The sequence below is a fragment of the Acidovorax sp. FG48 genome (assembly GCF_057809085.1).
Genome location: NZ_JBMDJH010000013.1, coordinates 1 through 56,529 on the forward strand (window position 1 = coordinate 1; position 56,529 = coordinate 56,529).

48 protein-coding genes (1 of these 48 only partly in view) are annotated in these 56,529 nt (G+C 63.2%); 19 read left to right on the forward strand and 29 right to left on the reverse strand.

What is annotated here, in order from left to right; all coding sequences use genetic code 11:
- Positions 1-137: 137 nt before the first annotated feature.
- The 4 genes from ACODSU_RS17320 to ACODSU_RS17335 all read left to right on the forward strand — a co-directional run bounded on the left by ACODSU_RS17320 (position 138) and on the right by ACODSU_RS17335 (position 5,784).
- Entirely contained in the window at positions 138-1,928 is a 1,791-nt protein-coding gene (locus ACODSU_RS17320) for an acyl-CoA dehydrogenase (protein ID WP_060987256.1), read from the forward strand.
- A gap of 134 nt (positions 1,929-2,062) precedes the next feature.
- Positions 2,063-3,016 (forward strand): NAD(P)H-dependent flavin oxidoreductase, encoded by a 954-nt coding sequence (locus ACODSU_RS17325; RefSeq protein WP_015015116.1) that lies wholly within the window; start codon positions 2,063-2,065, stop codon positions 3,014-3,016.
- A gap of 280 nt (positions 3,017-3,296) precedes the next feature.
- On the forward strand, positions 3,297-4,427 hold the full coding sequence (locus tag ACODSU_RS17330; protein ID WP_488843525.1) for an ABC transporter substrate-binding protein: 1,131 nt from the start codon (positions 3,297-3,299) through the stop codon (positions 4,425-4,427).
- Between the two features lie 238 nt (positions 4,428-4,665).
- Positions 4,666-5,784, forward strand: coding sequence for an acyltransferase family protein (locus tag ACODSU_RS17335; protein ID WP_488843527.1), 1,119 nt, complete (start codon positions 4,666-4,668; stop codon positions 5,782-5,784).
- A gap of 79 nt (positions 5,785-5,863) precedes the next feature.
- Here ACODSU_RS17335 and ACODSU_RS17340 read toward each other — a convergent pair whose 3' ends face one another.
- The 8 genes from ACODSU_RS17340 to ACODSU_RS17375 all read right to left on the reverse strand — a co-directional run bounded on the left by ACODSU_RS17340 (position 5,864) and on the right by ACODSU_RS17375 (position 14,372).
- Positions 5,864-6,223 (reverse strand): hypothetical protein, encoded by a 360-nt coding sequence (locus ACODSU_RS17340; protein WP_488843529.1) that lies wholly within the window; start codon positions 6,221-6,223, stop codon positions 5,864-5,866.
- A gap of 351 nt (positions 6,224-6,574) precedes the next feature.
- Positions 6,575-7,009, reverse strand: coding sequence for a type IV pilin protein (locus tag ACODSU_RS17345; RefSeq protein WP_488843531.1), 435 nt, complete (start codon positions 7,007-7,009; stop codon positions 6,575-6,577).
- A 13-nt stretch (positions 7,010-7,022) separates the two neighbouring features.
- Entirely contained in the window at positions 7,023-10,712 is a 3,690-nt protein-coding gene (locus ACODSU_RS17350) for a pilus assembly protein (protein WP_488843533.1), read from the reverse strand.
- Between the two features lie 108 nt (positions 10,713-10,820).
- Positions 10,821-11,651, reverse strand: coding sequence for a pilus assembly PilX family protein (locus ACODSU_RS17355; protein ID WP_488843535.1), 831 nt, complete (start codon positions 11,649-11,651; stop codon positions 10,821-10,823).
- Between the two features lie 37 nt (positions 11,652-11,688).
- On the reverse strand, positions 11,689-12,582 hold the full coding sequence (locus tag ACODSU_RS17360; protein ID WP_488843537.1) for a PilW family protein: 894 nt from the start codon (positions 12,580-12,582) through the stop codon (positions 11,689-11,691).
- A gap of 60 nt (positions 12,583-12,642) precedes the next feature.
- Positions 12,643-13,329: a type IV pilus modification protein PilV gene (gene pilV / locus ACODSU_RS17365; protein WP_488843539.1), complete on the reverse strand. Its 687-nt coding sequence runs from the start codon at positions 13,327-13,329 to the stop codon at positions 12,643-12,645.
- On the reverse strand, positions 13,317-13,892 hold the full coding sequence (locus ACODSU_RS17370; RefSeq protein WP_488843541.1) for a GspH/FimT family pseudopilin: 576 nt from the start codon (positions 13,890-13,892) through the stop codon (positions 13,317-13,319). The genes pilV and ACODSU_RS17370 overlap by 13 nt, the downstream gene beginning before the upstream one ends.
- 15 nt (positions 13,893-13,907) lie before the next feature.
- Positions 13,908-14,372: a GspH/FimT family protein gene (locus tag ACODSU_RS17375; RefSeq protein WP_238990870.1), complete on the reverse strand. Its 465-nt coding sequence runs from the start codon at positions 14,370-14,372 to the stop codon at positions 13,908-13,910.
- 554 nt (positions 14,373-14,926) lie between these two features.
- On the opposite strand from ACODSU_RS17375, the gene clpB reads away from it, so the two are divergent.
- From clpB to ACODSU_RS17390, 3 genes are all read left to right on the forward strand, one after another.
- The gene (gene clpB / locus ACODSU_RS17380; RefSeq protein ID WP_295941064.1) at positions 14,927-17,533 is read left to right on the forward strand and encodes an ATP-dependent chaperone ClpB; all 2,607 of its coding nucleotides are present in this window, start codon (positions 14,927-14,929) and stop codon (positions 17,531-17,533) included.
- Between the two features lie 74 nt (positions 17,534-17,607).
- A complete protein-coding gene (locus ACODSU_RS17385; protein WP_488843543.1) occupies positions 17,608-17,961 on the forward strand; it encodes a hypothetical protein in 354 nt (117 codons plus the stop codon).
- A gap of 146 nt (positions 17,962-18,107) precedes the next feature.
- Entirely contained in the window at positions 18,108-19,547 is a 1,440-nt protein-coding gene (locus tag ACODSU_RS17390; RefSeq protein ID WP_488843545.1) for a coniferyl aldehyde dehydrogenase, read from the forward strand.
- Here the strand turns inward: ACODSU_RS17390 and ACODSU_RS17395 are convergent.
- Positions 19,519-21,417 (reverse strand): ATP-binding response regulator, encoded by a 1,899-nt coding sequence (locus tag ACODSU_RS17395; protein ID WP_488843547.1) that lies wholly within the window; start codon positions 21,415-21,417, stop codon positions 19,519-19,521. The genes ACODSU_RS17390 and ACODSU_RS17395 overlap by 29 nt on opposite strands.
- Positions 21,404-22,039 (reverse strand): response regulator, encoded by a 636-nt coding sequence (locus ACODSU_RS17400; protein ID WP_060986041.1) that lies wholly within the window; start codon positions 22,037-22,039, stop codon positions 21,404-21,406. Before ACODSU_RS17400 ends, ACODSU_RS17395 begins: the two co-directional genes overlap by 14 nt.
- A gap of 163 nt (positions 22,040-22,202) precedes the next feature.
- Between ACODSU_RS17400 and ACODSU_RS17405 the strand changes: the two genes are divergently transcribed.
- From ACODSU_RS17405 to ACODSU_RS17415, 3 genes are all read left to right on the forward strand, one after another.
- Entirely contained in the window at positions 22,203-22,790 is a 588-nt protein-coding gene (locus tag ACODSU_RS17405; RefSeq protein WP_110960971.1) for a hypothetical protein, read from the forward strand.
- 167 nt (positions 22,791-22,957) lie between these two features.
- Entirely contained in the window at positions 22,958-23,482 is a 525-nt protein-coding gene (locus tag ACODSU_RS17410; protein WP_015015097.1) for a GNAT family N-acetyltransferase, read from the forward strand.
- 75 nt (positions 23,483-23,557) lie between these two features.
- The gene (locus tag ACODSU_RS17415) at positions 23,558-24,724 is read left to right on the forward strand and encodes a methyltransferase (RefSeq protein WP_488843549.1); all 1,167 of its coding nucleotides are present in this window, start codon (positions 23,558-23,560) and stop codon (positions 24,722-24,724) included.
- A 16-nt stretch (positions 24,725-24,740) separates the two neighbouring features.
- Here the strand turns inward: ACODSU_RS17415 and ACODSU_RS17420 are convergent, their stop codons facing one another.
- The gene (locus ACODSU_RS17420) at positions 24,741-25,286 is read right to left on the reverse strand and encodes a hypothetical protein (RefSeq protein WP_015015095.1); all 546 of its coding nucleotides are present in this window, start codon (positions 25,284-25,286) and stop codon (positions 24,741-24,743) included.
- A gap of 260 nt (positions 25,287-25,546) precedes the next feature.
- Between ACODSU_RS17420 and ACODSU_RS17425 the strand changes: the two genes are divergently transcribed.
- Positions 25,547-26,530, forward strand: a complete 984-nt coding sequence (locus ACODSU_RS17425) for a tRNA dihydrouridine synthase (RefSeq protein ID WP_488843552.1) — start codon at positions 25,547-25,549, stop codon at positions 26,528-26,530.
- A gap of 5 nt (positions 26,531-26,535) precedes the next feature.
- Here ACODSU_RS17425 and ACODSU_RS17430 read toward each other — a convergent pair whose 3' ends face one another.
- Positions 26,536-28,440: a phospholipase D family protein gene (locus ACODSU_RS17430; protein WP_488843553.1), complete on the reverse strand. Its 1,905-nt coding sequence runs from the start codon at positions 28,438-28,440 to the stop codon at positions 26,536-26,538.
- A gap of 160 nt (positions 28,441-28,600) precedes the next feature.
- Positions 28,601-29,803, reverse strand: coding sequence for an ammonium transporter (locus ACODSU_RS17435; RefSeq protein WP_291446835.1), 1,203 nt, complete (start codon positions 29,801-29,803; stop codon positions 28,601-28,603).
- A gap of 206 nt (positions 29,804-30,009) precedes the next feature.
- Here ACODSU_RS17435 and ACODSU_RS17440 point away from each other — a divergent pair, with 206 nt between their 5' ends.
- A complete protein-coding gene (locus ACODSU_RS17440; protein ID WP_488843555.1) occupies positions 30,010-31,263 on the forward strand; it encodes a PA0069 family radical SAM protein in 1,254 nt (417 codons plus the stop codon).
- A 99-nt stretch (positions 31,264-31,362) separates the two neighbouring features.
- Here ACODSU_RS17440 and ACODSU_RS17445 read toward each other — a convergent pair whose 3' ends face one another.
- A complete protein-coding gene (locus ACODSU_RS17445; RefSeq protein WP_422847336.1) occupies positions 31,363-31,650 on the reverse strand; it encodes a GNAT family N-acetyltransferase in 288 nt (95 codons plus the stop codon).
- Between the two features lie 114 nt (positions 31,651-31,764).
- Positions 31,765-32,634: a LysR family transcriptional regulator gene (locus tag ACODSU_RS17450; protein WP_488843557.1), complete on the reverse strand. Its 870-nt coding sequence runs from the start codon at positions 32,632-32,634 to the stop codon at positions 31,765-31,767.
- A gap of 136 nt (positions 32,635-32,770) precedes the next feature.
- Between ACODSU_RS17450 and ACODSU_RS17455 the strand changes: the two genes are divergently transcribed.
- Entirely contained in the window at positions 32,771-33,820 is a 1,050-nt protein-coding gene (locus ACODSU_RS17455; RefSeq protein WP_488843559.1) for an NAD(P)H-quinone oxidoreductase, read from the forward strand.
- Positions 33,821-33,869: 49 nt separating this feature from the next.
- On the opposite strand, the gene ACODSU_RS17460 is transcribed toward ACODSU_RS17455, so the two are convergent.
- The 11 genes from ACODSU_RS17460 to ACODSU_RS17510 form a co-directional block, all read right to left on the reverse strand.
- Positions 33,870-35,588, reverse strand: a complete 1,719-nt coding sequence (locus ACODSU_RS17460) for a phosphoethanolamine transferase (RefSeq protein ID WP_488843561.1) — start codon at positions 35,586-35,588, stop codon at positions 33,870-33,872.
- Positions 35,589-35,624: 36 nt separating this feature from the next.
- Entirely contained in the window at positions 35,625-36,497 is an 873-nt protein-coding gene (fghA, locus tag ACODSU_RS17465) for an S-formylglutathione hydrolase (RefSeq protein WP_488843563.1), read from the reverse strand.
- 173 nt (positions 36,498-36,670) lie between these two features.
- Positions 36,671-37,786 (reverse strand): S-(hydroxymethyl)glutathione dehydrogenase/class III alcohol dehydrogenase, encoded by a 1,116-nt coding sequence (locus ACODSU_RS17470; protein ID WP_015015063.1) that lies wholly within the window; start codon positions 37,784-37,786, stop codon positions 36,671-36,673.
- Positions 37,787-37,833: 47 nt separating this feature from the next.
- A complete protein-coding gene (locus ACODSU_RS17475; protein WP_056064906.1) occupies positions 37,834-38,100 on the reverse strand; it encodes a metal/formaldehyde-sensitive transcriptional repressor in 267 nt (88 codons plus the stop codon).
- A 221-nt stretch (positions 38,101-38,321) separates the two neighbouring features.
- The gene (locus ACODSU_RS17480) at positions 38,322-39,632 is read right to left on the reverse strand and encodes a citrate synthase (protein ID WP_056064903.1); all 1,311 of its coding nucleotides are present in this window, start codon (positions 39,630-39,632) and stop codon (positions 38,322-38,324) included.
- A gap of 59 nt (positions 39,633-39,691) precedes the next feature.
- Entirely contained in the window at positions 39,692-40,018 is a 327-nt protein-coding gene (locus tag ACODSU_RS17485) for an FAD assembly factor SdhE (protein WP_488843566.1), read from the reverse strand.
- Between the two features lie 33 nt (positions 40,019-40,051).
- Positions 40,052-40,756, reverse strand: a complete 705-nt coding sequence (locus tag ACODSU_RS17490; RefSeq protein ID WP_015015057.1) for a succinate dehydrogenase iron-sulfur subunit — start codon at positions 40,754-40,756, stop codon at positions 40,052-40,054.
- Between the two features lie 22 nt (positions 40,757-40,778).
- Positions 40,779-42,587, reverse strand: coding sequence for a succinate dehydrogenase flavoprotein subunit (gene sdhA / locus ACODSU_RS17495; protein WP_015015056.1), 1,809 nt, complete (start codon positions 42,585-42,587; stop codon positions 40,779-40,781).
- Positions 42,588-42,609: 22 nt separating this feature from the next.
- Positions 42,610-42,975 (reverse strand): succinate dehydrogenase, hydrophobic membrane anchor protein, encoded by a 366-nt coding sequence (gene sdhD, locus ACODSU_RS17500; protein ID WP_015015055.1) that lies wholly within the window; start codon positions 42,973-42,975, stop codon positions 42,610-42,612.
- A 64-nt stretch (positions 42,976-43,039) separates the two neighbouring features.
- Positions 43,040-43,474 carry a succinate dehydrogenase, cytochrome b556 subunit gene (sdhC, locus tag ACODSU_RS17505; RefSeq protein ID WP_056064896.1) on the reverse strand — a complete coding sequence of 145 codons (435 nt, stop codon included), beginning with the start codon at positions 43,472-43,474 and terminating at the stop codon, positions 43,040-43,042.
- A gap of 133 nt (positions 43,475-43,607) precedes the next feature.
- Positions 43,608-44,396: a GntR family transcriptional regulator gene (locus ACODSU_RS17510; protein ID WP_295944751.1), complete on the reverse strand. Its 789-nt coding sequence runs from the start codon at positions 44,394-44,396 to the stop codon at positions 43,608-43,610.
- A 235-nt stretch (positions 44,397-44,631) separates the two neighbouring features.
- Here ACODSU_RS17510 and ACODSU_RS17515 point away from each other — a divergent pair, with 235 nt between their 5' ends.
- The 6 genes from ACODSU_RS17515 (at position 44,632) to sbmA (ending at position 53,895) form a co-directional block, all read left to right on the forward strand.
- A complete protein-coding gene (locus ACODSU_RS17515; protein ID WP_488843568.1) occupies positions 44,632-45,618 on the forward strand; it encodes a malate dehydrogenase in 987 nt (328 codons plus the stop codon).
- Between the two features lie 20 nt (positions 45,619-45,638).
- Entirely contained in the window at positions 45,639-46,706 is a 1,068-nt protein-coding gene (locus ACODSU_RS17520; protein ID WP_488843570.1) for an HpcH/HpaI aldolase/citrate lyase family protein, read from the forward strand.
- Between the two features lie 32 nt (positions 46,707-46,738).
- Positions 46,739-47,374, forward strand: coding sequence for a hypothetical protein (locus ACODSU_RS17525; RefSeq protein ID WP_015015050.1), 636 nt, complete (start codon positions 46,739-46,741; stop codon positions 47,372-47,374).
- An 89-nt stretch (positions 47,375-47,463) separates the two neighbouring features.
- On the forward strand, positions 47,464-50,055 hold the full coding sequence (acnB, locus tag ACODSU_RS17530; protein WP_060984690.1) for a bifunctional aconitate hydratase 2/2-methylisocitrate dehydratase: 2,592 nt from the start codon (positions 47,464-47,466) through the stop codon (positions 50,053-50,055).
- Between the two features lie 144 nt (positions 50,056-50,199).
- A complete protein-coding gene (locus tag ACODSU_RS17535; RefSeq protein ID WP_488843572.1) occupies positions 50,200-52,755 on the forward strand; it encodes an ankyrin repeat domain-containing protein in 2,556 nt (851 codons plus the stop codon).
- A gap of 150 nt (positions 52,756-52,905) precedes the next feature.
- Entirely contained in the window at positions 52,906-53,895 is a 990-nt protein-coding gene (gene sbmA / locus ACODSU_RS17540) for a peptide antibiotic transporter SbmA (protein ID WP_488843574.1), read from the forward strand.
- Between the two features lie 111 nt (positions 53,896-54,006).
- Here sbmA and ACODSU_RS17545 read toward each other — a convergent pair whose 3' ends face one another.
- The 3 genes in view from ACODSU_RS17545 to ACODSU_RS17555 are tightly spaced (at most 19 nt apart) and all read right to left on the reverse strand, a layout consistent with a single transcriptional unit that may run on beyond the window.
- On the reverse strand, positions 54,007-54,552 hold the full coding sequence (locus ACODSU_RS17545) for a response regulator transcription factor (RefSeq protein ID WP_060984687.1): 546 nt from the start codon (positions 54,550-54,552) through the stop codon (positions 54,007-54,009).
- Positions 54,553-54,571: 19 nt separating this feature from the next.
- Positions 54,572-55,903, reverse strand: a complete 1,332-nt coding sequence (locus tag ACODSU_RS17550) for an ATP-binding protein (protein WP_060984686.1) — start codon at positions 55,901-55,903, stop codon at positions 54,572-54,574.
- Positions 55,878-56,529: the 3' portion of an SURF1 family protein gene (locus ACODSU_RS17555; RefSeq protein WP_488843576.1), read on the reverse strand. Its footprint extends 167 nt past the window's final position; the window shows 652 of its 819 coding nt (coding positions 168-819); its start codon lies beyond the right edge, outside the window; it ends in the stop codon at positions 55,878-55,880. Before ACODSU_RS17555 ends, ACODSU_RS17550 begins: the two co-directional genes overlap by 26 nt.

Genomic DNA, 56,529 nt, shown 5'->3' on the forward strand with positions numbered 1-56,529 from the left:
CGACTATGGGCTGGAAGCGGATCTGTTCACGGCTGTGCCTGAACTGGTCAAGGCCCTGTAAGAACGCCCCTGTGCACACAAAGGCATCGCTCGCGATGCCTTTTTTTTGACGAAATTTTGCTTTCCCGGAGACACCCATGAGCTACACCGCCCCCGTCAAGGACATGCTGTTCGCCATCGAGCACCTGGCCAACATTGAACAGATCGCGCAGATTCCCGGTTTTGAAGACGCCGGGCTGGACACGGCCTCTGCCGTGCTGGAAGAGTGCGCCAAGTTCAATGAGGGCGTGCTGGCTCCGCTCAACTGGGAAGGCGACAAGAACCCATCGAGCTGGAAAGACGGCGTGGTCACCACTACCCCGGGCTTCAAGGAAGCCTTCCGCCAGTACGCCGACGGCGGCTGGCAAGGCCTGCAGCACCCTGCCGACTTCGGCGGCCAGGGCCTGCCCAAGACGATTGGCGCTGCCTGCATCGAGATGACCAACAGCGCCAACATGAGCTTCGCGCTGTGCCCGCTACTGACGGATGGCGCCATCGAGGCCCTGCTGACAGCAGGCAGCGATGAGCTCAAGGCCACCTATCTGGAGAAACTGGTGACCGGCCAATGGACCGGCACCATGAACCTGACCGAACCCCAGGCGGGCTCGGACCTGGCCCTGGTGCGCACCCGCGCCGAGCCGCAGCCCGATGGCACCTACAAAATCTTCGGCACCAAGATCTTCATCACCTACGGTGAGCACGACATGGCCGAAAACATCGTGCACCTGGTGCTGGCCCGCGTGCAAGGCGCGCCCGAGGGCGTGAAGGGCATCAGCCTGTTCGTGGTGCCCAAGTTCATGGTCAACAAGGACGGTACGCTGGGTGCACGCAACGACGCGCACTGCGTGAGCATTGAGCACAAGCTGGGCATCAAGGCATCGCCCACGGCCGTGCTGCAGTTTGGCGACCATGGTGGCGCTGTGGGCTACCTGGTGGGCGAAGAAAACCGTGGCCTCGAATACATGTTCATCATGATGAATGCTGCCCGCTACGCCGTGGGCATGCAGGGCATTGCGATCTCTGAGCGCGCCTACCAAAAGGCCGTGCAGTACGCCAAAGACCGTGTGCAAAGCCGCCCCGTGGACGGCAGCATTGCCGCCAGCGCGCCCATCATTCACCACCCCGATGTGAAGCGCATGCTGATGACGATGCGCGCCACCGTCGAGGGTTGCCGCGCCATGGCCACGGTGGCGGCTGCGGCGTTTGATGCTGCGCACCACCACCCCGATGCCGACACGCGCAAGCAGAACCAGGCGTTCTATGAATTCATGGTGCCGCTGGTCAAGGGCTACAGCACCGAGACCAGCCTGGAGGTGACCAGCCTGGGCGTGCAGGTGCACGGCGGCATGGGTTTCATTGAAGAAACTGGCGCGGCCCAGTACTACCGCGACGCCAAGATCCTGACCATCTACGAAGGCACTACCGCCATTCAGGCCAACGACCTCGTGGGCCGCAAAACAGCCCGCGATGGCGGCCAAGTGGCCAAGGGCATTGCTGCGCAGATCGAGAAGACCGAGGCCGATCTGCTGGCCAGCGGCACCCCTGCCGCGCTGGCCGTGGCCAAACGCCTCACAGCCGCGCGCAAGGCGCTGCTCGACGTGATCGACTTCGTGGCCGGTGGCACCAAGGCCCAGCCCAACGCCGTGTTTGCAGGTAGCGTGCCTTACCTGATGCTGGCAGGCAATGTGGTGGCGGGCTGGCAACTGGCCCGCAGCCTGCTGGTGGCGCAAGACCTGTTGCAAAAGGGACAGGACGAAGCGTTCATGCGCGCAAAAATCACCACGGCCCAGTTCTATGCCGACCACATTCTGGTGAAGGCCCCAGGCCTGCGCGACAGCATTGTGGAAGGCGCAGCCAGCGTGACCGAGCTGGCGCTGGAAGCCTTCTGAAGGACTGGCGTGCTGTGAGGAGACAGGCCACCTGCAGGGCAGGGGCCTTGATATAAAAATGATAGCTACGGGCGCATGATTCACCAGCGCGTCCGGTCTATTTCATCCCTATTCTTGTTCTGGAAGTTGTAGCCATGTCCAAACTGCCTCCCGTGTTGCAAAACCTGTCGCTGCCCGTCATCGGGTCGCCGCTGTTCATCATCAGCAACCCCAAGCTCGTGATCGAGCAGTGCAAGGCCGGTGTGGTGGGCTCCATGCCTGCCCTGAACGCCCGCCCCGCAGAGCTGCTCGACGAATGGCTGGCCGAGATCACCGAAACCTTGGCGGCCTACAACAAGGCCAACCCCGACAAGCCCGCAGCGCCCTTCGCCATCAACCAGATCGTGCACAAGAGCAACGACCGCCTGGAGCACGACATGCAGGTCTGCGCCAAGTACAAGGTGCCGATCATCATCACGTCCTTGGGCGCGCGCGAGGATGTGAACCAGGCCGTACATGCCTGGGGCGGCGTGGTGCTGCACGACATCATCAACAACAAGTTTGCGCACAAGGCCATTGAGAAGGGCGCTGACGGCCTGATCGCCGTGGCGGCCGGTGCGGGTGGCCATGCGGGTACCAAGAGCCCGTTTGCGCTGATCCAGGAAATCCGCCAGTGGTTCGACGGCCCGCTGGCGCTCAGCGGCTCTATCGCCAGTGGCGGCGCGGTGCTGGCTGCACAGGCCATGGGGGCGGACTTTGGCTACATCGGCTCGGCCTTCATTGCCACGCATGAGGCGCGCGCCAGCGAGGCTTACAAGCAGGCCATCGTGGACGGCAACTCGGACGACATCGTCTACAGCAACTTGTTCACCGGTGTGCACGGCAACTACCTGGCACCCTCGATCCGTGCCGCAGGCATGGACCCGGACAACCTGCCCGAGTCCGACCCCAGCAAGATGAACTTTGGTGGTGACGCCAAGAAGGCCTGGAAGGACATCTGGGGTTGCGGCCAGGGCATCGGTGCCATCAACGCCGTGACCAGCACTGCCGAGCTGGTCGCCAAGCTGCGCAGCGAATACGAGGCAGCCCGAGCCCGCCTCAAGCTCTGACGCTCTGCGTGAGGGGCGCGGGGCTTCTTGCCTCCGGCGCCCTGCGGTCATACCCGTCCCTCACACTGACGTCCTTTTCGCGCGCCACGTGTGCCCACACATGGCGGGCGATTGTCTTTGTGGGGGGGGGGCTTACGCCGCTGTTTCCGCGGCGATGTACCCAAGGGGAAACCCGAGTGGGGCGGATCAGGTCTCTACTGATAATGGTGATGAAAAATAATCAATCAAGGTCGGTGCAGTGTTCACCGGCTTGTTCACCATGTTGCGAGGGAGATGCCCGATGTTCCGTGCTTTTGTGTGCCTGCTGGCCATATGCGCTACCACCCTGGTTCATGCCCGCAATGAAGGTGTGACGGCCGATGAGATCCGGCTGGGTGCATCGGTGGTCCTGTCGGGGCCGCTGGGGCCGCAGACGGCACAGTACGGGGAGGGCTCGCGACTGCTGTTCGACGCGGTGAACGCGCAGGGCGGGGTGCATGGCCGCATGATCAGGTACACCACGCTCGACGATGCTTTCGATCCGCAAAAGGCCGTCGAGAACACCCGCCAGCTGCTGGAAAACGACAAGGTGTTCATGATCTTTCACAGCACCGGCACGGCACAGACGGCAGCCATCCTGCCGCTGATCAAGGAGCAGCGCACCCTGTTGTTTGGCCCCGTCACGGGCGCCTCGGTGTTCCGTGAGACGTTCAATCCCTATGTGTTCCATGTGCGCGCGGGTTATGCGAACGAGGCCAGCAAGATCGTGTCGCAACTGCGCCAGCAAGGCATCACCCGTGTAGCCGTGTTCTTTCAGGACGATGGTCTGGGCAAGACACTGGCGGGCGAGCTCAAGAAAGCGTCGGAAGAGGAGAAGCTGCCCTTTCTGGCCGAGATCAAGGTGGACCCCAAACAGCCCGACTTTGCCGCCGCCGCGCAAGCCACCGAAAAAGCCCAGGCCCAGGCGGTGATCGTGGCCACGGGCGGCACCACCTTTACCAGCTACATCAAGGCCGTGCAGGCCACGGCAGCGCGGCCTGCCTACTACGGGTTCTCGGTGGCCAGCATGGACGTGATCCAGCGCGAACTCAAGGACAAGGCGCGGGGCATCATCCTGGCGCAGATCATGCCTTCCCTGCGCAACACCACCATCCCGGTGGTGGCCGAATATCTAAGCCTGCTGCGCGCCAAGTCGCCGGGCGCCCAACCGTCGGCCTCCCAGTTCGAGGGCTTTGTCCACGCACGCTTGCTGGTGGAGGGGCTGCGCCGCACGGGGCGCAACCTCACCACCGAGTCGTTCTCCAAAACGATGGAAGACGCGGGGGAAATTGCCTTTGGCCGCTTCAACGTGAAGTATTCGCCGCGCAACCACAATGGCTCGACCTACGTCGAGCTGGCCATTGTGGATGCCGAGGGCAGCCTGCGCTATTGACGGCTGTTCGCGCCGATCAGAGGGTTGGATTTGCGGTCGGGTGACCCACGCTGTGTAGGGGCGACCCCGGCGCGACAGCAGGTTGGTGCAAAAAATCCTCTAACCGAGGACAATAGAGGGTTTTGTTGCTCCGCCCCTTGTTCCGTTCGTCTCGCTGCCTGGCAGCGTAGATAACGCGGTAGGGGTGGCTACGGATGTCTGGCGGTGTTCTGTCCGCTGGAGTTCACGAACACCCCCTATGTCCTCGTCCACATCCCGAACGCCGTTGATCGACATGATCAAGGGCATGGCTTGCGCCACCATCGTGTGGCACCACCTGGCCTTCTATGGCCCGATGTCCGACATCGCCCACCCTTTGGCTCCAGCCCTCATGGCCTGGCTGTACGACTACGGACGCATGGCGGTGCAGGTGTTTCTGGTGCTGGGCGGGTATCTGGCTGCTGCGAGTCTTGCACCCCAGGGCGTGGCTCGTTTTGACCACGCCGGCACCGCTATTGCCAAGCGGTTTGTGCGTCTGGTCGTGCCTTACGCCGTGGCGCTGGTGCTGGCGGTGCTGGTGTCTGCCCTGGTTCGGCCTTGGATGGACCACCACTCCGTGCCCGACCAGCCCACTTTCTCGCAGCTGCTGGCGAACGCATTGCTGCTGCAGGACATTGTGGGCGCAGGCGCTCTGTCGGCCGGCGTTTGGTACGTGGCCATCGACTTCCAGCTCTTTGCCCTGACCGTGCTCATGCTCGCCGGGGTGCGTGCGCTGCCAATGCGCCAGTTACGGCGCCAAGCGGCGGCCGTGTCGCAAGGATTGGTGTTGCTGATGGCGGGCGCCTCATTGTGGCTGTTCAACCGCATGGCGGGGCTGGACATGTGGGCGCTGTACTTTTTTGGTGCTTACGGCCTTGGCATGCTGGCCTACTGGGCGACCCGCGCCCCCCAGGCGCAGGGGTGGATGACGATGATGGCGTTGTTGGCAGGCGTGGCACTGGCGGTGGACTTCCGCGCGCGCATCGCCGTGGCCGCGGTCACGGCGCTGTGCCTGGTGGTGGCCATGCGCTCCGATCGCGTGCGCAGTTTTACCGGCGTATCTCTGCTCATAAAGCTCGGTCAGATGTCTTATTCGGTCTTCCTGGTGCACTTTGCTGTGTGCTTGCTGGTCAACGCGGTGGTCAGCCACCTTTGGCCCACTTCGCCCGTGTTGAACGCGTTGGGCATGCTGCTGGCCTTCGCACTGTCGCTGGCCGCCGGCCGCTTCCTGTATCTGCGGGTGGAGCGCCACGTTCCATCGTGGTCCACGGCGCTGCGCTGGCAGCTGGGTCTGGTAGGGGCGGGCATGCTGGTGGTCATTACCAGCAACTGGGCGTAGCCTTTGGGTTGAAACCGCCTGGGCGAGTTGGTGGGGCCGCTTTTTTTGAGCATGGCCCGCCCTTTCGCCGGGTGCAGCGCTATCGCAAAAGCTTGCGCTCCCGGCGCTTGCGCTGTTTGTCCAGAAACCATGCCATGAAGGGCAGTAGCAGCATCGAACCCGGGATCACCCAGATGAAAAGGTAAGGGCTGACCGAAGAGGCGGACCGCATCACATCCCGCAGGTGGGCCCGCTCCTCTGCACTCCAGGTGCCCTGTCGGCGCTGCTGCACCAGCCAGACCACCGAGCCTTTCATCGTGGCCATCTCACGACGCAAGCGGCTCTTTTCCCGGCTGTTGCCGGCCAAAAAGGAGCAGAACCATTCTGGGGCTCGCTCCATGCGGCGTTGGAATGCCAAGGTCGAGTCGGGATCAAATGGTTCGGTCGTGGCAGCTGTCATGTCTGAGGGCTGTGATGCGGTCATGGCAAATGCTATTTTCTCCGGAGATGCTGGCAGTGCCAATGGAATTTGCGCAGACACCGCCCAAAGAGGCTACCCAAAAGCACTCCTGATCCCCATTGCTTTCAAAAACATAAACTGCTCGCGCTCAACCCTTCGATAGGCGCAGGTCAGGCATGTCGAAGCCTCACACTGGGCTTTGACCGCGTCATCAAGGAGGAATTTTCAAGTTCGAAGTTGCCGAATCAATCAAGAGGCAGAAAAAAGCGCCAGGCCAGCGAGCCCAAGCGCTTGCGTGATGAAAGAGGACGTGCCTGTTGTTACGCTAAGGTTGTCGCGCGCTCTTCAGGCTCATTTGCCCCAGCAGTCGGGGTCGTAGCCACTATCGCCAGGCTTCTTGCCTGCGGCACCGCGCACGCCAGTATTGCTCAACGTATAGGTACCGCATTTGTCGCCTGTTTGTGATCCTTTGGGTGTGGCCGTGAGCGTGTAGGCAGCGTTAGTGTTACCCGCCAGAAAGGCAATGTCATAACGCTTTGTGGTGTCGCCACTCCAAGTCAGGGTGGTGGGCAGGCTTGTGGGGTAGTTGCCGGTGGCGGTTGCTGCGCGCTCCAAGTACTGCTGCGCCTGCAGCAACCCGGCACGTGCATCTGCCCGGTGGCCACGCCGTATGTACTCCGTGTAGCTGGGGTACGCAATAGCCGAAAGAATGCCCACGATGGCCACCACGATCATCACTTCGATGAGCGTGAAGCCACGTTGTGCTCCATGCGATGGTTGAATCATTATTATGCGTCTTTCACTTCAATTGGCGCCAGCTGGGGCGCATGGATTGCTCGGGCATGCGGTTCAAGGTGTCACGCGCACCACCACCACCTGTTAAGTCTTGGATGCGGTCCCGCTTGGTAATCAGAATTGGAGTACCCGTCTTCACAGCTACCCGGGCTACCTTTTTATCCGCAGTGGCGTTGTAAATGCCATTGTTGTCGGTGTCTACCAGCTGAACTGTCGGGATTTTGCCATCCATGATGTTGACAAACGTGCGGAACTGGCTACCTGCGCTGGTGTCAACCTTCACAGGCACACAGCTTTCATTGATGTTATCGCTCTCGCTGTTCTTGGTGCCCGAGGGCGATTCGCTGTAGACCGCAAGAATGTTGCTGCCATCAAAGAACTGCATGGGCTTGAGCAGACGTTCCCCACCGAACGGCAGGTCCAAGTACCAGCCTTTGTAGTCCTTCCAAGTCTCCTTCTTCAGTTCTTGAGTTGCGGTCACGGTGGCGTCATCGCCAGACACGGTTGTAATGGTTTGCTTGGCCAGTGGTGCCCCGCTATTCGCAATGGTTCCCACTTGTGCCGGGGCGGGCACGCAGGTTGTAGGCGCGGTAGCACAGTCGCCTGCGCCCGGATGCACTTCAAGCGAACTCTTGTCCGTCTTCATGCGGTAGCGCGTGTTGTCGAGTACCGAATACAGTGTTTGGATGGGCTGCGTAATGTCCGTGCGACGATCGTTGGCAGTGAGGTTCCGACCTGTGCCAAAGGCAACCATCATGCCGCCGACAGGTACCGTCTTGGCGGTGGGGCCGGATCCCACTGTCATGCTTCGGTCGTTAGGACGCACGATCGGAGGCGCTGTGATCGGTTGTACCTGGTCTCGCGTGGTACTGGCCATGGTGGCTGGGCCACGTGCAGTGAACAACGGCTTGTTGTTACCAAAGGCCACCTGCCATTCGCTTTCGGTGGCACTGGTCAGATCGAATTTCCAAAGGTTGCCCAGATTGTCGCCCGCATAGACGATATCGGTCTTGCCATCACCGTCCAGGTCGACCAGTGTGGGCGATGCCAAGCCGTTGTCTTTTGCGTTTCCTGTGCCCGTGGCATCGGTGGTGGCCTGAATACGTACGAGCTTTTTGTCGGTGCCGTCAAGGTACTGCACCAGCAACACAGGGCGTTGGTTAGTGCTGTTGTAGCCATTGCCCATCACTACCGCCCACCTGCCATTGTTCAGGCGCGTGATCTGCGTAGCTTCTTGCTTGTTGGCAGGATTTCGCCCTGGCTGCGCTGTGATGTTGCCCAGATCCCGCATGTCAGCCACGTTGGTGTCGCATGCGATTTTTGCTGTACCGGACAATGCGCTGCAGTTGGGTTCAGCTTCGCTTTTTGCGCGGGTGCGGTCCATCACTACCAGATCGGCCGCACTGGTCGTACCAAAGTTGCCGGGGTTGGTAACGTCCAGCACAAAATACCCTTTCCCCCCCGCACCCAGAGAGCCCACCAGCAGGGTTTTCCAATTACTGCCGTCCTTGATATCACCGGTCATCGGCGACCCATCGACGTAGTAGCGGTGCTGGTAGTCTTTGTCAGTCAGCTCTTTCAACCCACTGACCACGCCACGCGGCACATAGGCGATCAACTCTTTGCCATTGGTTGCTGAGAACCCATGCAGCATGCCATCGTTACCGCCCACGTAGAGAACAGGTGTGCGGTTTTTCTGGGCAGAAACAAAACTCGAGTAGCCCATTGCGTAGTTGCTACTCGGGCGTCCGGTGTACCAGATCTCAGAGTTGACCACATCACCCTGACGGCTGAAACGCTCACGCAGTGGCTTCGCGGGGGTCGTGCCCTCCAGCCTGCGGTCACCTCGGATGTAATCAACGATATTGATACCGCTGGTCTTCAAGGGATCGGTTGTGGTGTCGCCTGAAGTAACACCCAGCAACGCCCATTTCTGTTCTGTGCTGTAACTGATCGGAGTGGTGGAAGACCATTTAAAGGGAATACCGCCATTGGTCGAGTCACTCCAGCTTAAAACAAGACGACTATCTACCGCACCATCAACAGGCCAAGCTTCGTCGAGCCGATCTGCCGTTGATTTCCCTTGCCAGCCAGTGACGGTGTCTGGGAAGCGGATGCATTTGAGATCAGGATCTGTCGGGGTGGGGCAAGCATATTCCTCCGGCTCAACGGCTCGCGTGGCAGTAATAGAACCACTCCAGCCTCTTTTTGGGCTGTAAGTTGATGCAAAAATCCCCGCATTACTCTGCGAAACGTTATATCCGCTGGTGCTGCCACCGCCGGCTATTTCGTCAGGTAACGGAGCGCTTTCCTCGTTAATTTTGCCAATGATTTCGGTGAAGGCTTTTCCAAGATCTTCGGCCTCAGATACCGAATAAAATCGGCCTCGTCCATTAATGGCGGCGTGCCACAAATCGAGTGCGCGCTTCTCTTCACTATCCATTGCAGGCCAGGATTCGAGGCCAGTTACAATTTCTTTGAAACCTTTGTCATAACCAAAAGGGACTTTATCTGTTGGTCCACTGATTTCAGGGGCTCCAGGCCAAGTTGTCGCATCGTCGCTGAAACCGATTGTGTACGTAACCATATGTGGCCACGTTGCAGGATTGTATTTTGGATTCCAATATTTTTCTAAAGTAACCGATTTGGTTTCAATAAACGTCGGTACTTTGCAATTGTTGCTTGTGCCGCCGAGCCATTCTCCAGAAAGATTCAAGCAAGCAGTTTTTCTTTGGGATGTGTTGTTGCCAGAGGCGGTAACAATGTTGTAACGCTGTTTTGATGCAGTAAAGAACTCCGTGGCTGGAGCTTCATCATAAATTTTTGAGGGCTTAATTTTGTCTGAATCTTTCAAATTGGATGGAGTCTGCAAAGGTTTCATCCAGCTATAGAAAGCCCAATCGGAAATCGTATCGGAATAGTTGTCATAGTAAACCTTGGTCTGATCAGACGTAGTGCTGTACGCCTTTCGATCTCCCGAGGCTGCCCAATCCACACCATCCTGTGTACCGCCGGAAACCGCCCCATTCCAGCGGCCATCCGTCATCAAAATGTGATAATTGCGGCGACATCCCAGATATTCGGTTGCCTTGCTACCGGTGCCACCAGGGTCAGTTGCCCATGGACTGCTGCTATTGAGAGGCCGCCGCATATAGTCGTCTGCTTGTTTGGGAAGCCGGTGCAGTGGGGTGCTACTGCCGGGTGCTATGCTATCAACAAACGCAAGAAAATTGTCGCGGTGTACCTTGTTGGTGCCGACGACAGCGTCGATGGGACGCATTGAGTTGGTGACCATACCTGCCGCATTGACATTCTTTTGGGTGCCATTGTTCATGGACTGCCAAGCAATCCGGAGTTTGTTCTCTGGTATAAGGTCTTTGTTGTTGAAAACTTGTTTCAGCGCATATTGCAAAACCTTGACACGCCTAGCGTCATCCTTCCACTTTCCACTGCCATCAGGCACGGAGTATCCCGGTCCAGTATTATCTGGAACCGTATAATCCGTTTTGACGCCGTAATTCATACTCCCCGAATCATCGATAGAGATAATCACATTCGGCGCTACAAAAGCTGATTTGGATGTGGGGAGGGGGGGTTCCTGTACAAGATCTAGTGCCCAGGCGGGGGTCAAAATTGCACCTATAGCAATGGCCAGCAGGTTCTTCTGAAAGGGGATACGGTTGGCTCGGGGCATGGCGTGCTCCTTCATGAATGGGATCAGCAAACGAAATGAAACAAGCCTATAGCGATTGCGCTGTAAGCATTGGTAGCTATTGGATTTGTAGTGACTGAGTCCATGGCTTCAATCTTTTGTCCGTTGTCGCGCGTATGTTTCTTGCAATACGACAGTGGTTTCAGGCTTGCGCCCCTTGGCGAGGGCGGTAATGCGGAAGACCACATAAACGTCGAGGTTCAGCGGCAACTGGCTGGTGCTGGAATCTACGATCAGGTTGGCGCTTTTGGCTGCATCGCTGTATCGCATGATTTCTATCCAATACCAGCCTCCTAGGCCGGTTGCGGTTTCGGAGAGAATTGGGTTGATTTGAGCGCCAGTGGTTTTGTTGGTGGTATTGTTAATTGCTCCCGTAAACTGGCCATAGCGGGCACCGACACCCATGAGATCGGAGAGCGGTACTTCTCCCAGAGCCGCATCGGCGCCGGGTGTAATCGGAGTCGTGTCTGTGGCGTAATTCCAAAAATCTTGCCGTCCGACGCGGCGCGTGCATAAACCATCCTTGCAGCGTTTAGTTTCTGCCTCCAGCGAGGTAATCAGAGGATTGATTTCATTGGTGTCGCCCGGAAACTGCATCGCTCCGCTCGTGTAGGCGCGACAAGGAGGGCCGGCACATGGGCTGCCGTCAGCCATTTCGCCACGGATGTCCAGCTCGGCGTCTTGCAGCAGTGCTTGGGCTGCTTCCAGGGCACGTTGGTAATCTGCGTCGTTGCCCACTACCATTTCGTTGAAAAGGGAGGTTCGTGAGGCCCAGAGCGCCAGCAGCATGGAGAGCATGACGAAAACGATGACCACAAACAGTGCTACGCCACGCTGGCGAGTGGCAGTGGACAGGCCGTGTTGGCGATGGCCCACACGGGCTGCAGAAGAGGGAGTGTCAGGCTGCGGTGGGTTTGGCATGGTGGCTGCTTTGCGATGTTCTACAAGGGCGCGCGAGTCAGATCAGCCCTTGGCTGCGCAACTGGAAGGTGTTACGGAACACCAGGTGCATGCGGTTTTTGCGTGTGCCGGTGAGAGTGGTCATGTCCACGCTGGTGCCTGTGCAGTCGGTGTAGGCGCTGCCTGCGGGCATATCGATGGGCTCGCTGCCGTAAAGAACTAGGCAGACTTGTATGCCTTGCACGCGCCGCCAGGTTGGGTCGGTTGCGGCCGTTGGCATATCGCTTCCCTTGGTGTACTGCACCTTGGACCCTGTGGCATCGGTAGTTTGGACCACGTAAAGGGCCTGGAATTGCGCTACGTTTTGCACAATGGGTTGAGGGGTGGTAACACCGTTGCCTCGGCATTGAAGCTCGTTTTTTGCACTGTCAAAGGTGAAAATGCTCTCGACCAGCTGATCAGTGCTGCTATTGCCGGGGGCGCCAACGCAGTTGCGAGCCAGATAATCGGTGCCAAATGTCGCAGCAGAGGCCCCGCTGGCTGGTGTGCCCGCGACCATGAACACATTGTCCGCGTAGCGTCGGAAGCCGGTGGTCACTGTATCGCTTGCGCCCGCAAGCGTACTTTCTTGTGCAAAGCTGTTTCCACCGCTCACTCCGTCTGCTTTGATTTCAAAGGCCACAGGGCTGAGCACATCGGTGTTGCTGCCTCCGGTCGGGTTGGGGTTCAGGTAAAGGGAACCGGTTTGGCGAAGTTGCTGGCCAATAACCCGCATTACGTAAGCCGCTTGCTGCTGTATGCCGCTGGCGTCGCTCACGGTGCCTGAGATGCCGCGTGACACCATCAGCGCCCCCATGGCCACCGCTACGACGAGCAGGCCTATGACTATGCCGACCATCAATTCGATCAGTGTCACACCACGTTGCTGAAGTGGGGAGGGCGAAGTTTTCATGGTCTAAGGCTCTTCAAATGGGCACCAGATGCTATGGTTTTTATATATTGCAAACCAAAACTACGAGCAATAAAGCGTCTTGGTGCCGCTTCCGTCGTCATAGGGGGCACAACGCGCCGCCACAGTGATGTATTGCAAATGGCAAGTTTTATCGGCGGGACAGGCATTGGCCGAGTCGGTTCCTGCCGTGAGTGCCCCTGCGGTACCGTTATCGGTTGTGGCGCGGAATTTCGTTGCGTCGATGTCGTCTTTGTAGCCGCCGGTGCCGGTACTGGTGTCGCGCTCGTTTTCTCGCCACGCAATGATGATTCCAAGTTGACGGCGGTTGGCTTCGACGGTTTCTCCGGGGGCAAGAAAGATGCTGGCTTGCCCTCCTGGAAGGGATTGCTCAACCGTAGTTTTCCACTGTTTCAGGTCATAGGCTGCCTGCTCTGCTGGGGTGCAGGTGGCGCTATCGCAATTGGATGCAGTCAAATCGCTGGACTTTTTGCTGTATCCAGATTCATAGCTTTTAATACTTAACAATGCGTTAGGGCTGACCTTCATGCGTTCGCTGAGGTCCTCAATCAATCGGATGGCCTGAGCGCGTCGCACCGTGGTAGACGTGTCTGTCAAGGTCCGCATCTGAACGCCCAGTATTCCCAGGATACCTAGCGCCATCACCACGATGGCTACCAACGACTCGATCAGGCTGATGCCTTGCTGGCGCCGACATGCAGCACGGTTGAAAGTTGTCAGCTGGTACATGGAATGGCCTCTGGGAGAATGGTGCGTATGCGTCCACCTGAACTCATGCAGACACCGCGAGCGCCTGGGTGCATGGTGGACTTGTCTAAGGGAACCAAACTAAAGCCAAGCCAAGCACCGTCTACAAGGCCCCAGCGGTTGAGCTTGATGGCGGCTCCGCCGCCCGTGCGTGTAACTTGCACTTTGGATGGTATTTCTACACGCTGAAGTACTGGCTCACTGGCATTGCAGGACCCATTGCCATTAATGTCGTGGCAGATGATCCATCCGCAGTCCCAGTCGCGAGTGCTTGTAGCTGTAGTGCATCCATTGGTGTTATTTGGCAATTTTTGCATTGCCACCAAACCCCCGCGCTTGATAGCCTCAGAACGTGCCATTTGGAGTGACGAGCGAAGCGACTCTGTGGCATTACGAACGCGCCAGCTCTCGATCATTAGGGCGAAAGAGGGACTTGCTAAACCCGCAAGCACCGCCAGAAGAGCGATTACCACCATCAACTCGATAGCAGTAAATCCACCAGCATAGGGTCCGAGGTTCACGGGTGAATACTTGTCAAGCTTCATGGCTAGACCTACATGTCATGCCGGGCAGGTACCACCGCGTGGTACTTGGACGATTCGGCCGCCCATGCCAGCGCAAAGCCGTATGGCTGCGTTGTCGGTCTGGGATTTACCTTCGGGGTAGAGCAAAAAATTCATAGCGACGGCTACGCCTCCGCTGCTTTCTGTCAGCATTCCCCAGCGATCTACATAAAGAGCTGTTTTACTGTTGCTATGGGAAATAGAAACCCTTGAGGGAGCGGCATTGACTTTGATGTCTGTGCTGACTCCATTTTGGGTATGGATCAATTTCCAGCCCGTATTCCAGCCGCCCGTTGCGTCGATGGTCACGCCTCCGCCGCGTTTGATGGCCTCTGAGCGCGCCAAATACAAGCTGGAGGTCAAGGATTCGGCTGCATCGCGAACACGCCAACGCTCAATCAAGAGGGTAAAACTAGGACCAGCTAGTGCTGCAAGGACAGCGATGATTGCTACAACGACCAGCAGCTCAATGGCGGTGAAGCCATTAGGGCCCGTAAGGGGTGGAGTCGCCGCCAACTTATTGTTCGCGTGGCAGGAGATCGATGCATACATAACGAGATCCTATAAAAGGCGACATTGTCTTGCCAAGAGGCTAGGGACAGATGGTCTAAGGGTCGCGACAAGCGGTGTCAACTTGTGGGCAACTTCCACAATGAGGCCAGCTTTCGCTTGTATTTCTGCTTGTCTCCACGGCGCGGCGGCGCTTGGCCGATGCCGTTCTTTCTGTGAGGCTTGTTCCAAGAAGACGTGCGGCGGTATTTTGGTTGAGAGATGCCGATTTTCAGCGAATGCCTATTTTCGGATGGCGGCCTATGTAGTTATTTCGGTGATGGTATGCAGTCAAACGATACAACGCAATTTCTCTTCGTTGACTCGTGGGTTGTTCGGAAATGGACATGTGGAATCTCAGTGCAGAGGAGGCTCTTGGTTGGGGTATGTCAATTTATCTGCTTGGCATTGCCTTGAAATCAGGCACCCGTTACCTCAAGTTCAGTGCAATTCGGAGGACTTAGACAATGCGTCTCGACAAATTCACCACCAAGTTTCAGGAAGCCCTCAGCGATGCCCAGAGCATTGCGCTGGGCAATGACCACGCCTATATCGAGCCCGTGCATGTGCTGCAGGCCATGCTGCAACAGGATGATGGCCCCAAGGCTTTGCTCCAACGTGCAGGCGCCAATGTGCCTGGGCTGCTGGCAGCGGCTGAGGCCGCCGTCAAGCGGCTGCCGCAGGTGCAAGGCAACGACCAAGTACAGGGCGGCCCCGAGTTGGGCCGTGTGCTGCAAGCCACAGAGAAAGAAGCCATCAAGCGCGGTGACCAGTTCATTGCCAGTGAGCTGTTCCTGCTGGCGGTGATCGACAGCAAGGGAGATGCCGCCAAGATTGCCAAGGACAACGGCCTCACGCGCAAGAGTCTGGAGGCTGCGATCGAAGCCGTGCGCGGCGGACAGAAGATGGACAGCGCCGAGGCGGAGGGGCAGCGCGGCGCATTGGCCAAGTACTGTCTGGACCTGACCGAGCGCGCTCGCCTGGGCAAACTCGACCCGGTGATTGGCCGCGACGATGAGATCCGTCGCGCCATTCAGGTGCTGCAGCGGCGTACCAAGAACAACCCCGTGCTGATCGGTGAGCCCGGTGTGGGCAAGACCGCCATTGTTGAGGGCTTGGCCCAGCGCATCGTGGCGGGCGAAGTGCCCGAGAGCCTGAAGAACAAGCGCGTGCTCAGCCTCGACATGGCTGCACTCCTCGCCGGTGCCAAGTACCGCGGCGAGTTTGAGGAGCGCCTGAAAAGTGTCCTCAACGAGCTGGCCAAAGATGAAGGCCAGACCATCGTCTTTATTGACGAGTTGCACACCATGGTGGGGGCCGGCAAGGGCGAGGGCGCGATGGATGCGGGCAACATGCTCAAGCCCGCGCTGGCGCGTGGCGAGCTGCACTGCGTGGGTGCTACCACCCTCGACGAATACCGCAAGTACATCGAAAAGGATGCGGCGCTGGAGCGTCGCTTCCAGAAAATCCTCGTGGGCGAGCCTACCGTCGAGGCGACCATTGCCATCCTGCGCGGCCTGCAGGAGAAGTACGAGGTTCACCATGGCGTGGACATCACCGACCCGGCAATCGTCGCAGCGGCCGAGCTGAGCAATCGCTACATCACGGATCGCTTCTTGCCGGACAAGGCGATCGATCTGATCGACGAGGCTGCGTCCAAGATCAAGATCGAGATGGATTCCAAGCCTGAGGTGATGGACAAGCTCGACCGCCGCCTGATCCAGTTGCAGATCGAGCGCGAAGCCGTTCGCAAGGAAAAAGACGAGTCCTCTCAAAAGCGCTTTGCGCTGATCGAGGAAGAGATCACCCGGCTGCAAAAGGAAATCGCCGACTACGACGAAATCTGGCAGTCCGAAAAGGCCCAGGCGCAGGGCAGCGCCCATGTGCGCGAGGCCATCGACAAGCTCAAGTTCCAGATCGAAGAATTCACTCGCAAGGGCGACTTCAACAAGGTGGCAGAGCTGCAATACGGCAAGCTGCCCGAGCTGGAAAAGCAGCTCAAGGAAGCCCAGGCGCAAGAAGCAGGCAAGGACGGTGCGCCCGCCGCGCGCCGCCTGTTGCGTACACAGGTGGGCGCCGAAGAAATCGCTGAGGTGGTGAGCCGTGCCACGGGCATCCCGGTCGCCAAGATGATGCAGGGCGAGAAAGACAAGCTCTTGCAGATGGAAGCCAAGCTGCACGAACGTGTGGTGGGGCAAAACGAGGCGATTGCCGCGGTAGCCAATGCCATCCGTCGCTCGCGCTCGGGCCTGAGCGATCCCAACCGTCCCACGGGCTCCTTCCTGTTCCTGGGCCCCACGGGCGTGGGCAAGACCGAGCTGTGCAAGGCACTGGCCGGCTTCTTGTTCGACAGCGAAGACCACCTGATCCGCATCGACATGAGCGAGTTCATGGAGAAGCATTCGGTGGCCCGCCTGATTGGCGCGCCCCCCGGCTACGTGGGTTACGAGGAGGGCGGCTACCTGACCGAAGCCGTGCGCCGCAAGCCCTACAGCGTGCTGCTGCTCGACGAGGTGGAGAAGGCCCATCCCGATGTCTTCAACGTGCTGCTGCAGGTGCTGGACGATGGTCGCCTGACCGATGGCCAGGGCCGAACCGTGGACTTCAAGAACACGGTGATCGTGATGACCAGCAACATCGGCTCGCACCTGATCCAGGCGATGGTGGGACAGGACTCGGACGACATCAAGGAAGCGGTGTGGGGGGAACTCAAAAACCACTTCCGGCCGGAGTTCCTGAACCGCATTGATGAGACGGTGGTGTTCCACGCGCTGGATGCACAGCACATTGCCTCGATCGCCAAGATCCAGCTGCAGCTGCTGCAATCCCGGTTGGCCAAGATGGATTTGGAGTTGCAAGTGTCCGACGCTGCCTTGGCAGAATTGGCCAAGGTGGGGTTTGACCCGGTGTTCGGTGCGCGGCCGCTCAAGCGGGCAATTCAGCAGCGCATCGAGAACCCGCTGTCCAAGCTGCTGCTGGAAGGGCGATTCGCGCCCAAGAGTGTGATTCCGGTCACCGTGAACCCTGTGCTGGAGCCTGGTGTATTCCAGTTCGGAGTGGCTCCGCAGGAGTGATGCGGGCCCGGGATGCGATGGCGGTGTGATGCGCCACCGCAATCGCATCCCAAGTTGTGAAGGAGAGGTGTCGTTTGAATGATTTTGTTGCGGGTGTCTTCAGCCTGCTGCTGCGTGTGATCGTGATTGCCATGGGGCTGGTCTTGTTTGCCAGCCTTCTGGTCGCGGCCATGTTGCTGGCGCTGGTGTGGGTGCTGCGTGCAGGTTGGGCCCGCCTGACCGGTCGGTCAGTGACGCCGTGGGTGATGGGTGTGGACCCGCGCACAGGCTTCAGCAAAGTCTTTCGGTCCACGGAGCGATGGTCTGCGGGCCGCCGTGGCAGCAGGGCGCCGGAAGCTACCGGTGAGGACGCTGCAGCGTCGCGCCGCGGTGGCATCCTGCCGGGGGCGGCGCAGGTTACGGACGTGGAAGCGCGCGAAGTGCGTTGATAGGGCGGTGGCGGCTGCTGCACTATGGCGGCAACCAGCGCCCTCTCATGAAAGTCCTGCGGCATGGGCGCAAGCCAACGGGCATCAACCTTAACGCGCATGCCTTTTTGTGACGCGCCCACCGGGGTGTCTCCTATCATCTGACCATGACACCCACCGATATCCGCGCCCATTTCGATCTTCAGTTTCAGGCCAGTCGCGCGCATGTGGATGTGCCGTTGCTCGTGCGCCGGGAGCGATTGCTGCGCCTTCGCAAACTGCTCGATGAGAATGGGCCTGTGCTGGCGGCGGCCGTGCAGGCCGACTTTGGCATGCGGTCCCCCCGCCTCACGGAGGTGGCCGACTTCTTTGTGTTGCGTACCCTGCTGTCGCACACGCTGCGCCACTTGGCCAAGTGGGTCAAGCCTCGCAAGGTACACACGCCGATATACCTGCAGCCGGCCCACGCCTTCATCCAGCGCCAGCCCATGGGGGTGGTGGGCGTGATTGCGCCGTGGAACTACCCGGTGCAACTGGCCTTGGCGCCCGCCATCACGGCACTGGCGGCAGGCAACCGCGTGATGCTCAAACCCAGTGAGCTGACGCCCCACACCTCGGCCCAACTGGCATTGCTAGTGGCGCAGTTCTTCACTCCCGACGAATTCTGTGTGGTGCAGGGCGATGCCAACCTGTCCGCATTGTTCGCCTCGTTGCCTTTCGATCACTTGGTGTTCACGGGTTCCACCGCGGTGGGTAGAAAGGTGGCGCAGGCGGCAGCGCAAAATCTGACGCCCACTACGCTGGAACTGGGGGGCAAGTCGCCTTGCATCATCGACGGCCATTGCGACATGCAGGACGCAGCACTCAAGATTGCGCACGGCAAGCTGCTCAACGCAGGGCAGACCTGCGTTGCCCCTGACTACGTGCTGTTGCCGCGGGGCCGTGAGGGCGAATTTGCACAGGCTTACCGGGCTGCGGTGGTGCGCCTGTTTCCCACCATCGAGGGCAACGCCGACTACGCCTCCATCATCACGCCACGCCACCATGCCCGCCTGCGCACGATGCTGCAGCAGGCGCAAACACAAGGGGCAGAGGTGCACACCATTGACCCTACCGATGGCAAGCAGGTGGCTCCCACGGTAGGTACGCTGGGTGACGGTGCCAGCCGCCAGATGCTGCCCACACTGGTGTTTGGCGCCACGTCGCAGATGCAGCTCATGCAGGAAGAGATATTCGGCCCCATCCTGCCGGTGATCTCGTACGAGCGGCTGGACGACGCCATCGCCCACATCAACGTCGGGCCCCGCCCGCTGGCGCTGTACTGGTTTGGCCAGAGCGAGGCCGTGCGCGACGATGTGCTGCGCCGTACCGTCAGCGGCGGTGTGACGGTGAACGACACGCTGATGCACATTGCGCACGACAACCTGCCGTTTGGCGGCGTGGGCGACAGTGGCTGGGGCGCCTACCACGGCGAGCAGGGATTCCTGCGCTTCTGTCACCAGAAGTCGGTGCTGGTGCAGTCGCGCTGGGCCATGGGCTCGCTGTTCTATCCGCCTTATGGGGCCAAGTTCGACCAGGTCATGGGGCTGCTGCGCCGCTGGTTGTAGCGCTTTGTGTGAGTTGCCCGGGTGTTGTCTGACTGTCTTCCGGTTCGTCGTCCACCATGGCCGCAGGGAGCGGCGGCTGGGTGATGAGCTGCACCATCGCATCGCGCAGCTGGCCGGTGGACACTGGTTTGTGTAGCAGCAACGCGGAGGTGGACTGCGCGTCGCGCAGGCGCTGGGGCGAGGTGTCACCCGTCATGATGATCGCAGGCACATTGGTTCCCAGGTAGGCACGCAGCGCCTGCAGCACCTGTTTGCCGGTTTCTTCATGGCGCAGGCGGAAGTCGGTGATGATGATGTCGGGCGTCACATCCTCCAGGACTTCGAGGGCATCCGCGCTGGATTCTGCGGTCATGCACTGACAGCCCCAGCTTTGCAGCAATGACTGCATGCCCAGGCGCACGGCCTCGTCATCGTCGATGGCCAGCACCTTCAGGCCCATCAAACTGCGGCCGTCCTGGGGTGTGGTGGCATCGTCTTCCAGCGCACCCTGCCAGCGGTCCAGCCACAGCCGGAAGACCGATCCTTTGCCAGGCTGCGAGCGCAACTCCACAGACGTGCGCATTTCACGCGCCAGGCGCTGCACGATGGCCAGGCCCAGGCCCAGCCCCTTGCGGCGGTCGCGCTCTGGGTTGCCGAGCTGGTGGAACTCCTTGAAGATGTTTTCCCACTGGTGCTCGGGGATGCCGGCTCCGGTGTCCCACACCTCCAGCGCCAGCCGTTTGCCGCGCGTGCGGCAGGCGATCAGCACACCGCCGTGGGCGGTATAGCGCAGGGCGTTGGAGATGAAGTTGTGCATCACCAGGCCGACCAGAGAGCGGTCGGCAAACGCAGCGGCTGAGGTCTCCCGGGTGCGATACACCAGCCCGGCCGTGTCGGCCTGCACGCCAAACTCCTGCTCCAGCGCGGTGAGCAGGGGCTGCACCGCAAAAGCGGCCGGCCGTACCTTGACCACGCCCGCTTCCAGCCGGGAGTAGTCGAGCAAGGTGGTGAGCATCTCGGCCGCAGCGCCTGATGCCGCATGGGCGTGCTTGAGCACGGTGCGCTGGTGGTCGTTGAGCGGGCTGCGGTGCAGTGATTCCAGAAACAGGCCCATGGCATGCAACGGCTGGCGCAGGTCATGGCTGGCCGCTGCCAGAAAACGGGATTTGTCGCGGTCGGCCTGCTCGGCGGCCTCTTGCGCCGCCAGGGCCCGCTGCGACTCGGCCCGCAGCTGGCTGACCAGGCGCTCGTTTTCCAGCTTGAGTGCAATACTGCGCCGCGTGGCTCGGTCGGCCGTGCGTGCCTGCAGGCAGGTCAGTGCATAGTACACGCCGGTCAAGAACAGCGCCGGCCACATCACGGGCCCCCCGGCCAGTGCCACCGACATCATCACACCGCCGATGGCGCTGGTGAGGTAGGTTACGTAGGCGCGGTACAGCGGTGCGCCCAGCCCGAGCGCCCCTGAAGAGACCGTGCTGATGATGCCGATGGCGTAAATGACGCTGTCGGAGTTGCCCCAGTACAGCACCACGTAGCCCAGGCTGCCCCAGCTCAGGCCCATGGCCGCCATGCAGGCGATGAGCTTGCGCGCAGCCTGCGGCGCCGGGTCTACAAACGGTGCAATGCTGCGCAGCGTGAGGTACACCCCAGCCACCACCAGCGTGTGCGAGACCAGCCACACCGTGATGGCCTGCGTGTCTGCCACCCGGGCCATGACCCAGAGCGTGCCCAGGGCCGTGGCCAGCGACGCCAGAAGCGTCATCGGAAAGTTCTGCCGCAGCAGGGCCACCTGTTCGCGCAGCACCTCGTCGCGCTCCCACACCGGCCAGCCCCAGCGTGTGGGCGGAATCACCGGTTCGAGGGGGATCGGACTGGTCTCAGAGGGGGTCATGGAGCTGCGGGGTGGACAGGCCCAGGCGCTGGGCTGCCAGCAGCGCAGCGCTGCGGCTGTTGACGCCCAGCTGCGCAAAGATGGCCGCCACATGCACACGCACCGTGTTCTCGCTCAGCCCCAGGTCGCGGGCGATCACTTTGTTGGGCCGGCCGGTGCACAGCAGCGACAGCACATCCAGCTGCCGCGCCGTGAGCGACGGCGTGTCGGGTCCGCGCACCGTGGCGCTGTTGCCGCTGTTGATCGGAAAACACGGCTGGCCAGACAGCGCACAGCTGATGGCCTCCAGGATGTCCTCGGCGCTTGCAGACTTGGGCAGAAAGCCATCTGCACCACGCGCACGCGCTTCGTGAATCGCATCGGGCGCCACGCTGGCGGACACCAGCACGATGCGCGCCTTGGGGCAGGCCTGCCGCAGCAGCCGCAGCCCGTCCAGTCCGCTCATGCCTGGCAACTGGATGTCCAGCAGCACCAGATCCGTGTCGGCCTGCTGCAGTGCGCAGGCATCGGCGATCGAGCCGGCCTCGGCAATGCTGCCCACGCTGGGATGGTCTTGCACGATCAGGCGCAGCCCCGTGCGGAACAAGGTGTGGTCATCCACGAGCAAAAGACGGGCAGTCATACAGGCAAGTATTGCGCACAACCGGGTGTTGCGGGCTAGTCCATTTGTGCGATGGACGCCTCTATGTGCACTTTCTAGACTTTCCGTCAAGCATTGAAAAGCACTTTGGGTGCGCACCAATGCGCAAACCTTCGTAACCACATTCCGTTTTCAAAGGGTTCCCATGACGATCAATGCACACACCCATGGCGCCGGCACCTCCGAAGCAGGCCTGCACCGCAGCGAACGACGACCGGCCGCCGACGCTGGCACAGGCCTGGGGGGCAACAGCGTGGCCCACATCGTGCAGGAGCATTGCCCCGACATGCTGGCCGCCGCAGGCGTGGTGATCGAGCACCTTGACGCCCAGGCGGGCACGTGGCAATTCTCGGCCGATGCGGGGCAGACCTGGCGCGCCATCCGCACCGACCTCATCAATCGCCCCGGCAATCTGGGCCTGGCGCTGGACCGCGATGCCCGCCTGCGGGTGCTGCCCTTCGGCGGGCACCGTGTGACGGGCGCTCGGGTGGCATTCCACACGGTGCAGCGCAGCCACGGCCAGGGCAACGGCAGCTACCGTGCCTATGCCAGCGAGGACCGCGACGGTGGCTCGCGCACTGTCACCCTGGTGCTCAGCCTGGCGGCCATCAATGGGGCCCCGCCCGCCGTGCATGTGCCGCGCCCACGCAACAAGCGCGCGATGGTGCAACGCGCGGCTGCGGCCACTGCAGCCGCAGGCAGCGCCCTGTCGGGCGCCATGGCCATGGCCTGATGGCGTTGCCAGCGCCCTCGTTGGGAGGGGCTGAAGGGGGCGAAAAGCGGGGTGGGAAAGCATGGCCTTCAGGGCCGTACTAACCGCCTGTCAGGGTGGAAAAACCGTTTGCGGCGACAATGCCGGTCCTTTTGTTTTTTCATTCCCCGTTTTCGTTCGGTTTTTTCATGTCAAGTATCCAGGTTCGTCCCGCTACGCTTCGCGATGCCAAAGCCATTGCCCAGATCCACACTGTCTCTGCCCAAGAGGCTTACAAAGGACTGGTGCCAGACGAGCAGTTGAAATCCATGTCTTCGGTCGAAAAGCGCCAGGCCTACTGGCGCGAGGCCATTGAATATTGCGAGCCCCAGGTCCAGGTGGCGGTCGATGGCGAGAAGATCGTCGGCTTTGTCGGCTACGACCGCTCGCGCGATGAAAAGTCCCGCCCCACCACCGGTGAGATCTGGGCCATCTACGCCGCCCCCACCCATTGGAACCAGGGCGTAGGCCTGGCCCTGTGGGACGCCGCCCGCGACGGCCTGCAAGAAGAGGGCTGCACCAACGTTACCGCCTGGGTGCCGTTGCGCAACGAGCGCGCCCTGCGCTTTCACGAGCTGGCTGGCTTCAAGCGCGAGCTGTCCACTGCCAAGACGGCCGTGATCGGTGGCGTAAAGATTGAAGAAGTCCGCCTGAAGCGCCCCATCAACGCATAAGGTGCGACGACACCCCGCCGCGTCGCCGCGCCCCTTTCCAACCCTTCGGACTGTGCGCGGCACTGTCAGACGCTGATGCCCTCAACTCCTTCCACCATCCACTGGACCCACCAGGGCCAGCCCCAGCAAGCCCTGTGGCGCTCCGAGAGTGGCGCTGCGGCGCCGCGCAGGGTGGAGACGGCCGACGACACGTTGGCCGCCGATACCGCTTACCGCATGGCGTGCGAGGGCACGGGGTTGTTGTGGCAGGGCGATTTTCAGAATGCGCGGCACCTGCTGCAGGCGCTGATGCGCCGGGCTGACAAGAAGCCGCGCAAGGCGGCGGCAAAAGCGTCCCAGAAGCTCGCGGCGGCGACCCCGGCCGAGGCGTTTCACCTGCACCGCCAGGCGCAGGCGCAGCGCGCGCGGGTGCTGGCGTCGGTGCTGATCCCGCTCGAAGGCGACTACAGTATTGCGCTGCGCCGCGCCCCGGACTGGCGCCAGGCCTGTACCGAGGCCTGGGGGCCAGCGACCGGCGAGCGCTCGGTGGCCACGCTGCGTGAGCTGCTGGGGCTGGTGGGCGCGCACGAGTGGCGCAAGAAAGGGGTCGAAATCCCTGCGCTGGGTGCCCCGCCGCTCAACCGCATTCACCCGCACTATGGGGTGTTCTCTCCGGTGCGGGGCGAATACGTGGGCTTGGTGGCCGCAGCCCCGCTGCCCAGCAAGGCGCTGGCGTTCGACATTGGCGTGGGCACGGGGGTGTTGTCTGCCGTGCTGGCGCGCCGGGGGGTGCAAAGGGTGGTCGCGACTGACCAGGACCCGCGCGCGCTGGCCTGTGCGCGCGAAAATCTGCAACGGCTGCAGCTGTTGGACCGTGTGGAGCTGCAGCAAGTAGACCTGTTTCCACCGGGCCGTGCGCCGCTCGTGGTGTGTAACCCTCCCTGGGTGCCAGCGCGCGCCAACTCCCCCATCGAACACGCCGTGTACGACGAAGGCAGCCGCATGCTCAAGGGCTTTCTGGCGGGTTTGTCGTCCCACCTGGAGCCGGGTGGCGAGGGCTGGCTGATCCTGTCGGACCTGGCAGAACACCTGGGCCTGCGCCCGCGCGAGCAACTGCTGGCGTGGATTGCCGAGGCGGGCCTGGTGGTGCGTGGCCGCCACGATGTCAAGCCGGTGCACGCCAAGGCCGCCGACGCGCAGGTTGCGCTGCACGCTGCGCGCGCGGCCGAGGTCACGTCCCTGTGGCGGTTGGCTGCGGCCTGAATCCGCACTGAACGGCTCAATCCAGCAGCGCAGGCTGCGTAGCGGCAAAGTTTTCAGCCACCGGGCTGGTGGGCAGCAACTGGTCCAGCCGCTCGCGCAGGCTGGCGGCACGCTCGGCACCCGCTGCGAGAGCGACTTCCTCGAACATGGCTTCGCCCACATCCAGCATGCTGGTGCGGTCCTTGGCAGCGCGCAGTGCCTCGCGAAAGTGCTGCGCCAGCACCGGGTCGCGGCGCGCAAACAGGCGCTCGCAGGTGTCAAACAGGTACATGCGGGCCCCGGCCAGCGACCGCAGGGATTCGCCAGGCGCGGGGCGCTCGATGGACGGTGTGGGCGTGGGTGTGGTGGGCTCTGGTGTGGGCGGCAGGTCTGCCGGCCCGGTCAGGTAGCCCTGGCGCATCAGGTTCTCGACGATCTGCGCGCCGATGCCGTTGTACATGGCTTGCAGGTCTGACAGCGGCTTGCCGTCGGCCAGCAACAGCAGAGAGCGTTCGCGCAGGCTGAGGGTGCGCACACCGGGCGAGAGTTCCAGGCGGGCTTTCTCGGTTTTTTGCAGCAGCATGGGTGGCTCCGTGGCAGTCTGAGGCGGGCATTGCACCAGCCGGGCGTGACGCCGTGATGACCCCTTGGGTGTCCTGCATCACAATCACGGGCTGACCGGCGCTGCGTTGGGCGCCACGTGTCCATACATTTGCTCCTTATTTAATAGCTGCCAGCGCATATTGCACTAGCGCTTGAAGCTGTTTTTGTTTGATTTTTGCTGCTGAGTGCCTGTGGAGGCCCTCTTTCCGAGAGGGCCCATCGAGCCAGCAGCCCCCTGAGATGACCTTGCTGCTCGCCCCGATGGAGGGGCTTCTGGACTTTGTGCTGCGTGATGTGCTGACCCGTGTGGGGGGCGTGGACCGCTGCGTGTCCGAGTTCATCCGCATCACCGGCACCCTGCTGCCCGACAAGGTGTTCCTGCGCTATGTGCCTGAGCTGCGCAATGGCAGCCGCACCCTGGCCGGTGTGCCCGTGCGGGCGCAGTTGCTGGGCTCTGACCCGGTCAGCATGGCCGAGAATGCTGCGCGCCTGGCAGCACTGGGCCCTGAGGGTATCGACCTAAACTTTGGCTGCCCGGCCAAGGTGGTCAACCGCCATGGTGGTGGCGCTGCGCTTTTGCAGGAACCCGAGCGCATCGCGGCCGTAGTGGGTGCCGTGCGCCGCGCTGTGCCCGCGCACCTGCCGGTGTCGGCCAAGATGCGCCTGGGCTTCAACGATACGGGGTTGATGCGCGAATGTGCCCAGGCCATGCAGGCGGGCGGCGCGGCTGAGTTGGTGGTGCACGCGCGCACCAAGGCCGACGGCTACCGCCCACCGGCGTACTGGGAGCACATTCCCACCATCCGCGCGGCGGTCTCCATTCCGGTGGTGGCCAATGGCGAGATCTGGACGGTGGCCGACGCGCAGCGCTGCCGCGCGGTGTCGGGCTGCGACGCGCTGATGCTGGGGCGCGGCATTGTGGCGGACCCCGGCCTGGCACGCGCCATTCGCGCTGCTGATGCCGGGCGTCCGGACTCGGACACCGTGGCGTGGGCCGATCTGGTGCCACACCTGGCCGCCTTTTGGCAGCTGGTGTGTGACGACCTGGAGCCGCGCCAGCGTGCGGGGCGGCTCAAGCAATGGCTCAACCTGCTGCGCCGCCGGTTTGCCGAGGCAGAGGTGGCCTACCAGCATGTGCGCACCATGACGGACCAGCGGGCCATCACCGTGTGGGTGGCAGAGCTGCAGGCCCGAGCGGGCTGCGCCCAAGGGGCTGGGGCTTAAACCGGCTACAGCAGGTGGTCCGGGGCCAGCGGTCCCAGCAGCTGCAGCATCAGCCGCAGGGGGGCGCTGGCGTCGGGCTCGGTGGTGGCGTCGGGCAGCCCGCTGCCCTCGGGGGCGCGCCAGCGCAGGCCCTGGTCGGTGGTCTGCACCTGCCAGGCGGATTCTTTCAGTGCCGTGTCAATCTGCGTGGTGGCCCGGCGAGACAGCTCCGTGCTGCGAATCAGCAGTGCCACCTCGGTGTTCTGCCGCTGTGAACGCATGTCCAGGTTCATCGACCCCACGACCAGCAAGCGGCCGTCCACGATCAGCAGCTTGGAGTGCAGCATGGCGCGCGATCCGCCTTGCGAACCCACGACGCCCGCGCTGTGGTTGCCCATGCTGCCCGACACGCCCAGCGCCCCTCGCAGCACGCCGGGCAACTCGCTGTGCATCTCGTACAGCTCCACCCCCATGGCCAGCAGCTGCGGCCGGTGGCGGGCGTAGCCGGCGTGTGCAATGGGCGCGTCGTTGGAGGCCAGCGAATTGGTCAGCACCCGCACCCGCACGCCGCGTGCGCGCGCAGCGGCAAAGGCGGCCTCCATGTCCGGCCCGGGCACAAAGTAGGGCGAGATGATGAGCAGGTCGCGCCGCGCCTGGGCCATGAGCTGCAGAAGGCCATCCACCACTGTATCGGTCTGCGCCTCGTTGGTCTCCGTGCCGGCGCGGGGCAGGGGGCTCGGTGGACTGTCTGCCGCCGCTACTTTGCGGGAGCCCGACACCAGCGCGGCGGCAGCGGCCTTGGGACTGCTGGGGCTGCTCAGGTTGCCGGGTACCCCTGCTGTGGTGCTCGCGGTAGGACTGGGTGGTGCTGGGGACACTGCCGGGGCGGCCCCGTTGGGCACGCTGCCTGCCGCTGCGCTGTCCGCAGGGATCTTGGCGGGCTGGTCTACCAGCACCGCCGCTGCCGCCCAGACAAAGGGCGTGCGCTCCAGGTCCATGGGCTCGTAGTTCCAGATGCGCGCCCGCTGCGCAGCGGTGGTGCCGGGCCCCATGTCGGGCGGTGAGCGGTCGGGGGCCGTGGTGCCACCCTGGCCTGCGACACGGCGCCTCCGCCCTTCGTCGGCCACTCGGATGCTGTCGCGCAAGTGGTCGAGTTCGCTCTGGGTGATAAGCGACTGCACCGGGTAGGCGCGTTCGTTGTTCCAGTAGCTGTCAAAGCTGCGCGAGAGGTCCTGCACGATGGGGCCTGCGGCCAGCACGTCCAGGTCCACAAAGTTGCCCGAATCGGCGTTGCCGAAGTAGGCATCGCCCAGGTTGCGCCCCCCGGTGACGGCCATGGCGTTGTCGGCAATGAACAGCTTGTTGTGCATGCGCTGCTGCACGCGCGAGAAGTCGCCCAGCAGGCTCAGCATGCGGCCGATGGGCGACCCCCGGGCCCCCGTCACGGGGTTGAACATGCGCATCTCGATGTTGGGCACAAACGCCAGCCGCATCACCTGCGCGTCGCGCCCAGTGCTGTGAAAGTCGTCCAGCAGCACGCGCACCCTTACACCGCGCTGGGCCGCTGCCATCACGCTGAGCAGCAGGCGCTCGCTGCTGGCGTCTGCATGGATGGCGTAGTACTGAAGGTCCAGGGTTTTCTGGGCGGCGTCCACCAGGGCCAGGCGGCTGCTGTAGGCGGCCTGCGGGCCGCTGAGCAGTGCAAACCCTGAGGCATGCCGTGCCCCCTCGGCGGCCCTGCGTGCGGCGACCAGTTTGCCCAGTGGAGTGTCGCCGGGAGCCGCCAGAGCAACCGACACCGGGCGGTCCACCTCCTTGGGCAGGCCTGCGCATCCCGCCAGAGCCAGGGTGACCAGCAGCACGACCATGCCCAGCCAGCCGGGGCGGGCCGACTGGGGCTGGGTGAGGGACAAGGGGGGCGAAGACAGCATGGCGCGATTGTGACCGTGGAGCCGCTAGGGCGCAGGGCTCAGGTATAGCCGCGCGCCGGTCCATCCGCTGTCAGACAGCGCGCCAAGGCGAAGGCTTGGACCCGTATCAGGCCCCACGCCGGGTCCCGCGCCGGACCCAGGCCGTCGCCAGTGGGCTGGGCTACCAGCTCACTTCGCGGTCGGGTGTGGCGCTGATCTTGTGGATGCTCAGGTCGGCGCCGTCAAACTCTTCTTCCTGCGTCAGCCGGATGCCCACCGTCTGCTTGAGGATGCCGTACACCACCACGCCGCCGATCAGGGCCCATACCACGCCCAGGCCCGTGCCGATGAGCTGGGCCGACAGGCTCACCCCGCCCAGACCGCCCAATGCCTTGCTGCCAAAGAGGCCCGCAGCCAGCCCGCCCCAGGTGCCGCACAGCCCGTGCAGCGGCCATACGCCGAGCACGTCGTCGATCTTCCATTTGTTCTGTGTCAAGGTGAACATCAGCACAAAGATGGCCCCGGCCACCGCGCCCACCACCAGCGCACCCAGCGGGTGCATGAGGTCCGAACCCGCACACACGGCCACCAGACCGGCCAGGGGGCCGTTGTGCACAAAGCCGGGGTCGTTCTTGCCCAGCACCAGGGCGGCGAGCGTGCCGCCCACCATGGCCATCAGCGAGTTCACGGCGACCAGGCCCGAGAGCTTGTCCACGGACTGCGCGCTCATCACATTGAAGCCGAACCAGCCCACCACCAAGATCCAGGCGCCCAGCGCCAGGAACGGAATGTTCGATGGCGGGTGGGCCGAGATTGCGCCATCCTTGCGGTAGCGGTTGGCGCGGGAGCCCAGCAGGATCACTGCTGGCAGGGCAATCCAGCCGCCCATGGCGTGCACCACCACCGAGCCGGCAAAGTCGTGAAACTCCTCCCCCGTCACGGCTTTGATCCAGCCCTGCACACCAAAATGCTGGTTCCAGGCGATGCCCTCAAAAAACGGGTACACAAAACCGACGATGACGGCCGTTGCCATCAGTTGCGGCCAGAACTTGGCGCGTTCTGCAATGCCGCCCGACACGATGGCCGGAATGGCGGCTGCGAACGTGAGCAGGAAGAAGAACTTGACCAGCGCATACCCGCTGAGCTGCACCAGCGACTCTGCGCCGACGAAAAAATGCGTGCCGTAGGCCACGGTGTAGCCGACGACGAAATAGACCACCGTAGACACCGAAAAGTCCACCAGGATCTTGACCAGCGCATTCACCTGGTTCTTTTTGCGGACCGTGCCCAGCTCCAGAAACGCAAACCCGGCGTGCATGGCCAACACCATGATCGCCCCGAGCAAGATGAACAAGGCATCCGTGCCCTGTTTGAGTGCTTCCATAACGTCCTCGCGATAGTGATTGATCGACTCTGGTGCGTTTTCGTAATGCGCCACAGATTTGCACCAAGTTGAAGCAAGAAGCGCGCCAAGAGTTGGTGCAAGGTTTCGCACTGATTTGGGGCTTGATGGCGTGAGGAAAAAAATGGGTGTTTAAAATACTGTATAAATGAACAGCTTTTTTGGCGCCAAATCCACCCCTGCTCGCTATGGGCCTCCTACCCACTCCCGAAGATGACCTGCCCGAAGAGCCGCAGGAAATCCGCGTTCCGCTGCAAGCCATTCGCGGTCGAGGGGCGGCGACGGCCATGGCGCACCGGTTTGCCAAAGACCAGCGCGAGCCCGCAGATGACGGGTGGAGCCCTGTCAGGGCAACTGGCAATGCGGACGGCTTGGCCCCGGGCCATGGATGCCAGGAGGGCGAAGATGAATGGGACACAGGGGCGCCGGGCGGGCCTGCTGCGTGCGACGAGGGCGATGGCGAGATCCGTCCGTCCCCCGCCACCCGCGTGCATTTCGAGACCGCGCGCAGTGCCCTGTGCGCCAACGACTCGCCCGACATCTTCTTTGAGCTATCGGTCAATCCCTACCGGGGCTGCGAGCATGGCTGCATCTACTGCTACGCGCGGCCCACGCACAGCTACCTCAATTTTTCGCCCGGGCTCGACTTTGAGACGCAGATCGTGGCCAAGCACAACATTGCGCAGGTGCTGCGCCAGGAGCTTGCGCAGCCACGCTATGTGCCGCGCCTGCTCAATATCGGCTCGGCCACCGACTGCTACCAGCCTGTAGAGCGCGACCTGAAGCTCACGCGCAGCGTGATCGAAGTGATGCGCGAGGCGCGCCACCCGTTTTCGCTGATCACCAAATCCAGCGGAGTGGAGCGCGACCTGGACCTGCTCGCCCCGCTGGCCGCACAGCGCCTGGCGGCGGTGTACGTCACCATCACCACGCTAGACGCCACACTGGCCCGCCGCATGGAGCCCCGTGCTGCCGCACCCCACCGGCGGCTGCGCACCATACGTGCCCTGGCCGAGGCGGGAGTGCCGGTGGGCGTGAGCGTGGCGCCGCAGATTCCCTTCATCACCGAAGACATGGAGCAGGTACTGGAGGCCGCGCGCGACGCCGGTGCGCGCACCGCCTTCTACACCGTGCTGCGCCTACCCTGGGAGCTGGATGCGCTGTTTCGGGAATGGCTCACGGTGCATTACCCGCAGCGTGCAGCGCGCGTCATGGCACGGGTGCAAGACCTGCACCACCTCACCGAAGCGCAGCGCGCTGCCGGCAAGACCTATGACAGCGACTTCGCCACGCGCATGAAGGGCAGCGGGCTGTGGGCCGATTTGCTGCGCCAGCGCTTTGCCAACACCTGCCGTCGCCTGGGGCTCAACCGCGAGCGTGAGGGCCTGGACCTGGGCGAGTTCAGGCCGGGGCTGTTGCGCGGGCAGGGCAGCTTGTTTTAGCGGCTCTTTGCGATCTCGACGGGCGCGGGTTGGGGCGCTCGAATTGTTTGCTGGTCCCTGCGGAACTAGGTCCGGCGGGCCGCATCGTTCACAGGCCCGTCAGGCCAGCACGTCGCGGATAGACGCGTCCTTGCCGAACTGTGCCTTGGCAAACGGGCACAGCGGGACCACCTTGGTGCCTGTTGTCCGTGCCCACTCCACCAGCGCCCCGAGCAGCGCGCGCCCCACGCCCTGGCCGCTGAGGGACGGGTCCACCTCGGTGTGGTCCACGATGATCATCGTGGCGTTGGTGCGGCTGTAGGTCATCTCGGCCAGGCGCTGGCCGTCGTGCGCGATGTAGAACGCGCCCTTGGCGTCCTGCTCCTGGTGGTGAATGGTGTGTGACATGGTGCGTTGCAGTGGCAAAGATGTGCGCCAGAGTATGGGGCATGGGGGGCTGCGGCCGCGCTGGGCGCCGCCCGCAGCCCAGCGCGCGAAGGGCGGTCTCCATCGGTGAGGGATCTACCCGATCTGGAACGCCTCGGACAGAAACTCTGCGGTGGCGCGCACCCGGGCGGTGCGTTGCAGGTCGGGGTGCATCACCTGCCAGACCTCGTAGTCGTTCGCCCGGCGGCGCTCGGGCCAGATACGCACCAGGCCTTCGCGCTCGCCCATCCACACCGGCATCTCGCCCAGCCCAATGCCCGCCGCCACGCCCTTGCGCACCAGCAGACTGGAGCGCACCGCCAGCGCGATCCGGGCCTGGCGCGCGGGCACACCCGCCATGGTGAGAAACGCGTTGTGCTCCAGGTAGGGCGCGTAGGCCACCAGGTGGTGGCCGCGCAGTTCGTCCTCGGGCACGGGCATGCCAAAACGCTCGACATAGCCCGCGCTGGCGAACAGGCCCACGGGCCACGACGCCACGCGGCGCACCACCAGGTCGGGGGTCTCGGGCCGTACGTTGCGGAACGCGATGTCCACCTGTCGGCGGCTGAGGCTGAGCAACTGGGTGGAGACCTCCAAGTCCACGCGGATGTGGGGCCAGTGCTGTTGCAGGCGCTCAATGGCGGGCATCAGCAGGTCGATGGCGATGGAGTCGGTGCTGGTCACGCGCACCAGGCCGCCCGGGCTGGTGTCCTGGCCCTCGATGCGGGTGCGCAGGTCCAGGGCTGCGATTTCCATGCGGCGGGCGGCGGCCAGCGCTGTTTCGCCCGCAGCGGTGAGCAGGTAGCCGTCCTTGGCGCGCAGGAAAAGCTTGGCGCCCAGCTCGGCCTCCAGTGCATTCAGCCGCCGCCCCACAGTGGCCTGGTCTACGCCCAGGCTGCGCGCGGCGGCGCGCAAGGAGGGCGCTCGCGTCAGGGCGAGAAAGATGCGGGTGTCGTCCCAGTTCATGGTCGTGCCGAGGTTGCGGATGAAAGCCGAGTGTGATGCAAATTTGCATCGCTATAGAGCGAAATTGCTGCGTTTAAATCATCGTGCACAGCCCTATCCTTGAAGGCATTGAAAGCCATGCCTGAGGAGCAACCCCATGTCCACACCGATGACCGCACTGCCTGTGACCGAACAGCCCGCAACCACCCCACGCACCATGCAAGCCGTCGTGTTCGATGACTTCGGCGGCCCCGAGGTGCTGGTGGCGCGCGAGATCCCCGTCCCCGAGGTGCGCCCGCACGACCTGCTGGTGCGCAACGCCTCCATCGGCGTCAACCGGGCCGACCTGTTGCACCGCAAGGGGGCCTACGGCCGTGCCTACTTTGGCGATGCCGACACCATGGGGCTGGAGATTGCGGGCACCGTGGTCGCCATGGGGCCCAAGGTGCAGGGCTTTGCCATTGGCGACCGCGTGATGGGCATCGTGGGCGGCGGCGCCTACGCCGAGCTGTCGCGCATCGACCACCGCATGGCCATGCCGGTGCCTGCGGGCATGGATCTGGTGGCCGCTGGCGCCGTGGCCGAGGTTTTCGTGACCGCGCATGAGGCGCTGTTCCAACTGGCGCGCCTGCACGCGGGCGAGTCGGTGCTGATCCATGCCGCAGCGGGTGGCGTGGGTTCAGCCGCCGTGCAACTGGCCCATGCGGCAGGAGCGCGCGTGTTCGCCACGGCCGGGGGCGACAAGCGCGGCGCCGTGCTGGGCTGCGGGGCTGATGTGTTCATCGACTACCGCAGCGAAGACTTTCAGACGGTGGTGAAGCAGGCCACGCGGGGCCGGGGCGTGGATGTGGTGATTGACTTCATCGGGGCTCCGTACCTGCAGCGCAACGTGCGGTCGCTGGCCGACGGCGGGCGCCTGGTGTCGGTGGGGCTACTGGGGGGCGCGCAGGGTGCGGAGCTGCCCATGGACGTGGTGCTGTACCGCCACCTGCAGATCTTTGGCACCGTGATGAAGTCCCGCCCGCCCGAGGTCAAGCAGGCCATGGTCCAGCGGTTTGCCCAGCAGTGGCTGCCAGCCCTGGCCGCCGGGGTGATCCGGCCGGTGATCGACAGCACGTTTGCACTGGCCCACGCCGCACAGGCCCATCGGCGCATGGAGTCTGGCGCCAGCATCGGCAAGATCCTGTTGCTGCCCGAGGCGCGCTGAGCGGGCGGGGCGTAGCGCCCAACGCCCAACGCCCAGCTTTCGGCCCACCTCAGCCCGCTGCGGCCGGCTTGCGGCACGCGGCAAACATGTCCAGCTCGGTGTTGTACGCCTCGGTCTTCACATCCATCAGGCCCAGCACCGAGTGGAAGTAGTGGTCGTGCGTGATGCGACGCTCGCCCAGGTCTTGCTGCAGGCAGCCCGTGGTGAGGTGGGTGCGGGCCTGCATGGCGGGTGACAGCCAGGTGATCCAGGGCACGTGTTTTTGCACGTCGGGCGCAATGGAGTAGGGCAGGCCGTGCAGGTAGATGTTGTTCTCCCCCAGCGACTCACCATGGTCTGCTACGTAAATCATAGCTGTCTGGGCATGTTGTTCCTGCGCTCCCAGCCACTGGAGCACTGAATCGAGGAAATGGTCGGTCTCGACGATGCTGTTGTCGTAGGCGTTGACCACCTGCTCACGCTGGCATTCCTGCAGCGCGGTGGAGGTGCACTCGGGGCCAAACTTCTTGTTCTCGGGCGCGGAGCGCTTGTAGTACGCGGGGCCGTGGCTGCCCATCTGGTGCATCACCACCACGGTGCCACGCTGGCGCTGCTCGGCGGGCAGGGCGGCGATCTGGGCGTCCAGGTCCTTGAGCATCACGCGGTCCAGGCACTCGCCGTCAGCGCACAGCGCCGGGTCTTTCTGCGTGCTGGTGCTGGTTTCGCCCACGCGGTCGCACACGCCCTTGCAGCCCGACTGGTTGTCCACCCACAGCACGGCCAGGCCGGCGTGGTGCAGCACATCGATCAGGCTTTCGTAGTTGGCCGATCGGCCCTCGTAACCCGTGCGGCCCAGGTGCGAATACATGCAGGGCACCGACGCGGCGGTGCTGGTGCCGCAGGACCAGGCGTTGCGGGCACTCACCAGGTCCTTGCGGGCCGACAGGCGGGGCGTGGTGTCGCGCTCATAGCCGTTCAGGCCAAAGTTGCCGCTGCGGCCTGTCTCGCCCAGCACCAGCACCAGCAGAGGAGGCTTGGCCTGGCCGGCGTAGCTGGCGCCCAGCTGGGCATCCCGGCCCAGGGGCAGGATCTTGCTGGTGTCCATGCGCAAAGGCTTGGTGGCAATGTTGCCCAGCGCGTACACGCTGTTGAGCGGGTTGATCAGGTAGCGCAGCTTGGTGTGGTTGCGCATGGTCGAGGCAAAGTCCTGGAACACCAGCAGCAGGCACACCACGATGACGGCGATGGAGCCCACCAGCAGCAGCCCGTTGTGCGCCACATGGCGCAGGGCCGTGAGGCGCTGCACGGGGCGGCGGTACAGCCACAGTAGCGGCGGCGCCGCCAGGATGAGCACCGTGCCCAGCATGCGCAGGTTGAGCAGGTCGCCAGCCTCCTTTACGTCGGTCTGCATCACGTTGACCAGCATGCTGGCGTCGATCGCGATGCCGTAGGCCAGCATGAAGTACGCACCAAACGCGGCCATCAGCACCAGCACCAGCACGGCGGGCTTGAGCGTCCAGCGCCAGGCCAGCAGGCTCAGCAGCGCCGCATTACCCGCCGCGACGATGAGCGCAAACGCCAGCGCAAAGCCCCAGCCGCGCAGGCTGCCCTGGCCGGGCAGCTGGGCCACTTCTTGCCACAGCGGTACGTTGCAGGCCGTGGCCAGCCAGGTGCTGACCAGCACCACCACCCAGGCGGGGTGCATGGGGCGGGGGGCAGGGGAGGCGGTGGGGGGCTCCGAGCGTGAAGCCGAGGCAAAGGGCAGCAGGCGCCGCAGGGACAAAAGCATAGCCCCCTAGTGTGCTGCCAGTTGCTTAAGTGCGCATTAATGCCCGGCGCCAAGACCCCGCGCATGGTGGACCAAATGGTCGCCCACAAAGCTCTGCACAAAGTAGTAGCCGTGGTCGTAGCCTGCGTGGCGGCGCAGCGTCAGCGGCTGGCCGATGGCCTGGCACGCGGCCTCGAACAGGTGAGGATGCAGTTGGTCGGCCAGGAATTTGTCGTCCAGCCCCTGGTCGATGAGGATGCCGGCCGGGTAGGGCGCGATGGGCTGGTGCTGCATCAGCACCGTGGCGTCGTGCTCCAGCCAGGTGGTGCGGTCGGGGCCCAGGTAGCCGGTGAAGGCCTTTTCGCCCCAGGGGCACTGGGTGGGCGCGCAGATGGGCGCAAAGGCCGACACCGTCTTGAACCGGCCAGGGTGGCGCAGGGCCAGCGTGAGCGCGCCGTGGCCGCCCATGCTGTGGCCGAAGATGCCCAGGCGCTGCGCGTCGATGGGCAGGTGCTGGCCCACCAGGGGCAGCAGCTCTTGCAGCAGGTAGCTCTCCATGCGCCAGTGGGTGTTCCAGGGGCTCTGTGTGGCGTCGAGGTAAAAGCCCGCGCCCACGCCAAAGTCCCAGCTGGCCGTGGCGCCGGGCAGGGCCAACACGGCCTCGCCGCGCGGGCTGGTGTCGGGGGTGATCAGGGCCAGGCCCAGTTCGGCGGCCAGGCGTTGGGCACCGGCCTTGATCGCAAAGGTCTCTTCGGTGCAGGTCAGCCCTGCCAGGTACAGCACGGCGGGCACAGGGCCCTGTTGTGCCTGGGGCGGCAGGTACACCGAGAACTTCATCGGCAAGCCGATGGTGGTGGAGGCGTGCTGGTAAAAGCGCTGCTCGCCGCCAAAGCAGGCGTGGCTGCTGAGCAGGTCCAGGGGAGTGGTCATGGTGATTGCTCTTGAATTGATAGCTGCTCAGGCAATAGCTCGTAGCGCTTGAGGCCGTTTTCGCTTGTAGGGGCCCTAAAAGACGACTCCAGGCCGTTTTTCATGACCCGCCGGGGCCAGCACCCAGAGTGCCCGGTTGTCTCTGGGGCTGTGGGTGCTGGCGAGTGGCCGAGTTACGCGGCGTACTTGACGACCGAGCGGATGGACTTGCCTTCGTGCATCAGGTCAAACGCTTCGTTGATGTCCTTCAGGCCCATGGTGTGGGTCACAAACGGCGCAAGCTGGATCTTGCCGGCCATCGCGTCTTCGACCATGCCGGGCAGCTCGCTGCGGCCCTTGACGCCGCCAAACGCCGTGCCCAGCCACTTGCGGCCGGTGACGAGCTGGAAGGGGCGGGTGCTGATCTCCTGCCCCGCACCGGCCACGCCGATGATGACCGACTGGCCCCAGCCCCGGTGCGCGCATTCGAGCGCAGCGCGCATCACGTTGACGTTGCCGATGCACTCAAAGCTGTGGTCCACGCCCCAGGTCGTCATCTCCACGATGACCTGCTGGATCGGCTTGTCGAAGTCCTTGGGGTTCACGCAGTCGGTCGCGCCAAAGGTGCGTGCCAGGTCGAACTTGGAGGGGTTGGTATCGATGGCGATGATGCGCCCGGCCTTGGCCAGCTTGGCCCCCTGGATCACGGCCAGGCCAATGCCGCCCAGGCCAAACACGGCCACGGTGTCGCCTTCCTGCACCTTGGCGGTGTTCTTCACGGCGCCCAGGCCCGTGGTCACGCCGCAGCCCAGCAGGCAGACCTGCTCGGGGTTGGCGTTGGGATTGACCTTGGCGAGCGAGACCTCGGCCACCACGGTGTATTCGCTGAACGTGCTGCAGCCCATGTAGTGGTAGATGGGCTGGCCGTTGTAGCTGAAGCGCGTGGTGCCATCGGGCATCACACCCTTGCCCTGCGTGGCGCGCACGCTCACGCACAGATTGGTCTTGCCGCTCTTGCAGAACAGGCACTCGCCGCATTCGGCGGTGTACAGCGGGATCACATGGTCGCCGGGCTTCACGCTGGTCACGCCTTCGCCCACTTCCACCACGATGCCCGCGCCTTCGTGACCCAGCACCACGGGGAACAGGCCTTCGGGGTCGTCACCGCTCAGGGTGAACGCGTCGGTGTGGCATACGCCGGTGTCGGTGATCTTGATGAGCACTTCGCCCTTTTTGGGCGGGGCGACGTCGATCTCGACGATCTGCAGGGGTTCTCCGGCTTTGAAGGCAACGGCGGCGCGGGATTTCATGGGGTGGTCCTTTCGGTCAATCGGGTAGGGAATGGGTGGGATGTGGGCTATTTGAGGTACGAGCGAAGCAATGCCAGCGTTTCGTCAATGGCTTGCTGCGACGGCGCCGGTTTTTCCGCCAGCGTCTCGCGCACATGGCTGTCGAGCAGGTCGGCCATCAGTCCGTGCACAGCGCCACGCATGGCCGCCAGCTGCTGCAGGATGGGGGCGCAGTCGCTGCCTGCCTCCACCGCGCGCTCCAGCGCCTCGGCCTGGCCTTTGATGCGGCGCAGCCGGGTGATGGCGCGTTGTTTGTCCTCGGCGGTGTGGGGCATGGGCAGGCGGCTGGCTGGTCGGTCACTAGGGTGTACTGGGTGGCAGTATAAAAGACAAGCGCATATGTTGATTGCGCTATAGGCATTAAAAAGGCTATTACTCAGGGGGAGTATTCAAGGACGTTGGTAGTGCAGCCTTCTTGATGAGCCATGAAAAAAGCCCGCAGGCAGTGCCTGCGGGCTTGATGGTTGCGAGCGTACGGCGCAGTGCGCCGCACCGATCAGCGGCTGGCCAGGGGAGGCACGTCGCGGCGCACGGAGCCGGTGAACAGCTGGCGGGGGCGGCCGATCTTGTACTCGGGGTCGCCGATCATTTCGTTCAGCTGGGCGATCCAGCCCACGGTGCGGGCCAGGCTGAAGATGCCGGTGAACAGGTTCACCGGGATGCCGATGGCGCGCTGCACGATGCCGGAGTAGAAGTCCACGTTCGGGTAGAGCTTGCGCTGCACGAAGTAGTCGTCTTCCAGGGCGATCTTTTCCAGCTCCTTGGCCAGCTTGAACAGCGGGTCGTTTTCCAGACCCAGCTCGGCCAGCACTTCATTGCAAGTCTCTTGCATGAGCTTTGCGCGGGGGTCGTAGTTCTTGTACACGCGGTGGCCAAAGCCCATGAGCTTGACACCGGAGTTCTTGTCCTTGACCTGCTTGATGAAGTCGCCGATCTTTTCCACGCCGCCTTGGGCCTGGATGTCGTACAGCATGTTCAGTGCAGCTTCGTTGGCGCCGCCGTGGGCTGGGCCCCACAGGCAGGCCACGCCAGCGGCGATGGCAGCGAACGGGTTGGTGCCCGACGAACCGCACAGACGCACGGTGGAGGTCGAAGCGTTCTGCTCGTGGTCAGCGTGCAGGATGAAGATGCGGTCCAGCGCGCGTTCCAGCACGGGGTTGACCTTGTACTCTTCGCAGGGCGTACCGAACATCATGCGCAGGAAGTTGCCTGCATAGCTCAGGTGGTTCTGCGGATACATGTAGGGCTGGCCCATGCCGTACTTGTAGGCCATAGCGACCAGGGTAGGCATCTTGGCGATCAGGCGGATAGCGGCGATCTCGCGGTGCTGCGGATTGTTGATGTCCGTGCTGTCGTGGTAGAAGGCCGAAAGAGCGCCCACCAGGCCAGTCAGCACAGCCATGGGGTGCGCGTCGCGGCGGAAGCCACGCAGGAAGAACTGCATCTGCTCGTTGACCATGGTGTGGTTGGTCACGCGGCTGGTGAAGTCGGTCTTCTGAGCTGCGTTGGGCAGATCGCCGTACAGCAGCAGGTGACAGGTTTCCAGGAAGTCGCAGTTTTCGGCCAGCTGCTCAATGGGGTAGCCGCGGTATAGCAACTCGCCCTTGTCGCCATCGATGTAGGTGATGGCCGACTGGGTGGCTGCTGTGGACAGGAAGCCCGGGTCATAGGTGAACATGCCCGTCTGCGCATACAGCTTACGGATGTCGATGACGTCCGGGCCGATGCTGCCCTGATAGACCGGCAGGTCCACGCTGGGGCTGCCGTTACTGAACGACAGGGTGGCTTTGTTGTCAGCTAGCTTCATTGTTACTTTCCTTGGGTAGGTTGCCGATACGAATCCGGTCTTGGTGCGAGGGCCGGGTGTCAGGCATGCACTGCCGTGGCGCCACCGCTTTGTCTCAGCATGCCGAGCACTTCACGCGCTTCTTGTGTGTCTTGGTCGCCCGAAGGCTCTCGCCGCCGCAGCAGCAGGTCCAGCAGGTCGTTGTCCGCCAGATCCATCAACGCGTTGAGGCCTTGCGCATGGCGCTGCGTCAGCGTCGATTCGAAGCGGTGGAAGAACTTCTCGATGAACAAGTCGTTCTCCAGCAGGCCGCGCCGGCAGCGCCAGTGCAGCTTGCTCAGCTCGCGTTCGTCCAGCAGCGGCGAAGCCGCCTCTGGCGCGATGGATGGGGTGGATGTCGTGTGCATGGACCGGGGTGCAGGACGATGAACGGGCCGCGCTCAGATGGCGCGACGCACCATCAGTTCCTTGATCTTGCCGATGGCCCGGGTGGGGTTCAGACCCTTGGGGCACACGTCCACGCAGTTCATGATGGTGTGGCAGCGGAACAGGCGGTACGGGTCTTCCAGGTTGTCCAGGCGCTCCGTGGTGGCTTCGTCGCGGCTGTCGGCGATGAAACGGTAGGCCTGCAGCAGACCCGCAGGGCCCACGAATTTGTCGGGGTTCCACCAGAAGCTGGGGCAGCTGGTGGAGCAGCTGGCGCACAGAATGCACTCGTACAGGCCGTTCAGCTCTTCGCGCTCTTCAGGCGACTGCAGGCGCTCGGTTTCGGGCGGCACGTTGTCGTTGACGAGGTAGGGCTTGATGGAGTTGTACTGCTTGAAGAACTGCGTCATGTCCACGATCAGGTCGCGGATGACGGGCAGGCCGGGCAGGGGCTTCAGAACCACGGTGCCGGGCAGCGTGTTCATGTTGGTCAAGCAGGCCAGGCCGTTCTTGCCGTTGATGTTCATGGCGTCCGAGCCACAAACACCTTCGCGGCAGGAGCGGCGGAACGACAGCGTGGGGTCTTGCGCCTTGAGCTTCATCAGGGCGTCCAGCAGCATGCGTTCGCTGCCGTCGAGTTCGACTTCGACGGTCTGCATGTAGGGCTTGGCGTCCTTGTCAGGATCGTAGCGGTAGATTTGGAAGGTGCGTTTTGCCATGGTGGGGTGCTCCTGTATCCGTTTAGAACGTGCGAACCTTGGGCGGAACTGAGTCCACGGTCAGGGGTTTGAGTTTGACGGGCTTGTAGGTCAGGCTGTTGCTCTCGCTGTGCCACAGGGTGTGCTTCATCCAGTTGGCATCGTCGCGGCCCAGTGGCGCCACGGGGTCGTCTGCGGGGCGCTCGTAGTCGCTCACGGTGTGGGCGCCACGGCATTCCTTGCGGGCAGCGGCAGACACCATGGTGGCTTGCGCAGCTTCGATCAGGTTCTCGACTTCCAGCGCTTCGATGCGGGCGGTGTTGAACACCTTGGAGTGGTCCTTCAGGCCCACGCTGTTCACGCGGTTGCGCAGCTCGGCAATCTTCTTGACGCCTTCGTCCATGCTCGCTTGCGTGCGGAACACACCGGCGTGCAGCTGCATGCTGGCGCGGATGTCATTGGCCACGTCCTGGGCGTATTCGCCGCTGCTCGCGCCTTGCAGGCGGTTGAGGCGTTCCAGGGTGCGGTCAGCCGCGTCCTTGGGCAGGGGCTTGTGGTTCTTGTTCTTGTCGTTGAACTCAACGATGTGGTTGCCCGCTGCACGGCCGAACACCAGCAGGTCCAGCAGCGAGTTGGTGCCCAGGCGGTTGGCGCCGTGCACCGATACGCACGAGCATTCGCCCACTGCGTACAGGCCGTTGACCACGAGGTTGTCGTTGCCGCCTTGCTGCACCACGACCTGGCCGTTGATGTTGGTGGGGATGCCACCCATCTGGTAGTGGATGGTGGGCACCACTGGAATCGGTTCCTTGGTGATGTCCACGTTGGCGAAGTTGACGCCGATTTCGTACACCGAAGGCAGGCGCTTGTGGATGGTATCTGCACCCAGGTGGTCGAGCTTGAGCAGCACGTAGTCCTTGTTGGGACCGCAGCCACGGCCTTCCTTGATTTCCTGGTCCATCGAGCGGGACACGAAGTCGCGTGGTGCCAGGTCCTTCAGCGTGGGCGCATAGCGCTCCATGAAGCGTTCGCCGTTGCTGTTGAGCAAGATGGCGCCTTCGCCGCGGCAGCCTTCGGTCAGCAGCACCCCCGCGCCGGCCACGCCGGTGGGGTGGAACTGCCAGAACTCCATGTCTTCCAGCGGAATGCCGGCACGCGCGGCCATGCCCAAGCCGTCACCGGTGTTGATGAAGGCGTTGGTCGAGGCTGCAAAGATGCGGCCTGCGCCACCGGTGGCCAGCAGCGTGGTCTTGGCTTCGAGGATGTGCAGGTCGCCGGTTTCCATTTCCAGCGCCGTCACGCCCACCACGTCGCCGTCGGCGTCGCGGATCAGGTCCAGGGCCATCCACTCCACGAAGAAATTGGTGCGGGCCTTGACGTTTTGCTGGTACAGCGTGTGCAGCATGGCGTGGCCGGTGCGGTCGGCTGCAGCGCAAGCGCGTTGCACGGGCTTTTCGCCATAATTGGCGGTGTGGCCGCCGAAGGGGCGCTGGTAGATCGTGCCGTCGGTGTTGCGGTCAAAGGGCATGCCCATGTGTTCCAGGTCGTACACGACCTTGGGGGCTTCGCGGCACATGAACTCGATCGCATCCTGGTCGCCGAGCCAGTCGGAGCCCTTGATGGTGTCGTAGAAGTGGTAGTGCCAGTTGTCCTCGGACATGTTGCCCAGCGACGCGCCGATGCCGCCCTGGGCAGCGACGGTGTGCGAACGGGTGGGGAATACCTTGGAGAGAACCGCAACGTTCAGGCCCGCGCGGGCCAGTTGCAGGGATGCCCGCATGCCGGAGCCGCCGGCTCCGATGATGATGACGTCGAACTTGCGCTTGGTGATGTTGGCTTGTGTGTAGCTCATTGTGTACCTTCAATCGCGGGAATCAGAGACGCCACAGAACCTGGATGCCCCAGCCGGCGCAGCTGACCAGCCAGACAATGCTGAACACTTGCAGTGCCAGACGCAGGCCCACGGGCTTGATGTAGTCCATCAGGACTTCGCGCAGGCCGACCCACGCATGCCAGGCAATCGCGACGATCACGGAGAAGGTCAGCACCTTCATCCATTGGGCCGAGAAAATGCCCGCCCATTTGTCGTAGCCGATGGGGCCTTTGGAGAAGATGACCTGGGCCAGCAGGGCCAGGGTGAACAGCGCCATCAGGACTGCCGTGACGCGCTGGCTGAGCCAGTCGCGCAGACCATAGTGGGCGCCGACGACGACGCGCTTGGAACCGTAATTGACGGACATGGAAATTTCCTCTCGTTCTTCAACAGGCGCTGGCTGGCAGCGACCGCCGTTTTTTGTGGGTTGATCAGTACAGGCCGAAAAGCTTGGCGCCCAGCACCAGGGCCAACCCAATGCTGATGACCAGAACGGTCAGGGCAGAGCTCTTGCCAAATTGCTTGTTCACGGCGCTGTGGCTCACGTCCATCCACAGGTGGCGCAGGCCGGCCGTGAAGTGGTGCAGGTAGGCCCAGATCAGCGCCAAAGCGACCAGCTTGATGAACCAGCCGGGCACAAAGCCGATGCCGATGTTGAAGGCCGCCGAGAATTTGGCGAACGAGATTTCGGAAGACACCGAGGTGTCGAACATCCAGATGATGAAAGGCAGCAGCAGGAACATGATCAGTCCGCTGGCGCGGTGCAAGATCGAAACCCACGCGGCAGGCGTCATGCGGTAGGTCGTCAAGTCCTTGAAGGCATTGATGTTGCGGAATTCAGGCCGTTTTTTGGCTAGTTCTGTCATTTCTGGTGCTTTCGTGGATGTAACTGCTTTGTAATTTGAAGATGCAAAGAACGCAAAATTCTATTGCAACGCAACACAAGGGTTTAGCCGGGCTTGAAATTTTCGACGTTAATGCTCGGGTGCCAGCCTGCTGTCAGCTCAATTCATTACGGTAGTGGTGGGTATCGGTGCGATACAGCCCCCGGCGTAACTCCATGGGAACATCGTTGTAGGTGTAGGCAATGCGCTCGACGCTCAGCAGCGGTGTCACGGGCGTGATTTGCAGCAGCTGGGCTTGTTCCTCGTCGGGCAGCACGGCGCGGATTTTCTCTTCGGCTCGCACCATGCGCACGCCAAAGTCGAGTTCGAACATCGCGTAGGTGGGACCTTGGTAATTGGCCAGCTGTTCGGCTGTGAGGCCTTTGAAGGCTTGTCCGGGCAGCCAGATGTCTTCCAGAATGGTGGGCACTCCCGCAAAAGACAGGATGCGCCGGGCCTGCATCACGGCATCGCCACTGCGCAAGGCCAGAGCACGGGCCACGTCGGCGTTGGCGCGCACGCGGCGGCAATCGATCACGCGGCGCTGCGCAGGGCCCTCTACGCGGGCATCTCCGGTGTCGGGCAGCAGCTTCAGAAAGCGGTACTGCACATGCTGCTCGGCGTGGGTGGCCACAAAGGTGCCTTTGCCTTGCCGGCGCATGACCAGGTTCTCTGCGGCCAGTTCGTCAATGGCCTTGCGCACCGTGCCCTGGCTCACGCGAAAGCGCGCGGCCAGCTCCATTTCGCTTGGGATGGCCTCGCCAGGTTTCCATTCACCCTGTTGCAGGCTCTGCAGGATCAGCCCCTTGATCTGCTGGTACAGCGGGCTGAACGCTGGCGTGGCGACGCCCGCGGCGCCTTGCTGAGCGGCGGGGTTGTCGGCTGCGAACGGAAGCGATGACATGGTGTGGGTGTGTAGGTTGTGCGTGTGCTGTGGTGCGGCAGTGCGGTTGCCCCATGACAATCGGACGACAAACGGGTTGCAATCATATCTTATATAAGACATAAGACAAATTGACCGAGGTGTCCAATCGGGGGTAAACTCCAACGCTGTTTTGCGGGGCACGGGCTACTGGTGACAGGCGCTGGTGCTTGCGTTGCACTCACACCTGTTTTCCTCACTTCCTGGAGTTTTCACCATGAGCAAGAAGCCCGTTCGCGTCGCTGTCACCGGCGCCGCCGGTCAAATCGGTTACGCCCTGCTGTTCCGTATCGCCTCCGGCGAAATGCTGGGCAAGGACCAGCCGGTCATCCTGCAATTGCTCGAAGTGCCTGTCGAAGGTCCTCAAAAAGCGCTCAAGGGCGTGATGATGGAACTGGACGACTGCGCCTTCCCGCTGCTCGTCGAAATGACCGCCCACAGCGACCCCATGACCGCGTTCAAGGACGCTGACTACGCACTGCTGGTCGGTTCGCGCCCCCGTGGCCCCGGCATGGAGCGTGCCGAGCTGCTGGCTGTCAACGGCGCCATCTTCACGGCACAGGGCAAGGCCCTGAACGCAGTGGCATCGCGTGACGTGAAGGTGCTGGTGGTGGGCAACCCCGCCAACACCAACGCCTACATCGCCATGAAGTCGGCCCCCGACCTGCCACGCAAGAACTTCACCGCCATGCTGCGCCTGGACCACAACCGTGCTGCCAGCCAGATCGCTGCCAAGACCGGCAAGGCCGTGGCTGACATCGAGAAGCTGACCGTTTGGGGCAACCACTCGCCCACGATGTACGCCGACTACCGCTTTGCCACCATCAAGGGCGAAAGCGTGGCCAAGATGATCAACGACCAGGAATGGAACGCCAACACGTTCCTGCCCACGGTGGGCAAGCGTGGCGCAGCCATCATCGAAGCCCGTGGCCTGTCGTCGGCAGCGTCTGCAGCCAATGCGGCCATCGACCACATGCGCGACTGGGCCCTGGGCACCAATGGCAAGTGGGTCACCATGGGTGTTCCATCCGATGGCGAATACGGCATTCCCAAGGACGTGATGTTCGGCTTCCCCGTGACCTGCGAAAACGGCGAGTACAAGATCGTTGAAGGTCTGGACATTGACGCGTTCTCGCAAGAGCGCATCAACATCACGCTGGCCGAACTGCAAGGCGAGCAAGACGGCGTCAAGCACCTGCTGTAAACAAGCTGGTGAACGACGCAATGCAGCCGACGCCTGTGGCATCGGGCCTTCGGGCCGCCCAAGCGCCCGCACCGGGGCAGGGCGCTGCGTCTGTCCATCCGCGCGATGTGTTGCTCGGCGCCCAGGCGCAGACCGGGTTTCTGCCGGTTTGTGACCACTACAGCGGCGTCGAAGCGCGCATGCGCAAGAGCCTGCAATTGCAGGCCGAGATGGCGCAGGAGTTTGGCACCTGCGTCTTTGATGTCACCCTCGATTGCGAAGACGGAGCCCCTGTCGGGCTGGAGTCCGCGCATGCAGCGTTGGTGGCAAGCCTGGCACTGAATGCAGCCCCTGGCGCACGGGTTGCGGCCCGCGTTCATGCGGTGGACCACCCTGCATTTGGCAACGACGTCGCCACCATTGCGGGCGAGGCTGGGCACAGGCTGTGCCACATCATGATTCCCAAGGTCGAGTCGGTAGATGATGTTCTGCTGGCTGAGCGTGCGCTGGAGCGCGCGTCGGCGGCCCATGTGCCTTTGCACGTTTTGATCGAGTCTCCCGCCGCCGTGCAGCGTGCGTTTGACATCGCGGCCCACCCCCGCGTGCAGAGCCTGAGTTTCGGGCTCATGGATTTTGTGTCGGCCCATGGCGGCGCCATTCCCGCGCAAGCCATGACCTCTGCCGGGCAGTTCACGCACCCGCTGGTGGTGCGAGCCAAGCTCGAAATCGCCTCGGCCTGCCACGCGCATGGCAAGGTACCGTCCCATTGTGTGGTCACCGAGTTTTCGGACATGGCGGCCCTGCAAGGTGCTGCCGGCCGCGCATCGCGCGAGCTGGGCTACACACGGATGTGGAGCATCCATCCAGCGCAGATCCGCACCATCCTACAGGCCTTTGCCCCCGAGCAGGACGATATCGACAGCGCGTCCCGGATCATTGCGGCGGCAGCGTTGGCTGACTGGGCCCCCATCAGTGTGGAGGGGGTATTGCACGACCGGGCCAGCTACCGCTTTTATTGGCAGATTCTGGAGCGCGCCCACCGTACCGGGCGCGCGCTACCCTTGGCGGTGCGTCAATGGTTTGACGCATCCGCTTTCGTTCCATCGTGAACACCCCTGGACATTTCCACGCAGGACATCCTATGAAATTCGTCATTGCCTCCGCCCTCATGCTGCTGGCCCCGGCCTTCGCCCTGGCGCAAACAACAGCCCAGCCAGCGGCCAAGTCCGACACCAAGGCTGCCGCCAAACCCGCAGCCAAGCCAGCCGCCAAGACGGCTGCCAAGCCTGCAGAGGGCAAGACCGCGGCCAAGGCTCCTGCCAAGAGCCATGCCAAGGCCGAACCCACCAGCAGCCGCACCCAGCTGAAGAGCGCCACCAACCAGGTGGCGGCCGGCATCATTGCTGCCGAAGCAGCCCTGTCGCCCGCCGAACTGGCGATTGCCGAGCGCGTCCATGTGGGGCGCATGCCCTGCGAACTGGGCGCTTTTGTCACGGTGACCGCAGACCCCGCAACCCCCGGCCACTTCCACGTGGAAGGCAAGGGTTTCAAGTACTACATGTCGCCTGTGGCTACGACCACAGGCACGGTGCGCCTGGAGGACGCCAAGGGTGGCGCCGTGTGGCTGCAGATCGCCAACAAGTCCATGCTGATGAACCAGCGCGCGGGTCAGCGCCTGGCTGACGAGTGCATGAGTCCCGAGCAGGTGGTGGTGGCTGAAGCCATCAAGAAGAACCCGCCCGTGAGCGTGCTGGACCCGCTGCCCGCTGCTAAATAAAAAGATCGCGCGCACCTCTCAACGACCGGTGTGTGCCGAGCCCTCCGCCACACGCTACGCCCCACTTTAGAACGCAACTGGAGAAAACAATGTTGAAAGCCTACCGAGACCATGCTGCCGAACGCGCTGCACTGGGTATCCCGCCCCTGCCCCTGGACGCAAAGCAGGTGGCTGAACTGATCGAACTGATTAAGAACCCACCCGCCGGTGAAGAGGCCTTCCTGCTGGATCTGCTGACCCATCGCGTGCCACCGGGTGTGGACGACGCTGCCAAGGTCAAGGCCAGCTTTCTGGCGGCCGTGGCGCATGGCGACATCAAGGTGGGCCTGATCTCCAAGGCCAAGGCCACGGAACTGCTGGGCACCATGGTGGGCGGCTACAACGTGCACCCGCTGATCGAATTGCTCGACGATGCCGAAGTGGCCGGCGTGGCCGCAGAAGGCCTGAAGAAGACCCTGTTGATGTTCGACTTCTTCAATGACGTCGCCGCCAAGGCCAAGGCCGGTAACGCCAAGGCGCAGGAAGTCATCAAGAGCTGGGCCGATGCCGAGTGGTTCACCACCCGTCCTGAAGTCGAAAAGAAGATCACGGTCACCGTGTTCAAGGTGCCTGGCGAGACCAACACCGACGACCTGTCGCCCGCGCCGGATGCCTGGAGCCGCCCCGACATCCCGCTGCACTACCTCGCCATGCTGAAGAACACCCGCCCCGATGCGGCGTTCAAGCCAGAGGAAGATGGCAAGCGCGGTCCGATGCAGTTCATCGAAGACCTCAAGAAGAAGGGCAACCTCGTGGCCTACGTGGGCGACGTGGTGGGCACCGGCTCCAGCCGCAAGTCGGCCACCAACAGCGTGATCTGGGCCACCGGTCAAGATATCCCGTTCGTGCCGAACAAGCGTTTTGGCGGTGTGACCTTGGGCGGCAAGATCGCTCCCATCTTCTTCAACACGCAGGAAGACTCGGGCTCGCTGCCGATCGAAGTCGATGTGTCCAAGCTCGAAATGGGCGACGTGGTCGACATCCTGCCCTATGACGGCAAGATCGTGAAGAACGGTGCCACCGTGGCCGAGTTCAAGCTCAAGAGCGATGTGCTGTTTGACGAAGTGCGTGCGGGCGGCCGTATCAACCTCATCATCGGCCGTTCGCTGACGGCCAAGGCGCGCGAGTTCCTGGGCCTGCCCGCCTCCACGCTGTTCCGCCTGCCCCAGGCACCTGCCGCTTCGAAGGCTGGCTTCACCCTCGCTCAGAAGATGGTCGGCCGCGCCGTGGGTCTGCCAGAAGGCCAGGGCGTGCGCCCCGGTACCTACTGCGAACCCAAGATGACGACCGTGGGCTCGCAAGACACCACCGGTCCGATGACCCGCGACGAACTGAAAGACCTGGCCTGCCTGGGCTTCTCGGCCGATCTGGTCATGCAGTCGTTCTGCCACACGGCGGCCTACCCCAAGCCCGTGGACGTGAAGACCCACCGCGAACTGCCTGCGTTCATCAGCAACCGTGGTGGCGTGGCTCTGCGTCCTGGTGACGGCGTGATCCACAGCTGGCTCAACCGCCTTCTGCTGCCTGACACCGTGGGTACGGGCGGCGACTCGCACACGCGTTTCCCCATCGGTATTTCGTTCCCCGCAGGCTCTGGCCTCGTGGCTTTCGGCGCTGCTACGGGCGTGATGCCTCTGGACATGCCCGAGTCGGTGCTGGTGCGTTTCAAGGGCGAAATGCAGCCAGGCGTGACGCTGCGCGACCTGGTGCATGCCATTCCTCTGTACGCGATCAAGGCGGGTCTGCTGACGGTGGCCAAGGCGGGCAAGAAGAACATCTTCTCGGGCCGCATTCTGGAAATCGAAGGCCTGCCCAATCTGAAGGTCGAGCAAGCGTTTGAGCTGTCGGACGCTTCGGCAGAGCGCTCCGCTGCCGGTTGCACCATCAAGCTCAACCCCGAGCCGGTCAAGGAATACCTCACCAGCAACGTGGTGCTGATGAAGAACATGATTGCCGACGGCTACGCTGACGCCCGCACTCTGCAGCGCCGCATCGAGAAGGTCGAAGCCTGGCTGGCCAACCCCAACCTGCTCGAAGCCGACAAGGATGCGGAATACGCCGCCGTCATCGAGATCGATCTGGCCGACATCAAGGAACCCATCCTGTGCTGCCCCAACGATCCGGACGACGCCAAGACCCTGTCGGAAGTGGCTGGCACCAAGATCGATGAAGCCTTCATCGGCTCTTGCATGACCAACATCGGCCACTTCCGCGCGGCTGCCAAGCTGCTGGGCGGTAGCCGTGACATCCCCGTCAAGCTGTGGGTGGCACCGCCCACCAAGATGGACGAGAGCGAGCTGATCAAGGAAGGCCATTACGCCAACTTTGGTGCCGCCGGTGCCCGTACCGAAATGCCCGGCTGCTCGCTGTGCATGGGTAACCAGGCACAGGTGCGCGAAGGCGCCACGGTGGTGTCCACCTCCACCCGCAACTTCCCCAACCGTCTGGGCAAGAACACCAACGTGTTCCTGGCCTCCGCCGAACTGGCCGCCATCGCGTCCAAGCTGGGCAAGATCCCCACGGTGGCCGAATACCACGAAGCCATGGGCATCGTGAACAAGGATGGCGCGTCGATCTACAAGTACCTGAACTTCGACCAGATCGAAGAGTACGCAGAAACCGCCAAGGGCGTCACCGCCTGATCCTCGCGTTCTTTGCGCAACAGAAGCGGCCCTCAGGGGCCGCTTTTTTTTGGCCCACCTTGGTTGTCACACAAATGTCATCCATTCGTCACTATGCTGGAGCCCATAACAAGACATCCATAACAACAACAAAAGGAGGGAGCCATGGGCAACACAATGGGACGAGGGGTTTTGCTGGTTTTCTGCGCCATCTTTGCGGTGGTGTTCGGTGCCGGCGGGTATTGGGCAGGTTTGCGCCCCTTGGCTGAAACTGCGCTGGCAGCCTGGACCGTGCGCTCATGGCAGCCTGTGCCGGCCCAGGTGCTGGATGTGCAGCTGAAGCAGCACGCGGGCAGCGAGGGCGGCACGACCTATCAGGTGCTGGCCCGGTACCGCTACACCGTGGCGGGCCAAACGTACGAAGCGCAGCGCGTGGGGCTGGACCCGAACTCCCGTGCCGACAACGTGGGCGACTGGCAGGCGCAATGGCACCGCACCCTGCGCCAAGCGCAGGAGCGGGGCGAATCCATCACCGCCTGGGTCAACCCACAAGCCCCGGCCCAAGCCCTGCTGGACCGCAGTATCCGCTGGCGGCTGCAAATTTTCCGGCTGCCGTTTGCCCTGGTGTTCACCGGCGTCGGGGTGACTGCTGCATGGATGTTTCTGCGCATATTGAGGCGCCCCCAGGACGATGTGCCAGACCTGGAGCCAACGCATTCTCTGGCCAAGGGGCAGGGGGCGTTGTGGTTCTTCGCGGTGTTCTGGTGTGGCATCGCTTTCCCCATGGCCGCCTTGTTCTGGTCGGACGGCAAAGGGCCCTGGTGGGCCAAGGGCTTCATGGGCGTCTTCGTGGTGATCGGCGTGGGCTTGGTCGCTGCTGCCTGGCAGAACAGCCGCAAGGCCTGGCGCTACCAGGGGGTTGGTATGACGGCCCTGCCATCGCGGCCCATGGCGGGGCGGTCGGCCGAAATCACTCTGGTGTTGCCTGCGCGGGCTGTGCAGCAAGCCGGGGCCGAAAGCCTGCACATGCAACTGGCCCAATACCGTGTGGACGAATTCAGCTCCGGCTCGCCCGAGCGTCAGGTGGAGGTGCTGAAGGCCACAGTGCGGCGGCAGCCGACGGGCGAGGGCGGCATGCGCCTGGTAGCGCGGTTTGACCTGCCTGATGACGCGCCCACCCACGGTGCGCGGCGCGGTGGCGACCGGGTGGACTGGCGGCTGGAGCTGGTGCGTGCCGATGGTGCGCTGGAGTTGGCGTACGACTTGGCGGTCCAGGCCGCCACCCCGTCCTGGGCGGAGGCCGCTTCGGTACCAGACCGCTTTGACCGGCGGGCACAGTGGGAGCAGGAAGTCCCCATCGAAGCCCCCGCGTTGGGACGCGATGCCGCCTCTCAGCCGTTGGATTCGCTGGGTACGGTGAAGTCCGCTGAATCTCCAGGCTTTCTTCCCCCTGGCGTGCGTTTGAGCGAAACGCCAGACGCCTGGTCCCTCGCGTTCGAGCAAACCGCTTGGCGCTGGTCCGCGGCGGTGGCCCTGGCTTTGCTGGCGCTGGAGTGGTGGGTGAGCGACCGTATCCAGCCCGGCGCCCTGGTGCTGCCGAGCGGCTTTTGGGGGTGGCTGGCTCTTTTGGTGCTGCCCGCCTGGGCCTTGCATGCCGCCACCCGGCGGTGGACGCTACGGGTGCAAGATGATGGCCTGGTCGTGCGTCGCGGCTCGTGGATTTGGTCTCGCGTGGCAACGTTGCCAGGCGAATCCAGCCAGTCGCTGGTGCACAAGCTGCAGTTCACGGCGGGGACCCAGGCCTACCACGCGGTGCTGGGCAAGGATGCGTCAGGGCATTCGCAAACGATGACACCAGGGCTGAGCGGCACCGCTGCCGCGCAGGCCGTAGGCCAGGCGGTGGCCCGTGCGTGGCTGGATCGTCGGGGGCGCTTTACGCCAGGGGCGCAGCGGCCCCAGGTGGCTGCCCATTCACGCCCGGCCTGGGGTGGCTGGGCATGGCTCTTGGCCTTTGGCTTGCTCGTGTGGTGGGCCCATGGCGGGCGTGCGGTGTGGGGGGCAGGTCGCAGCGCTGTACTGCAAGCCCCTGCGGCAGTGGCCTCATCGCGCATTTGGGCACCCGCAGATGCCCGCCTCATGGATGCCCAGAATGCGGGCGATGCCAGCGCACTGACTCAGGCCCTGCACGACGGCGCCAACCCCAACCTGCTGGCAGACACCGGCTCCTCCGTGCTGATGCTGGCCGCCCATCGGGGGCAGCTGGCGCATGTGGAGGCGCTGTTGCAGGCTGGGGCCCAGCCCGATTTGCGGCAGACGGCCAAAGACAGTGAGCGAGGTGACACGGCCCTGCTGAGGGCCTTTTATGGCGGCCATCTGGTGGTGGCGCAACGCCTGGTGCAGGCAGGTGCCAGTCTGCAAGCCCGCAACCGCTGGGACTGGGGCCCCGTGCACATGGCCGCGCAAAGCGGCTGCGTGCCGTGCCTGGATTGGCTCAAAGAGCAAGGGCAATCGCTGACCGAACCCGCCCCCGCCAGCCGGGGCGAAACACCGGTCATGCTGGCTGCGGCCAAAGGACAGGTGGCCGTGCTGCGTTGGCTGGATGAGCAGGGGGTGGATCTTTCGCAGAAAGACCCGCACGGAAAGAGCGCGTGGGATTGGGCGCGCTGGGGTGGGCAGCAGGCGGCTCAGGAATGGCTGGAGCAAAGGGCCCGGCCGCGCTAGCCAGAGGCTGGAGCCGGGTCTGCGCTCGGTGCGAAGGCTGATTGGCCGGTGTCTGCACTTTAGGCAGATGACCGGCGGCGTTGTTTGCCGCGGAACGATCATTGCATGTGGCACTCAGAATTCGCAGAACCATTCCAACACGGCACCACGATGTTCAAGTCCTTCTTTTTCGCCCGCCGCTGGTGGGCCTGGTCACTCCTCGGTTCTGTCGTCATTCTTCTAGCCACCGCTTACCGTGTGCAGCTGGACGTGCAGATCAACGACTGGTTCGGCAGCTTCTACGACCTGATTCAAGAGGCTCTGGGCAAGCCCGGCAGCATCACCGCAGAGCAGTTCTGGGGGCAGCTGTCGACCTTTGCACGCATCGCCATGATCTATGTGACGACGGCGGTGCTGGTGGATTTTTTCAGCAAACACTACATCTTCCGCTGGCGCCAGGCGATGAATGAGCACTACATGGCGGCCTGGCCACGCCTGCGGCACATCGAGGGCGCGGCACAGCGTGTGCAGGAGGACACCATGCGTTTCGCCCGCACCATGGAGGACCTGGGCCTGAGCTTCATGCGCAGCCTCATGACGTTAGGCGCCTTTTTGCCGGTGCTCTGGACGCTGTCCGACAAAGTCACTGCGCTGCCCCTCATCGGTGCTGTTCCACATTCACTGGTCTGGGTCGCTCTGGCCTGGTCCTTGGGGGGCACGTTGCTGCTGGCCTGCGTGGGCGTGAAGCTGCCAGGGCTGGAGTTTCACAACCAGCGGGTGGAGGCGGCGTACCGCAAGGAGCTGGTACTGGGCGAGGACGACCCGAACCGGGCTTCTCCCCCCACGGCGGCCGAGCTGTTCGCAGGCGTGCGCCGCAACTACTTCCGGCTGTTTTTCCACTACCTGTACTTCGATGTGGTGAAGTGGTCCTACCTGCAGGTGAGTGTGCTGGTGCCCCTGGTGGCGTTGGGCCCCACGCTGATCGCGGGGGTGATCACACTGGGAGTGATGCAGCAGATTGCCCGGGCCTTTGACAAGGTGCTGGAGTCGTTCCAGTTCCTGGTGCTGAACTGGAGCACGGTGGTGGAGCAGATCTCGATCTACAAGCGCTTGCGCGCTTTCGAGCAGCAGATGCTCAAGGCAGAACCTGAGGCTGCCTGAGTGCGGTTCAGAAACCTGCGGGGGCGCATGGTCATGGTGGACGCACAGACTGTGCCCCACCTGGATGGCCGAGTACCGACGCGGGAGAGGGCGGCCCCAAGACCCCTGGCGCTAGCGCACCTGCTTCTTTTCGAGCTTGCGCGTGAGGGTGCGGCGGTGCATGCCCAGGCGCCGCGCGGCCTCCGACAGGTTGAAGCCCGTTTCTGCCAGCACCTCGTTGATGCGTTCCCATTCCAGCGTCTTGATGGAGCTGGAGCGGTTGGTCAGCTCCACCTCGGCATTGCCTTCCCTGAGGCCAAATGCCGCTTCGATGTCGTCGGTGTTGGAGGGCTTGGCGAGATAGTGGCAGGCGCCCAGTTTCACGGCTTCCACAGCGGTGGCGATGCTCGCAAAACCCGTCAGCACCACGATCAGCATCTCTTCGTCCGCAGCGTGCAACGTCTGCACGCAGGCGAGACCGGAGGCCTCGCCCTTGAGCTTGAGGTCCACCACCGCATAGCCGGGCTGGTACTGCTCCAGCAACACCTCCACGTCGGCCAGGCTGGCTGCCTGCAACACACTGTAGCCACGCCGTTCAAACGAACGGGCCAGCGTGCGCGCAAAGGCTTCGTCGTCTTCGACGATCAGCAGCTGTCGTTGCGCTTCTTCAGTGTCCACGGTGGGTTCTTTCGTTCATTCATACCTTCTGGGGCAGCGCAATCGAGGCCAGGGGCAATTCGATGGTCACCTGTGCGCCGCCTTCGGGCCGGTTGCGCGCCTCCACGCTGCCACCCAGGGTGCGGGCAACATTCAGCACCAGATACAGCCCCAACCCTCCGCCAGGGCGGTTCTTGGAAGACTGGTACGGCGTGCCCAGCTTGGACAGCATGTCGGGCGCAAAGCCGGGGCCGGCATCGGTCACGGTCATGCACAAGGCGTCTGCATTGCGCGTCACCGCCAATCTCACCCAGCCTGGAGAGGCATCTCGTGCATTGTCCAGCACATTGAAAACCATTTGCTTGAGGGTGGTGTCCGACACCATGGGTGTGTCGGTGCCGAAGTCGTTGTCGTAGTCAAACTGGGGGATCGTGCGGGTGCTGCGCCATTCCTCGGCCAGCGCATCTACGAACTTGCGCACGGTGGTCTGCACCGATGCCTCGCCGCGCGTCTCACCCGCCGACAGCAGGATCCCACTCACGATGCTCTTGCACCGCTGAACCTGCGTCTGCATCTCGGCAATGTCTTCCTTGAGTGCGGCATTGCTGGTCAGCCGCTTGTCGTGCTGCCAGTCGCCCAGGATCACCGCTAGGGTGGATAGAGGCGTACCCAGCTCGTGTGCTGCCCCCGACGCCAGCAGGCCCATGCGCACGATGTGCTCTTCTTCCACACGGCGCCGGCGTGCGGCCGCCAGGCGGGCATCGCGCTCGCGCAGGTTGCGGTGGATGCGGGTGATGAACACCATCACCAGCGTGGCGTTGAGCACAAAACACACCAGTAGCCCAAGCACATACAGGCTCGACAGGCCCTGGTGCAGATCCTGGGGCAGGGCCAGTGGCAGGTGGTGGTCTGCCAGTGCCGCAAAGCACAGCACGGTGATGATCACGATAGACCAGATGTAGGCACCCCGCAGCAGCACGGCGCCGAGCGTGATCTGCAACAGGTACAAGAACACGAAGGGGTTGCTGGTGCCACCGCTCAGGTACAGCTGCACCGTGAGCACCGCCACATCAATCAGCAGTGCCAGAAACAGCTCCACGTTGCGCACCGCGCGGCCCGTGCGCAGGCGCAGCAGGCTCACCACGTTGAAGACTGCCAGGCAGCCGACGACGAGCAGCATCTCCTGCAGCGGCAGCTTCAAGCCCAGGCTGTAGTGCGCCATCTCGATGGTGAACACCTGGCCCACCACCGCAATCCAGCGCAGCTCAATCAGTTGCTGCAGGTTCTTGATACCGGCGGCTGCGTCAGCGGAGCGTGCGTTGCGCGGCGCAGTGGCCAGCGCAGGGTCAGGGCGTGGTGGGTGGGTGTTCATCGTGGGTCGGGAGGCGGCTGGCGGCCCGTGCGCCCATGCGGCGCTCGTAGCGTGCCACATACCAGCCGGCAACGACAACCATGAGCGCAAGACCATACCAGGTCAGGGCGTACACCAGGTGGCTGTTGTGAAACCGGATGACGGTCAGGCCAGCGCGGGGCCAGCCAGAGACTGCTGAAGGAGCCGCTGCGGTACCGGGTAGCCCGGCATCCACAAAAAACGGAGCCGCCCGGGGCAGACCCAACGCGCTGCTGATGGCGGCCACATCACGCGAGTACCAGCGCTGCTGTGCCGGATCGTTGGTGCGCAGAAAACCACCGCCGGGTTCGGTCATCCGCAACAGCCCCTGGACGGTGGCCGGGCCATCGGCGTTGGGCGGGGCCTCCAGCCATTGGGCACGTTGCTCCTGAGGCACAAAGCCCCGGTTCACCAGCACCTGGGCGCCGTCGTCCTGTTGCAGGGCCGTCATCACCCAGAACCCCGCGCCCAGCTCGGTGACGGCCTGGGTCAGCACCGTCTTGCCCGGTAGCCAGCGGCCCTGAAAGACCACTGGCAGGTACTCATACTGTGCCGCACTGATGCCGCGCCATTGCGCCACGGGGGGCAAGGCGACCGGTGCGGAGTGT

Excerpts from the sequence above, each read along its gene's own strand:
- ACODSU_RS17320 (WP_060987256.1), top strand. The coding sequence starts at position 138 with ATGAGCTACACCGCCCCCGTCAAGGACATGCTGTTCGCCATCGAGCAC.
- ACODSU_RS17325 (WP_015015116.1), top strand. The coding sequence starts at position 2,063 with ATGTCCAAACTGCCTCCCGTGTTGCAAAACCTGTCGCTGCCCGTCATC.
- ACODSU_RS17330 (WP_488843525.1), top strand. The coding sequence starts at position 3,297 with ATGTTCCGTGCTTTTGTGTGCCTGCTGGCCATATGCGCTACCACCCTG.
- ACODSU_RS17335 (WP_488843527.1), top strand. The coding sequence starts at position 4,666 with ATGTCCTCGTCCACATCCCGAACGCCGTTGATCGACATGATCAAGGGC.
- ACODSU_RS17340 (WP_488843529.1), bottom strand. The coding sequence starts at position 6,223 with ATGACAGCTGCCACGACCGAACCATTTGATCCCGACTCGACCTTGGCA.
- ACODSU_RS17345 (WP_488843531.1), bottom strand. The coding sequence starts at position 7,009 with ATGATTCAACCATCGCATGGAGCACAACGTGGCTTCACGCTCATCGAA.
- ACODSU_RS17350 (WP_488843533.1), bottom strand. The coding sequence starts at position 10,712 with ATGCCCCGAGCCAACCGTATCCCCTTTCAGAAGAACCTGCTGGCCATT.
- ACODSU_RS17355 (WP_488843535.1), bottom strand. The coding sequence starts at position 11,651 with ATGCCAAACCCACCGCAGCCTGACACTCCCTCTTCTGCAGCCCGTGTG.
- ACODSU_RS17360 (WP_488843537.1), bottom strand. The coding sequence starts at position 12,582 with ATGAAAACTTCGCCCTCCCCACTTCAGCAACGTGGTGTGACACTGATC.
- pilV (WP_488843539.1), bottom strand. The coding sequence starts at position 13,329 with ATGTACCAGCTGACAACTTTCAACCGTGCTGCATGTCGGCGCCAGCAA.
- ACODSU_RS17370 (WP_488843541.1), bottom strand. The coding sequence starts at position 13,892 with ATGAAGCTTGACAAGTATTCACCCGTGAACCTCGGACCCTATGCTGGT.
- clpB (WP_295941064.1), top strand. The coding sequence starts at position 14,927 with ATGCGTCTCGACAAATTCACCACCAAGTTTCAGGAAGCCCTCAGCGAT.
- ACODSU_RS17390 (WP_488843545.1), top strand. The coding sequence starts at position 18,108 with ATGACACCCACCGATATCCGCGCCCATTTCGATCTTCAGTTTCAGGCC.
- ACODSU_RS17395 (WP_488843547.1), bottom strand. The coding sequence starts at position 21,417 with ATGACCCCCTCTGAGACCAGTCCGATCCCCCTCGAACCGGTGATTCCG.
- ACODSU_RS17400 (WP_060986041.1), bottom strand. The coding sequence starts at position 22,039 with ATGACTGCCCGTCTTTTGCTCGTGGATGACCACACCTTGTTCCGCACG.
- ACODSU_RS17405 (WP_110960971.1), top strand. The coding sequence starts at position 22,203 with ATGACGATCAATGCACACACCCATGGCGCCGGCACCTCCGAAGCAGGC.
- ACODSU_RS17410 (WP_015015097.1), top strand. The coding sequence starts at position 22,958 with ATGTCAAGTATCCAGGTTCGTCCCGCTACGCTTCGCGATGCCAAAGCC.
- ACODSU_RS17415 (WP_488843549.1), top strand. The coding sequence starts at position 23,558 with ATGCCCTCAACTCCTTCCACCATCCACTGGACCCACCAGGGCCAGCCC.
- ACODSU_RS17420 (WP_015015095.1), bottom strand. The coding sequence starts at position 25,286 with ATGCTGCTGCAAAAAACCGAGAAAGCCCGCCTGGAACTCTCGCCCGGT.
- ACODSU_RS17425 (WP_488843552.1), top strand. The coding sequence starts at position 25,547 with ATGACCTTGCTGCTCGCCCCGATGGAGGGGCTTCTGGACTTTGTGCTG.
- ACODSU_RS17430 (WP_488843553.1), bottom strand. The coding sequence starts at position 28,440 with ATGCTGTCTTCGCCCCCCTTGTCCCTCACCCAGCCCCAGTCGGCCCGC.
- ACODSU_RS17435 (WP_291446835.1), bottom strand. The coding sequence starts at position 29,803 with ATGGAAGCACTCAAACAGGGCACGGATGCCTTGTTCATCTTGCTCGGG.
- ACODSU_RS17440 (WP_488843555.1), top strand. The coding sequence starts at position 30,010 with ATGGGCCTCCTACCCACTCCCGAAGATGACCTGCCCGAAGAGCCGCAG.
- ACODSU_RS17445 (WP_422847336.1), bottom strand. The coding sequence starts at position 31,650 with ATGTCACACACCATTCACCACCAGGAGCAGGACGCCAAGGGCGCGTTC.
- ACODSU_RS17450 (WP_488843557.1), bottom strand. The coding sequence starts at position 32,634 with ATGAACTGGGACGACACCCGCATCTTTCTCGCCCTGACGCGAGCGCCC.
- ACODSU_RS17455 (WP_488843559.1), top strand. The coding sequence starts at position 32,771 with ATGTCCACACCGATGACCGCACTGCCTGTGACCGAACAGCCCGCAACC.
- ACODSU_RS17460 (WP_488843561.1), bottom strand. The coding sequence starts at position 35,588 with ATGCTTTTGTCCCTGCGGCGCCTGCTGCCCTTTGCCTCGGCTTCACGC.
- fghA (WP_488843563.1), bottom strand. The coding sequence starts at position 36,497 with ATGACCACTCCCCTGGACCTGCTCAGCAGCCACGCCTGCTTTGGCGGC.
- ACODSU_RS17470 (WP_015015063.1), bottom strand. The coding sequence starts at position 37,786 with ATGAAATCCCGCGCCGCCGTTGCCTTCAAAGCCGGAGAACCCCTGCAG.
- ACODSU_RS17475 (WP_056064906.1), bottom strand. The coding sequence starts at position 38,100 with ATGCCCCACACCGCCGAGGACAAACAACGCGCCATCACCCGGCTGCGC.
- ACODSU_RS17480 (WP_056064903.1), bottom strand. The coding sequence starts at position 39,632 with ATGAAGCTAGCTGACAACAAAGCCACCCTGTCGTTCAGTAACGGCAGC.
- ACODSU_RS17485 (WP_488843566.1), bottom strand. The coding sequence starts at position 40,018 with ATGCACACGACATCCACCCCATCCATCGCGCCAGAGGCGGCTTCGCCG.
- ACODSU_RS17490 (WP_015015057.1), bottom strand. The coding sequence starts at position 40,756 with ATGGCAAAACGCACCTTCCAAATCTACCGCTACGATCCTGACAAGGAC.
- sdhA (WP_015015056.1), bottom strand. The coding sequence starts at position 42,587 with ATGAGCTACACACAAGCCAACATCACCAAGCGCAAGTTCGACGTCATC.
- sdhD (WP_015015055.1), bottom strand. The coding sequence starts at position 42,975 with ATGTCCGTCAATTACGGTTCCAAGCGCGTCGTCGTCGGCGCCCACTAT.
- sdhC (WP_056064896.1), bottom strand. The coding sequence starts at position 43,474 with ATGACAGAACTAGCCAAAAAACGGCCTGAATTCCGCAACATCAATGCC.
- ACODSU_RS17510 (WP_295944751.1), bottom strand. The coding sequence starts at position 44,396 with ATGTCATCGCTTCCGTTCGCAGCCGACAACCCCGCCGCTCAGCAAGGC.
- ACODSU_RS17515 (WP_488843568.1), top strand. The coding sequence starts at position 44,632 with ATGAGCAAGAAGCCCGTTCGCGTCGCTGTCACCGGCGCCGCCGGTCAA.
- ACODSU_RS17520 (WP_488843570.1), top strand. The coding sequence starts at position 45,639 with ATGCAGCCGACGCCTGTGGCATCGGGCCTTCGGGCCGCCCAAGCGCCC.
- ACODSU_RS17525 (WP_015015050.1), top strand. The coding sequence starts at position 46,739 with ATGAAATTCGTCATTGCCTCCGCCCTCATGCTGCTGGCCCCGGCCTTC.
- acnB (WP_060984690.1), top strand. The coding sequence starts at position 47,464 with ATGTTGAAAGCCTACCGAGACCATGCTGCCGAACGCGCTGCACTGGGT.
- ACODSU_RS17535 (WP_488843572.1), top strand. The coding sequence starts at position 50,200 with ATGGGCAACACAATGGGACGAGGGGTTTTGCTGGTTTTCTGCGCCATC.
- sbmA (WP_488843574.1), top strand. The coding sequence starts at position 52,906 with ATGTTCAAGTCCTTCTTTTTCGCCCGCCGCTGGTGGGCCTGGTCACTC.
- ACODSU_RS17550 (WP_060984686.1), bottom strand. The coding sequence starts at position 55,903 with ATGAACACCCACCCACCACGCCCTGACCCTGCGCTGGCCACTGCGCCG.